At 60.4% G+C, this 56,184-nt stretch carries 56 protein-coding genes (1 of these 56 only partly in view); 31 read left to right on the top strand and 25 right to left on the bottom strand.

The window, feature by feature from the left end:
* The 3 genes from N5D61_RS00005 to N5D61_RS00015 form a co-directional block, all read left to right on the top strand.
* Positions 1 to 820: RHS repeat-associated core domain-containing protein (locus N5D61_RS00005; protein WP_279890002.1), on the top strand; the 820-nt coding region annotated here is incomplete at its 5' end.
* A gap of 8 nt (positions 821 to 828) precedes the next feature.
* Positions 829 to 1,422, top strand: coding sequence for a hypothetical protein (locus tag N5D61_RS00010; protein WP_279890003.1), 594 nt, complete (start codon positions 829 to 831; stop codon positions 1,420 to 1,422).
* Positions 1,423 to 1,802: 380 nt separating this feature from the next.
* Positions 1,803 to 2,402: a suppressor of fused domain protein gene (locus tag N5D61_RS00015; protein WP_279890004.1), complete on the top strand. Its 600-nt coding sequence runs from the start codon at positions 1,803 to 1,805 to the stop codon at positions 2,400 to 2,402.
* Positions 2,403 to 2,777: 375 nt separating this feature from the next.
* Here N5D61_RS00015 and N5D61_RS00020 read toward each other — a convergent pair whose 3' ends face one another.
* The 5 genes from N5D61_RS00020 to N5D61_RS00040 form a co-directional block, all read right to left on the bottom strand.
* Entirely contained in the window at positions 2,778 to 3,041 is a 264-nt protein-coding gene (locus tag N5D61_RS00020; protein WP_108237987.1) for a hypothetical protein, read from the bottom strand.
* A gap of 140 nt (positions 3,042 to 3,181) precedes the next feature.
* Positions 3,182 to 4,513, bottom strand: a complete 1,332-nt coding sequence (locus N5D61_RS00025) for an OprD family porin (RefSeq protein WP_279890008.1) — start codon at positions 4,511 to 4,513, stop codon at positions 3,182 to 3,184.
* Between the two features lie 211 nt (positions 4,514 to 4,724).
* Positions 4,725 to 5,042 (bottom strand): antibiotic biosynthesis monooxygenase family protein, encoded by a 318-nt coding sequence (locus tag N5D61_RS00030; protein WP_108237989.1) that lies wholly within the window; start codon positions 5,040 to 5,042, stop codon positions 4,725 to 4,727.
* A 283-nt stretch (positions 5,043 to 5,325) separates the two neighbouring features.
* Positions 5,326 to 5,622, bottom strand: coding sequence for a hypothetical protein (locus N5D61_RS00035; protein WP_279890010.1), 297 nt, complete (start codon positions 5,620 to 5,622; stop codon positions 5,326 to 5,328).
* A 102-nt stretch (positions 5,623 to 5,724) separates the two neighbouring features.
* Positions 5,725 to 6,408 carry a GntR family transcriptional regulator gene (locus N5D61_RS00040; RefSeq protein ID WP_158541432.1) on the bottom strand — a complete coding sequence of 228 codons (684 nt, stop codon included), beginning with the start codon at positions 6,406 to 6,408 and terminating at the stop codon, positions 5,725 to 5,727.
* A 247-nt stretch (positions 6,409 to 6,655) separates the two neighbouring features.
* Between N5D61_RS00040 and N5D61_RS00045 the strand changes: the two genes are divergently transcribed.
* From N5D61_RS00045 to pstB, 7 genes are all read left to right on the top strand, one after another.
* Positions 6,656 to 7,453 (top strand): enoyl-CoA hydratase-related protein, encoded by a 798-nt coding sequence (locus tag N5D61_RS00045; RefSeq protein ID WP_279890012.1) that lies wholly within the window; start codon positions 6,656 to 6,658, stop codon positions 7,451 to 7,453.
* A gap of 1 nt (position 7,454) precedes the next feature.
* Entirely contained in the window at positions 7,455 to 8,648 is a 1,194-nt protein-coding gene (locus N5D61_RS00050; RefSeq protein WP_279890014.1) for a CoA transferase, read from the top strand.
* Positions 8,649 to 8,701: 53 nt separating this feature from the next.
* Positions 8,702 to 10,009 carry an MFS transporter gene (locus tag N5D61_RS00055; protein ID WP_108237993.1) on the top strand — a complete coding sequence of 436 codons (1,308 nt, stop codon included), beginning with the start codon at positions 8,702 to 8,704 and terminating at the stop codon, positions 10,007 to 10,009.
* A 313-nt stretch (positions 10,010 to 10,322) separates the two neighbouring features.
* Positions 10,323 to 11,339, top strand: coding sequence for a phosphate ABC transporter substrate-binding protein PstS (gene pstS / locus N5D61_RS00060; RefSeq protein WP_108237994.1), 1,017 nt, complete (start codon positions 10,323 to 10,325; stop codon positions 11,337 to 11,339).
* Between the two features lie 73 nt (positions 11,340 to 11,412).
* Positions 11,413 to 12,408 (top strand): phosphate ABC transporter permease subunit PstC, encoded by a 996-nt coding sequence (gene pstC, locus N5D61_RS00065; RefSeq protein WP_108237995.1) that lies wholly within the window; start codon positions 11,413 to 11,415, stop codon positions 12,406 to 12,408.
* Positions 12,405 to 13,283 (top strand): phosphate ABC transporter permease PstA, encoded by an 879-nt coding sequence (gene pstA, locus N5D61_RS00070; RefSeq protein ID WP_108237996.1) that lies wholly within the window; start codon positions 12,405 to 12,407, stop codon positions 13,281 to 13,283. Before pstC ends, pstA begins: the two co-directional genes overlap by 4 nt.
* Complete coding sequence (pstB, locus tag N5D61_RS00075; protein ID WP_108237997.1) at positions 13,283 to 14,062, top strand: phosphate ABC transporter ATP-binding protein PstB; 780 nt, start codon at positions 13,283 to 13,285, stop codon at positions 14,060 to 14,062. Before pstA ends, pstB begins: the two co-directional genes overlap by 1 nt.
* Before the next feature lie 54 nt (positions 14,063 to 14,116).
* Here the strand turns inward: pstB and N5D61_RS00080 are convergent, their stop codons facing one another.
* Entirely contained in the window at positions 14,117 to 15,049 is a 933-nt protein-coding gene (locus N5D61_RS00080; RefSeq protein ID WP_108237998.1) for a LysR family transcriptional regulator, read from the bottom strand.
* A gap of 212 nt (positions 15,050 to 15,261) precedes the next feature.
* Between N5D61_RS00080 and N5D61_RS00085 the strand changes: the two genes are divergently transcribed.
* From N5D61_RS00085 to N5D61_RS00095, 3 genes are read left to right on the top strand one after another with little or no spacing between them, the layout of a single operon-like run.
* Positions 15,262 to 16,062 carry a glucose 1-dehydrogenase gene (locus N5D61_RS00085; protein ID WP_279890020.1) on the top strand — a complete coding sequence of 267 codons (801 nt, stop codon included), beginning with the start codon at positions 15,262 to 15,264 and terminating at the stop codon, positions 16,060 to 16,062.
* On the top strand, positions 16,055 to 17,902 hold the full coding sequence (locus N5D61_RS00090; protein ID WP_279890022.1) for a glycoside hydrolase family 15 protein: 1,848 nt from the start codon (positions 16,055 to 16,057) through the stop codon (positions 17,900 to 17,902). Before N5D61_RS00085 ends, N5D61_RS00090 begins: the two co-directional genes overlap by 8 nt.
* 15 nt (positions 17,903 to 17,917) lie before the next feature.
* Positions 17,918 to 18,127, top strand: a complete 210-nt coding sequence (locus N5D61_RS00095) for a DUF2945 domain-containing protein (RefSeq protein ID WP_108238001.1) — start codon at positions 17,918 to 17,920, stop codon at positions 18,125 to 18,127.
* Positions 18,128 to 18,163: 36 nt separating this feature from the next.
* On the opposite strand, the gene N5D61_RS00100 is transcribed toward N5D61_RS00095, so the two are convergent.
* From N5D61_RS00100 to N5D61_RS00120, 5 genes are read right to left on the bottom strand one after another with little or no spacing between them, the layout of a single operon-like run.
* Positions 18,164 to 19,591, bottom strand: a complete 1,428-nt coding sequence (locus N5D61_RS00100; RefSeq protein ID WP_279890025.1) for a DUF2723 domain-containing protein — start codon at positions 19,589 to 19,591, stop codon at positions 18,164 to 18,166.
* Positions 19,592 to 19,624: 33 nt separating this feature from the next.
* Positions 19,625 to 20,557, bottom strand: a complete 933-nt coding sequence (locus N5D61_RS00105) for a lysylphosphatidylglycerol synthase transmembrane domain-containing protein (protein WP_279890514.1) — start codon at positions 20,555 to 20,557, stop codon at positions 19,625 to 19,627.
* 53 nt (positions 20,558 to 20,610) lie between these two features.
* Complete coding sequence (locus tag N5D61_RS00110; RefSeq protein ID WP_108238003.1) at positions 20,611 to 21,366, bottom strand: SDR family oxidoreductase; 756 nt, start codon at positions 21,364 to 21,366, stop codon at positions 20,611 to 20,613.
* A complete protein-coding gene (locus tag N5D61_RS00115; protein WP_279890026.1) occupies positions 21,363 to 22,679 on the bottom strand; it encodes an FAD-binding oxidoreductase in 1,317 nt (438 codons plus the stop codon). Before N5D61_RS00115 ends, N5D61_RS00110 begins: the two co-directional genes overlap by 4 nt.
* A complete protein-coding gene (locus tag N5D61_RS00120) occupies positions 22,676 to 24,127 on the bottom strand; it encodes a UbiA family prenyltransferase (RefSeq protein WP_279890028.1) in 1,452 nt (483 codons plus the stop codon). The genes N5D61_RS00115 and N5D61_RS00120 overlap by 4 nt, the downstream gene beginning before the upstream one ends.
* A gap of 303 nt (positions 24,128 to 24,430) precedes the next feature.
* Here N5D61_RS00120 and norR point away from each other — a divergent pair, with 303 nt between their 5' ends.
* Positions 24,431 to 25,990: a nitric oxide reductase transcriptional regulator NorR gene (gene norR / locus N5D61_RS00125; protein ID WP_279890030.1), complete on the top strand. Its 1,560-nt coding sequence runs from the start codon at positions 24,431 to 24,433 to the stop codon at positions 25,988 to 25,990.
* An 82-nt stretch (positions 25,991 to 26,072) separates the two neighbouring features.
* Here norR and N5D61_RS00130 read toward each other — a convergent pair whose 3' ends face one another.
* A complete protein-coding gene (locus N5D61_RS00130) occupies positions 26,073 to 27,500 on the bottom strand; it encodes an MFS transporter (protein ID WP_279890032.1) in 1,428 nt (475 codons plus the stop codon).
* Positions 27,501 to 27,615: 115 nt separating this feature from the next.
* On the opposite strand from N5D61_RS00130, the gene N5D61_RS00135 reads away from it, so the two are divergent.
* Complete coding sequence (locus N5D61_RS00135; RefSeq protein WP_279890034.1) at positions 27,616 to 28,935, top strand: Nramp family divalent metal transporter; 1,320 nt, start codon at positions 27,616 to 27,618, stop codon at positions 28,933 to 28,935.
* A gap of 65 nt (positions 28,936 to 29,000) precedes the next feature.
* Here the strand turns inward: N5D61_RS00135 and N5D61_RS00140 are convergent, their stop codons facing one another.
* Both N5D61_RS00140 and pbpG read right to left on the bottom strand, forming a co-directional pair.
* The gene (locus N5D61_RS00140) at positions 29,001 to 29,459 is read right to left on the bottom strand and encodes a DUF2214 family protein (RefSeq protein WP_108238009.1); all 459 of its coding nucleotides are present in this window, start codon (positions 29,457 to 29,459) and stop codon (positions 29,001 to 29,003) included.
* A gap of 148 nt (positions 29,460 to 29,607) precedes the next feature.
* Positions 29,608 to 30,549: a D-alanyl-D-alanine endopeptidase gene (pbpG, locus tag N5D61_RS00145; protein WP_279890035.1), complete on the bottom strand. Its 942-nt coding sequence runs from the start codon at positions 30,547 to 30,549 to the stop codon at positions 29,608 to 29,610.
* 275 nt (positions 30,550 to 30,824) lie between these two features.
* Between pbpG and N5D61_RS00150 the strand changes: the two genes are divergently transcribed.
* Entirely contained in the window at positions 30,825 to 31,385 is a 561-nt protein-coding gene (locus tag N5D61_RS00150) for a hypothetical protein (protein WP_279890037.1), read from the top strand.
* Positions 31,386 to 31,483: 98 nt separating this feature from the next.
* Here N5D61_RS00150 and N5D61_RS00155 read toward each other — a convergent pair whose 3' ends face one another.
* Together N5D61_RS00155 and N5D61_RS00160 are read right to left on the bottom strand one after the other, a co-directional pair.
* Positions 31,484 to 31,666, bottom strand: coding sequence for a hypothetical protein (locus N5D61_RS00155; RefSeq protein ID WP_108238012.1), 183 nt, complete (start codon positions 31,664 to 31,666; stop codon positions 31,484 to 31,486).
* Positions 31,667 to 31,917: 251 nt separating this feature from the next.
* A complete protein-coding gene (locus tag N5D61_RS00160; protein WP_108238013.1) occupies positions 31,918 to 32,274 on the bottom strand; it encodes a hypothetical protein in 357 nt (118 codons plus the stop codon).
* Positions 32,275 to 32,504: 230 nt separating this feature from the next.
* Between N5D61_RS00160 and N5D61_RS00165 the strand changes: the two genes are divergently transcribed.
* Together N5D61_RS00165 and greB are read left to right on the top strand one after the other, a co-directional pair.
* Positions 32,505 to 33,323 (top strand): shikimate 5-dehydrogenase, encoded by an 819-nt coding sequence (locus N5D61_RS00165; protein ID WP_108238014.1) that lies wholly within the window; start codon positions 32,505 to 32,507, stop codon positions 33,321 to 33,323.
* A gap of 102 nt (positions 33,324 to 33,425) precedes the next feature.
* The gene (greB, locus tag N5D61_RS00170) at positions 33,426 to 33,914 is read left to right on the top strand and encodes a transcription elongation factor GreB (RefSeq protein WP_108238015.1); all 489 of its coding nucleotides are present in this window, start codon (positions 33,426 to 33,428) and stop codon (positions 33,912 to 33,914) included.
* Positions 33,915 to 33,950: 36 nt separating this feature from the next.
* Here greB and N5D61_RS00175 read toward each other — a convergent pair whose 3' ends face one another.
* Both N5D61_RS00175 and N5D61_RS00180 read right to left on the bottom strand, forming a co-directional pair.
* Positions 33,951 to 36,461 (bottom strand): ABC transporter permease, encoded by a 2,511-nt coding sequence (locus tag N5D61_RS00175; RefSeq protein ID WP_279890040.1) that lies wholly within the window; start codon positions 36,459 to 36,461, stop codon positions 33,951 to 33,953.
* Positions 36,461 to 37,144 carry an ABC transporter ATP-binding protein gene (locus N5D61_RS00180; protein WP_108238017.1) on the bottom strand — a complete coding sequence of 228 codons (684 nt, stop codon included), beginning with the start codon at positions 37,142 to 37,144 and terminating at the stop codon, positions 36,461 to 36,463. Before N5D61_RS00180 ends, N5D61_RS00175 begins: the two co-directional genes overlap by 1 nt.
* A 10-nt stretch (positions 37,145 to 37,154) precedes the next feature.
* Between N5D61_RS00180 and N5D61_RS00185 the strand changes: the two genes are divergently transcribed.
* From N5D61_RS00185 to N5D61_RS00195, 3 genes are all read left to right on the top strand, one after another.
* A complete protein-coding gene (locus tag N5D61_RS00185) occupies positions 37,155 to 37,760 on the top strand; it encodes an arylesterase (RefSeq protein WP_108238018.1) in 606 nt (201 codons plus the stop codon).
* Positions 37,761 to 37,941: 181 nt separating this feature from the next.
* Positions 37,942 to 38,238 (top strand): hypothetical protein, encoded by a 297-nt coding sequence (locus tag N5D61_RS00190; protein WP_108238019.1) that lies wholly within the window; start codon positions 37,942 to 37,944, stop codon positions 38,236 to 38,238.
* A gap of 84 nt (positions 38,239 to 38,322) precedes the next feature.
* Positions 38,323 to 39,291 (top strand): L,D-transpeptidase family protein, encoded by a 969-nt coding sequence (locus N5D61_RS00195; protein WP_108238020.1) that lies wholly within the window; start codon positions 38,323 to 38,325, stop codon positions 39,289 to 39,291.
* Positions 39,292 to 39,442: 151 nt separating this feature from the next.
* Here N5D61_RS00195 and oprI read toward each other — a convergent pair whose 3' ends face one another.
* Complete coding sequence (oprI, locus tag N5D61_RS00200; protein WP_025113130.1) at positions 39,443 to 39,694, bottom strand: outer membrane lipoprotei OprI; 252 nt, start codon at positions 39,692 to 39,694, stop codon at positions 39,443 to 39,445.
* Between the two features lie 630 nt (positions 39,695 to 40,324).
* Here oprI and N5D61_RS00205 point away from each other — a divergent pair.
* Positions 40,325 to 40,606, top strand: a complete 282-nt coding sequence (locus tag N5D61_RS00205) for a GNAT family N-acetyltransferase (RefSeq protein ID WP_177411054.1) — start codon at positions 40,325 to 40,327, stop codon at positions 40,604 to 40,606.
* Between the two features lie 129 nt (positions 40,607 to 40,735).
* Here the strand turns inward: N5D61_RS00205 and N5D61_RS00210 are convergent, their stop codons facing one another.
* A complete protein-coding gene (locus N5D61_RS00210; protein ID WP_177411053.1) occupies positions 40,736 to 41,812 on the bottom strand; it encodes a 3-deoxy-7-phosphoheptulonate synthase in 1,077 nt (358 codons plus the stop codon).
* 270 nt (positions 41,813 to 42,082) lie between these two features.
* Here N5D61_RS00210 and N5D61_RS00215 point away from each other — a divergent pair, with 270 nt between their 5' ends.
* The 5 genes from N5D61_RS00215 (at position 42,083) to cysB (ending at position 46,081) form a co-directional block, all read left to right on the top strand.
* On the top strand, positions 42,083 to 42,418 hold the full coding sequence (locus N5D61_RS00215; RefSeq protein WP_108238023.1) for a thioredoxin family protein: 336 nt from the start codon (positions 42,083 to 42,085) through the stop codon (positions 42,416 to 42,418).
* 18 nt (positions 42,419 to 42,436) lie between these two features.
* Complete coding sequence (locus N5D61_RS00220) at positions 42,437 to 43,405, top strand: putative 2-dehydropantoate 2-reductase (protein ID WP_279890046.1); 969 nt, start codon at positions 42,437 to 42,439, stop codon at positions 43,403 to 43,405.
* A 42-nt stretch (positions 43,406 to 43,447) separates the two neighbouring features.
* Positions 43,448 to 44,368, top strand: coding sequence for a 5'-nucleotidase (locus tag N5D61_RS00225; RefSeq protein WP_108238025.1), 921 nt, complete (start codon positions 43,448 to 43,450; stop codon positions 44,366 to 44,368).
* Positions 44,369 to 44,464: 96 nt separating this feature from the next.
* Positions 44,465 to 44,956, top strand: coding sequence for a universal stress protein (locus tag N5D61_RS00230; RefSeq protein WP_279890048.1), 492 nt, complete (start codon positions 44,465 to 44,467; stop codon positions 44,954 to 44,956).
* A gap of 150 nt (positions 44,957 to 45,106) precedes the next feature.
* On the top strand, positions 45,107 to 46,081 hold the full coding sequence (cysB, locus tag N5D61_RS00235) for an HTH-type transcriptional regulator CysB (protein ID WP_108238027.1): 975 nt from the start codon (positions 45,107 to 45,109) through the stop codon (positions 46,079 to 46,081).
* An 85-nt stretch (positions 46,082 to 46,166) separates the two neighbouring features.
* Here the strand turns inward: cysB and N5D61_RS00240 are convergent, their stop codons facing one another.
* The 5 genes from N5D61_RS00240 to N5D61_RS00260 all read right to left on the bottom strand — a co-directional run bounded on the left by N5D61_RS00240 (position 46,167) and on the right by N5D61_RS00260 (position 51,651).
* Entirely contained in the window at positions 46,167 to 46,901 is a 735-nt protein-coding gene (locus N5D61_RS00240; RefSeq protein ID WP_279890051.1) for a phosphoadenylyl-sulfate reductase, read from the bottom strand.
* Between the two features lie 119 nt (positions 46,902 to 47,020).
* Positions 47,021 to 48,364 carry an aminodeoxychorismate synthase component I gene (gene pabB / locus N5D61_RS00245; protein ID WP_279890516.1) on the bottom strand — a complete coding sequence of 448 codons (1,344 nt, stop codon included), beginning with the start codon at positions 48,362 to 48,364 and terminating at the stop codon, positions 47,021 to 47,023.
* Between the two features lie 215 nt (positions 48,365 to 48,579).
* On the bottom strand, positions 48,580 to 49,548 hold the full coding sequence (locus N5D61_RS00250) for an alpha-L-glutamate ligase-like protein (protein ID WP_177411057.1): 969 nt from the start codon (positions 49,546 to 49,548) through the stop codon (positions 48,580 to 48,582).
* Entirely contained in the window at positions 49,548 to 51,098 is a 1,551-nt protein-coding gene (locus N5D61_RS00255; protein WP_108238151.1) for an inactive transglutaminase family protein, read from the bottom strand. The genes N5D61_RS00250 and N5D61_RS00255 overlap by 1 nt, the downstream gene beginning before the upstream one ends.
* 4 nt (positions 51,099 to 51,102) lie before the next feature.
* A complete protein-coding gene (locus N5D61_RS00260; RefSeq protein WP_279890053.1) occupies positions 51,103 to 51,651 on the bottom strand; it encodes an ATP-dependent zinc protease in 549 nt (182 codons plus the stop codon).
* A 281-nt stretch (positions 51,652 to 51,932) separates the two neighbouring features.
* Between N5D61_RS00260 and N5D61_RS00265 the strand changes: the two genes are divergently transcribed.
* The 4 genes from N5D61_RS00265 to acnD all read left to right on the top strand — a co-directional run.
* A complete protein-coding gene (locus N5D61_RS00265) occupies positions 51,933 to 52,640 on the top strand; it encodes a GntR family transcriptional regulator (protein WP_108238031.1) in 708 nt (235 codons plus the stop codon).
* Positions 52,637 to 53,527: a methylisocitrate lyase gene (gene prpB / locus N5D61_RS00270; protein ID WP_279890055.1), complete on the top strand. Its 891-nt coding sequence runs from the start codon at positions 52,637 to 52,639 to the stop codon at positions 53,525 to 53,527. Before N5D61_RS00265 ends, prpB begins: the two co-directional genes overlap by 4 nt.
* Before the next feature lie 160 nt (positions 53,528 to 53,687).
* Positions 53,688 to 54,815 carry a 2-methylcitrate synthase gene (gene prpC, locus N5D61_RS00275; RefSeq protein ID WP_279890057.1) on the top strand — a complete coding sequence of 376 codons (1,128 nt, stop codon included), beginning with the start codon at positions 53,688 to 53,690 and terminating at the stop codon, positions 54,813 to 54,815.
* A gap of 163 nt (positions 54,816 to 54,978) precedes the next feature.
* On the top strand, positions 54,979 to 56,184 hold the beginning of the coding sequence (gene acnD, locus N5D61_RS00280; protein ID WP_279890059.1) for a Fe/S-dependent 2-methylisocitrate dehydratase AcnD. 1,389 nt of this gene lie beyond the right edge of the window; 1,206 of the gene's 2,595 nt are visible here — the first part of the coding sequence; the start codon lies at positions 54,979 to 54,981; its stop codon lies beyond the right edge, outside the window.

Here is a 56,184-nt window from a genome sequence, read left to right on the forward strand (position 1 = left end):
GCGCCTGCTGCGCGAAGAAACGCCGTGGCAGAGCAGCCTCTACGTCTACGAGCCCAACAGCTACGCCCCGTTGGCCCGGGTCGACCAGCAGGAAGGTGAGGCTGAACAGAAGCTCTACTACTTCCACACCGACCAGATCGGCACGCCGCTGGAGATGACGGACGTTGATGGCAGTATTGTCTGGCAAGCGACGTACAAGGCCTGGGGTGAGATCGAAACGCTGACCGTCAACAAAGTGGAGCAGAACCTGAGGTTTCAGGGGCAGTATTTCGATGACGAGACGAGGCTGCACTACAATACGTTTCGGTATTACGATCCGGGGATTGGGCGGTTTATTACGCAAGATCCGATTGGGTTGAGCGGAAGCCTCAACCTTTATCGCTATACGATTAGTCCAAGCAATTGGATTGACCCCCTAGGTTGGTGCTCAACAAAGTTGGGCAATGATATGGGTGCGCGAGCTGGTGATGGGATGGCTAATCATCATTTGATTCCTGAAAGTTTAATAAAAAGTGCTCAGTTTAAGGCATTGTTCGGCAGACTTAAAAAAATAGGTTGGGATCCGGATGGCGCCTCTAATGGTGTTTTTTTGCCAGGTTCAAAAAATCTCGCGCAAACTACTCAAATTCCTGGTCACTGGTCCAGCCATGGGCAATATACTGAAGCTGTGAAAAACAAACTAGTCACCTTGAACAATAACTTAGGTAGGCTGACTGATATGGATTTAGCTCTTGGCGTTAAACACATTCAGCAGTGGGCATCGCAAGGGTTAGAAAATGGGCTATTTAAATTAGATTCATTAACTGGGCGATTGCTATGAGGTTTGAAATGCAAAAATATTATATTATTAGCTATGAGCCCGATGGAAAAGGCGCACCCTATTTTTTTGACGTGGAATGGTCTCCGGAGCTACCGGAATTCCACTATCCCACTCAAAGTCCAAGTAGTGAAAGCTTATGTGATACATACTATGCAATAGCGGAGGTAGAGAGGCTCCAGGCTGACTGGTTGATCGATCATTTTCTGGGTTCAGATAAATTTAAGGCTATTTGTGACGAGTTTCAGTGTCCATATTTGAGCCGTAAAGTTGTTTTATCGCTGAGTGACGGCCAAGCGCCTTTATCTAAGGTTTATAGTTTTTTTGTCCCCTCAGAAAGACTGCGCGCGATGGACGTCAAGCAATCCTCCTTTGTTGTCGACAGCAATGATAAGCTGGGCCATTCACACGAAGTGGAGTATGAAAGGATCGATAATCTGGTGATGCAATCAGGTATCAAGTCTCACCTGTTCTATTTTGAGGAAATCAAAGAATTTGTTTGTTCTGACGCTTTTCTAAAAGCGGTTTTGGAAAGAAAAATTGTTGGCCTAAGCTTTTCGCTAATAGATACCAGCTATAGATACGCCCCATGGGATGATTTTTGACTCTTCATCCGCAAGGTGGCTTCAAAAAGTGCAATGTGCCGCATGTTGAGGTGAGTATGAAACGTATAGCATCAGAGAAGTGTTGGAAGATATGGATAGCATGCCAGAATTCCTGGTTTTACATGCCAGATTCAGAATGGGATTTGGAAACCAGAGGATCATTTTCACAAGCTAGCAAAGATCCCCCCCCGAATTGAAGGATCATATGGTCGTCGCTCCCAAGGCGGCCTCATCGATGCGACTATTTGCCGCTGCACGGTGGCAATTTGCAGCAGCTCAAATGCGAAGTTCACGCATGCCTGCCAGAAGCAATGGAGCCGTTGGGTCGGAGCATCACCGGGGCTAGAATACGAACGCCGATTACTGTTCAGGAGGTTGAAGTGAGCCGAGTACCAAGTAAACAGCGTAAAGCCGTCGTCAAGCATGAACTTTCCCTGTTCGGCCGTAATTTTGATGTGAATAATTACTACAATGACAACAAAACGCTTTCGGTTGAACTTGTGACGGTGCTGGACTCTGATGATGAAGGGATGCTGTCTATCGCCACTGTGGGTCTGTCTGAAGTCGCTCTGCAGCATTCAGATGCGGCTGAGTTTATGACGAGGGTCGAGCTTTGTGCGGGTGTCCCGGTGAGTGAAGGTCATTGGTGCAATTTTCTTGCGTCGGCCTCCTTCCTCATTCAGCGCTCTCGAGTGTGCGTGATGCCTGGTACGGTGCTTGATAACGTCATTGCGGAATACTTTCCTGACGCTAAGCTGCCGCATATTTATTTAACCGTTCCGTTTCTGTGGAAGGATGGCAATTTTCCAGAATTGACTTTTGGTGACGTGAGAATCAATTGGCTGCAATGCATAGCGATTTCGGATTCTGAAAGAGATTTCATAAGCCGTCATGGTAGCGATGCGTTTGAGGATTTGCTTGTGGACCAGGAAGCTAACGTCATGAACCCTAGTCGAACGCCCGTAAGTTTCCAATCCTGAGGAGTTTCCGCTGCGCTCAAGTTAGGGTATTGGGTGACCGTTGTTGATGAGCCTCGGGTATTGGGCGCAACGGTGTTGAGGAGTCGGTGCAAAGTTCGTTCGGAAGCATTCACTGAATTTCCAACCCGTGCCTTCACTCTTCAGGACCTTCCTGGCTGTTGATGGAATTCCATGTCTTAGGTAGCGCCCGCTCGTTCTTTCAGTTCCGCGCCTGAACTCGGACATTCAAGACGGCCACCATCCCTCTGACGATCAGCGCTGCGCTGCATCTCGCCGTCAAACCGAGTGGGCCAACCGCCACGTCAGGCAGGATTAATCAAGGAACAGAGCAACTAGCTCGCCAACCCCAGCCCACTCACCCACGCCACCCACGCCTCAATGCACAGCCCAAGAGCGCGGCGCAGGGGTGTGGGCGAATTTGGAAATGCCCTTTACCCAGAATCGGCGATGCGGGGTTTGGTCCGGTGGGAGCAAGGGTTGGCTGGTCCATTGATGGTGGCGTTTCGAAGCCTCGCGCCAGGCCTTCCACTCCATGGCTTCGGCGGTTTCTTTGGCGGCGTGCTCGTCGTCGAACCAACCCAGAACGGACACTTCCCCTTGTTCGCGACCGTGTTCCACCAGCAGATAGATGTCGTGCATGTTCAAGCCTTTCGTTCAGCAATGGCAGCCCAGGGCTTGGGCTCTACTCCCACGTTATCGACTTGTGACGGCAAAGGTTGAATCCGCGCATCGACGCGTAGCGCTACGCGCCGCCTGACACGGCGGCGCGGGATCCTGCCTCATAGCACGGAAATCGGGTAGTCGACGATCAGGCGAAACTCGTTTTGATCACCCTCGGCCTGATCGGCGTTGCCGCGATGCCAGGCCTGGCGGATGCGAAACGACAGGTCTTTGGCCGGACCGACCTGGATGACGTATTTGGCTTCCAGGTTGGTTTCGTGGTGCTTGCCGTCCTCGCCGTAGCCGTAGGCACGGTAGGGGCTGTCGGCGGCCATTTTGGTCCCATCGATGTCGCGGCCGTTGATATAGCGCGCCATGAAGCTCAGCCCCGGAATGCCATAGGCACTCATGGCGAGGTCGTAGCGGGCCTGCCAGGATTTTTCCCCTGGGCCATTGAAATCCGAATACTGGACCGAGTTGGCGAGGAAGATGGAATCGCCGGTGGTACCCGGCCCGTTGTCGCCGAATGACACGTAGTCGAAGGGCTCATCGCCATGCACCTTCTGATAGGCGAGGGTAACGGTGTGACCGGCCAGGAAGTTGTACGCCGCCGCCAGCGACCACGTGGTGTTGTTGATCTCGCCAGCCTCGGCTTGCCCTTCGTCGTTGGTGCGGTAGAGGTTGAAATCGAACGTCAGCGCCTGTTCGCTTGTCAAGGCCATCGCATAGTTGGCGTTGACGTAGTACTGGCGCCACACATCCTTGAATTCAGAGCCGTAGAGCTGCACTGAAAGGCTGTCATTGATCGCGTATTTGCCCCCCACAAAATCCACCTGCCGGGTAGTGACGCCTGCGTAACTGGCGTACAACTCGCCGCTGGCGCTGGTGTGTTGCGGGCCATTCCCTGCGGTGAAATGGCCGCCTTCCAGGTCCAGGCCTGTAATTTCGCTGCTTTGCAGGCTGAAGCCCGTCGCGGTCTGGGGGAGAAGGCGGGTACCCCCAGCGGCGAAAACCGGAGCGGTGGGTTGCATCGTTCCCCATTTGAGTTCGGTTTTCGAGACGCGGATTTTGAGGGCGCCCCCTGCGGTACCGAATTCATCCTCCGGGCTACCGCTGCTGTCCACTGGAATATTGCCGGTGCCGGAATGCCCCGCGCCGCCATCGAGCTTGAGGCCATACCAGCCAAACGCATCCACCCCGAAGCCGACCGTGCCGGGGGTAAAACCCGAACTGAAATTGGCCAACGCCGCTTGGGACCAGTCTCGCCGATCACCGGCACCCTCTTTGCCGTCGCGGTTGAAGTAATAGTTGCGCAACAGCACATTCAACTGGGCGTCTTCGACGAAGCCTTTGGCATCGGCTTGGTCACTGACGAAGGCTTCTGCTTCTACGGATCGGACATATCCCGCCGATACCGCCAAAGCGATCAGGCTTAGGCTTATCACTCTCATAATGGCATGACCTCTGGAGAATTGAGGCAAGCCGCCATTACCGCCGGGTGCAATAACCGCGCTTGCCGCACGTCGCAAAGCGTAATCCCTGAGCATGAGTTCGCCACCGGGCACCCGCAATTGCCTTCCCAACGGTCGTGTTTCAGACGATTGGTTTACTTAACAGGCAATTAAAGCGCTTGGTTAAAGTGCGTTGTGCAGTCGTACCGCCTCAGACGGCGCCCGGCAATTCGCAGCGTTCAACGTCGCTGTCGAACACCACCTGACGCACGAAGCAATTGCTGAGCAGTCCATTGAGGCCTTCGTTGCTGGGTTTTGCGAAGTGCTCCGACATGGCTTGGCAGGATGACCAGTGCACATCGATGACCCAAAGATCGCTGTCTTGGGCGTCTCGGTTCAGCCCACAACTCAAGCAACCGGGGAGGGAGGGTAAGCGCTCTACGACGCTGGCGAGGTACTCCCCAAGTTCCTCGGAACGTCCATGCGCGGCGTAGATTTTTACGGTGTTAGAGGCTACTTCCTGGGTCATGCGGGTGTCTCCGTCGCAACGAGATCGTCATTTCAACCGTTGCCATAGTAGTGGGGACTTGTGCAATTGCCAGTATCCAATCAGGTGATTGACGAGTAGGCCAATTAGAGGAAGTAAGGCGGGGAAAACGGGCGGCGAGCCAGACGATCGCGCAGAAGATGGGAGGAAAGCAGAAGAAATGCCGTGGCATGAAGGGCGGTGGGTCAAAGGGCGGTGCGGATGGGCGATGCCTGATTCAAGCTTCGACAGCCATCCACACTGCCAGGGAACACATGACGGGAGCTTATTTCGACCCGCTCGAACCCGTCGAGCTGCTGCCGGTGCCGCTGCCGTTGTTCATCCCACCCTGACCGGTACTGCCATTACCGTCGGAGCTGCCCATGCCTTTAGTGCCGGGTGTCGAGGTGCTTGGCGCTTTCGGCGTGCCGTCCGTATTCGGGCCCGCGCTGCTGGAGCGAGGCCCAGTTGTGGTGCTGCTGTCGACCGGGTCGGTGGGGCCGGTGGAGCCGGCGAAGGCCGAGCCGGTGGCTGCCGTCATCAGGGCTGCGAGGGTCAGGGCAGTCAATCGGGTCTTGATCATGATGTGAATCCCTTTTCTGTTGTGGATACCCATTGGTCAAGCGACGGTGTTCAGAGGTGCCCTTCTGCCGACAAGCGGTAGAGTCGGGAAGGCGATCAGGGGTTATGCGGAGCGCTGCACGCTGACAATCCCGTGCTCGAGCATCGTTGCCAGAAACACATCGATCTTGTTGCGCAGGTGATCTTCCATCAGGGCGCGCAGTTTCTTGCTTTCGCCTTTTTTCAGATAGGTCAGCATTTGCTCGTGCTCATTGATCGCTTGCTGCCAGCGGCCGGGTGTCGGGTTCAACCGGCGACGCACGTGGCGCAGCCGGGCATTGAGGTTATTGAACATTTCCGAAAGAACCCGGTTGTCGGCCACCTGCAGGATTTTGAGATGGATCTGCTGATTCAGATTGAAGTAGCTGCTCAGGTCGTTCTGCTCATGGGACAGCCGCATGGCGGCCTGCAAAGCCTCCAGCTCGGCGATTTCACTGGCCGATATTTTCTGACAGGCCTGTTCACCCGACAGACCTTCCAGCGCGGCTAACAGGGTCAACATGTTCGCCGCTTCTTCCAGACTTACGCTCGCGACCCGTGCACGCCGGGTGGCGGAAATTTCCACCAGCCCTTCGCGGGCCAACATTTTGATGGCTTCACGCAACGGCGTCCGGGAAACGTCCAGTTCCTCGCACAGGGCTCGCTCCGACAGCGGCGCCCCCGGCATCAGCTCGCCACTGATGATGCGATCGCGCAGGGCAGCGTAAGCGGCCTCGTTGATATTCGTCAGCTGACCGGTTTCGGACATCCTTCCCTCTCTTGGTATCCCATACATCATTGTCATCGTGCGAGCGATTATCGCGATGACGCCGATTTTTTTCTATGGGAAATCCACGTTTAGGGGGCTGAAGGTCGAAATCGCTGGCGTCCGCGTTCATCTTTGCCCATCAGCGGCTGTCGTTTTATGCAAAAAAGCCTTGCGCATAAAAATAGTCGTCCTATATTTGGGATGCCAAACCTGTGAAATGGTATCCCAAAAATAAAAAGGTACACCTATGAACCCTCCTCATTCCCGCTCGCCAGAAGTGCTCGTTGAGCGCGACGGCGGCATTGCCACCGTTATCCTCAATCGCCCGGAAAAACTAAACGCCACCACGCTGTCGATGTGGCAGTCGCTCAATGACACGATGGCCATGCTCGATGCTGACGACCAGGTACGCTGCATTGTCATCCGGGGGGCCGGGACCCGGGCGTTCGGTCCCGGCAATGACATTTCCGAATTCGAAACCCATCGTGGCAACCAGGCGCAAGCACGGCACTACGGACCCGTGATGCACGGTGCCTTGCGCACCCTTGCCCGATGCCGCCACCCGCTCGTGGCGATGATTCACGGTATCTGCGTGGGGGGCGGGCTGGGCATTGCCTCGCTCTGCAACCTGCGCATCTGCGGTGAGTCGAGTCGCTTTGGCGTACCGGTCAACAAGCTGGGCCTGGCCATGTCCCACGACGAAATGGGCGGCCTGATGCGCATTGCCGGCCCTGACGTCACGCTGGAAATGCTGTTGGAAGGCCGGGTGTTCGGCGCGCAGGAGGCGCTGCAAAAACGCATCGTCAGCCGGGTGGTGGCTGATGACGAAGTCGAAGAAGCGGCCATGCTCGCCGCGCGACGCATCGCCGATGGCGCGCCCTTGGTGGCGCGCTGGCACAAGCGCTTCGTCCAGCGCAGCCTCGACCCGTCGCCATTGAGCGCGGAGGAATACGACGAGGCGTTCGACTGCTTTGCCACCGAAGATTTTCAGATCGGCTACCAGGCCTTCCTCGCCAAACGCACACCTGTTTTCGGAGGCAAATGATATGGCCGGTCCATTGCAAGGCATGAAAGTCATCGAGCTGTCGCACATCATGTCCGGCCCCATCTGCGGGATGATGCTCGCCGACATGGGGGCCGACGTGATCAAGGTGGAAAAAATGGACGGCGACGACTGCCGGCGTTTTGCACCGATTCTCGATCACGGCGAGTCGGCGTCGTTCATGATCCTCAACCGCAACAAGCGTGACATCGCACTGAACTTGAAGACCGAAGGCGGGAAGGAGGTCTTGCGACGCATGCTCAGCGAGGCCGATGTGGTCACCGAGAACTACCGAAAAGGCACCATGGAGAAGCTCGGCCTGGGTTACGACACGCTCAAGCAACTCAACCCAGGGCTCATTTATTGCTCGGTATCCGGGTACGGGCGTACAGGGCCGTATGCGGACAAGGGCGGTTTCGATCTCATCGCCCAAGGCTTGTCTGGTTTGATGAGCGCCACAGGCGAGCCGGGCCAGGCGCCGATCAAGGCGGGTTCGCCGATTGCCGACATCAACGCGGGCATTCTCGCGGCATTGGGCATCGCCGCCGCGTATGCCCACAAGCAGAAAACCGGCCTGGGTCAGGTCGTCGACACCTCTTTGCTGGAGGCGGGGTTCCAGCAGATGTACTGGCCAGCCGCGAATTATTTCTCCGAAGGCGTGATCCTGCCGAAGATGGGCTCGGCCAATTCCACCAGTACGCCGTATCAGGCGTTCAGGACGCAAGATGGCTGGATCAACATCGGTGCGGCCAACCAAGGCAACTACGAACGGCTGTTGCAGGTGCTGGATGCGCCCCACATCAGCGATGACCCGCGTTTTGCCACCAATGTGCTGCGCATGACTCACCGCGACGCACTGGTCGAATTGATCACGGCATGCCTGGTTCAGGACACCACGGACAACTGGGTCGCGCGGCTCGATGCGGCGGGCCTGCCGGTTGGCGCGGTGCTCGACATCTCGCAAGCCGTCGAGCATCCGCAGATTCTGGAGCGCGAGATGATCGTCGAAACCCATCATCCGGTCACCGGCGCGGCGCGCAGCATTGCCTTGCCGATCCGTTTCTCCGAAACGCCCAAGCAGGTCAACCGGCCGTCGCCCTTGTTGGGTGAGCACACTCGGGAAATTCTTGCCGAATACGGCTATGACGCCGGCCAAGTGGCCGAGTTGCTGCGAGAGGGGGCGATTCTCGCGTCCTGAAAACCTGAAAGCGCGTTAGTGAACAACTATAAAAAGCACTGAGGACCGCACTCATGAACCGTCTCAAAATCAAGGCTTCCACTGTCGTCATGGCGCTGTTGTGCCTGATGTATTTCATCACCTACGTAGACCGCGTCAACGTCAGCACCGCCGCCGGGCAGTTCAGCAGCGAGCTGGGCTTGAGCAATACGCAACTGGGTTTCATTTTCTCGGCCTTCGCGTACCCGTACATGGTGTTCCAGTTCATCGGCGGTTGGGTCAGCGACCGCTATGGCGCCAAGCGAACCCTGATCGTCTGTGCCTTTATATGGGCCGGGGCAACGGTGCTCACCGGTATGGCCGGTGGATTTTTGAGCCTGGTGGCGGCGCGCATGTTGCTGGGGTTGGGGGAGGGCGCGACCTTTCCAGCCTCGACCAGCGCAATGGCAGCCTGGGTGTCGAAGGACCGGCGCGGCTTTGCGCAAGGCATTACCCACGCCGCGGCTCGGCTGGGTAACGCCTGTGCGCCGCTGATCGTGGCGGCATTGATGACGGCCTATGACTGGCGCTTTTCGTTTTACCTGCTCGGTGGCTTGAGCTTCGGCTGGGTGGTGCTGTGGTACGTCACCTACACCGAAAAGCCCGCCGACCATCCACGCATCACTGCTGAAGAACTGGCGGCGTTGCCAGTGCCGAAGCCCCGGCGCATCGATGCGCCGGGCACCTATGGTCGTCTGTTCCGGCGCATGCTGCCGGTGTCCAGTGTGTACTTCTGCTACAACTGGATTCTCTGGCTGATGCTTAGCTGGATCCCGATGTACTTCATGCACAACTACCAGATGAACATCAAGAATGCCGTGTTGTTCACCTCCGGGGTCTTTTTTGCCGGTGTCGTGGGTGACTTGCTCGGCGGGATGATCAGTGATCGGCTGCTGCGCAAGACCGGCAATGTGAAGGTGGCACGCAGCTACTTGGTGGCGGTCTGCATGGCGTGCACCGGGCTGTCCCTGATTCCCGTGCTGCTGTTTCAGGAGCCGATGTACTCGCTGGTGTTTCTGGCCATGGCGCTGTTTTTCAACGAGATGACGGTTGGGCCGATGTGGGCCGTGCCGATGGACATTGCGTCCGATCGCGCCGGAACGGCAAGCGGGATCATGAACGGGACGGCCGCTACGGCGACCATCATCAGCCCCGTGCTGGCCGGCTACCTGATCGATCAGACTGGCAATTGGGCATTGCCATTTCTCATCTCCATCGGGGTGCTGGCGTTCGGCGTGTTGATGACGTTCACGATGCAGCCGCAGAAAACCTTCGTGGCCGATGAGATGGACCCTGGGCAAAACTTTGAAACACATGATGCAAAGGCATCCGCCGCCAAATGACTGCCCTGAACCTCGCTTTGCCACGTAACTGACATCTTTACGTCATAAACCCCGCTGAAATCCTGTTGCCGCGGGGCATGGGCGGTCGCGATGTGGCGCATTGACACTAATTCTGCGTCGTCTAGACAACCCCCGGATTCTCCAGTGAATTCGGGGGTTTAGTGTGCACAGGCTGTCAGCATCGGCCTACAAAACCAGGGGGATTTTCAGGCCTGTCTAGAGATTGTCATCAAACAGAAATGTTTGGGGTTTTAAATCTGCATCGGGTCTCGACTCTGACCACAAACCCACACTCTCTTGTTGAGGTATTGCCGTGAATCTGCTGACAAAAACACGCCTGTCACTCCTGCTGGCTTCCATGGCCCTGTCCGGAATGGCACACGCTACGGACGTCACTGGTGCTGGTTCGAGCTTCGTTTTTCCAGTCATTTCCAAATGGGCGACCGAGTACAGCACAAAATCCGGCAACAAAGTTAACTACCAATCCATCGGTTCGGGCGGTGGTATCGCGCAAATCAAGGCAGCCACCGTCGATTTCGGTGCCTCCGATGCCCCGCTGAAAGCTGAAGACCTGCAGGCCAGCGGCCTGGGCCAGTTTCCAAGCGTGATTGGCGGCATCGTGCCGGTCATCAACGTTGAAGGCGTAGAAGGCGGCAAACTGGAACTGGACGGCAAGACGCTGGCTGACATCTTCCAAGGCAAGATCACCAAATGGAACGACCCTGCGATCGCCAAGCTGAACGCCGGTCTGAAACTGCCAGAAACCAACATCACCGTCGTTCATCGTTCGGACGGCTCGGGCACTTCCTTCAACTTCACCAATTACCTGAGCAAGGTCAGCCCTGAGTGGAAATCCGCCGTGGGCGAGGGTTCCGCCGTGCAGTGGCCGGTCGGTGTCGGTGGCAAGGGCAACGAAGGGGTGGCCGCCTACGTGAAGCAGATCAAAGGCTCGATCGGCTACGTGGAGTTCGCTTACGCCAAAACCAACAATATCGCTTACGCCAAGCTGCAGAACGCGGCCGGCAAAGTGGTTGAGCCTAGCGCCAAGAGCTTCGCGGCTGCCGCGGCCACCGCTGACTGGGCGAGCGCCAAGGACTTCAACCTGATCATGACCAACGCACCGGGCGCCGAGGCATGGCCGATCACGGCAACCACCTGGATCATCATGTACAAGCAGCCGAAGAAAGCCGATGAAAGCAAGGCCGCTTTCGACTTCTTCAAGTGGTCCCTCGAGAACGGTCAGGCTCAGGCCGAGTCGCTGGACTACGTGCCATTGCCCAAAGAGCTGGTGAGCAAGATCGAGACTTACTGGAAAACCGAGTTCAAGTAACAGCTCGATGCAACCCGGCTTACCCCTGTCATCGAGCGCTCGGTGACAGGGTTTCCTTGCGAGTGGACCCAACATGACTGAGAACACCCAATATATGTCCGCTGTTATTCCGGATGTGGAATCCGAGAGCGAAAAACGAGCGGCCCGCGATCACCGTCACGATGCCTGGTTCAGGCGCGCGATGCTGGGCGCGGCTCTGTTGGTTCTGCTGTTGCTGGCAAGTATCGCCGGCTCGACGCTGTGGGGCGGAGCCCTGGCGTTCAAGACCTTTGGTTTCGAATTTCTTACCAGTACCGAATGGGACGCGGTAAACGGCCACTTCGGCGCACTGGTGCCGATCTATGGCACCCTCGTCACGTCCTTTCTCGCCCTGCTGATCGCCGTTCCGGTGAGCTTCGGCATTGCGATTTTTCTGACTGAAGTCGCCCCGCCCTGGTTGCGTACACCGATCGCGTCGGCCGTCGAACTGCTCGCGGGCATCCCTTCGATCATCTACGGCATGTGGGGCCTGTTCGTCTTCGGCCCGTTCATGGCGGCCTACTTGGCGCCGTGGATCAACGACAACCTGGGGGCGCTGCCGCTGATCGGCCCGGTGTTTCAAGGCCCGCCACTGGGCATCGGGATGCTGACGGCCGGCATCGTCCTGGCGATCATGATCATTCCGTTTATCACCTCGGTCATGACCGAAGTCTTTCGCACCGTGCCAGTGGCCCTCAAAGAGTCGGCCTATGCCCTGGGGGGCACGACGTGGGAAGTGGTGTGGGACATCGTTTTGCCCTACACCCGCACGGCCGTCGTGGGCGGGATTTTTCTCGGTCTCGGTCGCGCCCTCGGTGAAACCATGGCGGTGACTTTCGTGTTGGGCAATGCGCACCAGTTCTCCGCATCGTTGATGATGCCCAGCAGCTCGATCGCCTCGGTGATCGCCAACGAATTCAGCGAGGCGTACACCGATTTGCATCGCTCGTCGCTGATCGCGCTGGGCTTCCTGTTGTTTGTGGTCACTTTCATCGTGCTGGCCATCGCCCGTCTGATGCTGTCTCGTCTGTCGCGCAAGGAGGGTGTATGAGCAAGGCCGATAACGAAAATCTGTACCGGATGCGGGCTTTCAAAAACAAGCTCGCCATGGTGCTCAGTTGTGGCGCGACCGTGTTCGGTCTGCTGTGGCTGGTGTGGATTCTGTTCACCACGGTCATCAATGGCTTTCAAGCGCTCAACCTGCGCCTGTTCACCGAAATGACCCCGCCGCCGGGCGCCGAGGGCGGGCTGGCCAACGCGTTCTACGGCAGCTTCCTGATGTCCGGCCTGGGCCTGGTCATCGGCACGCCGATCGGCCTGATGGCCGGGATCTGGCTGGCCGAGTTTGCCCGCCACACCAAGCTGGGCAACGCCGTTCGCTTCATCAACGACATTCTGCTCTCCGCGCCGTCGATCGTCCTCGGGCTGTTCGTCTACACCGCGGTGATTCTGCCGATCAGCGCCGTCACTGATCATCGCGTCGGCTTCTCGGCCTTCGCCGGTGCCTTGGCCCTGGCACTCCTGGTGATCCCGGTGGTGGTGCGCACCACCGACGAGATGCTGCAACTGCAACCGGCGACCATGCGGGAAGCCGCCCTGGCGCTGGGCGTCCCCCAGTGGAAGCTGACCTTGCAGATCGTGCTGCGTGCCGCCCGAGCGGGCGTGATTACCGGGATCCTGTTGGCTCTGGCCCGTATTACCGGTGAAACCGCGCCCCTGTTGTTCACCGCGTTCGGCAACCAGTTCTGGAGCGGCGACCTGCTCAAGCCGATCGCCAGCATTCCAGTGGTGATCTTCCAGTACGCCATGAGCCCCTTCGATGACTGGCATTCCTTGGCCTGGGCTGGCGCACTGATCATGACTCTCTTCGTACTGGTGCTGAGCCTCAGCTCCCGTCTCCTTCTTTTGCGCAATAAGGCGTCCTGATGAACAACCTTTCCCTTGCCGACGAAAAAACCAAGATCCAGGTGCGCAACCTCGACTTTTTCTACAACGGCCATCAGTCGTTGAAGAACATCAACATGACCATTCCGGAGAAGCGCATCACCGCGATCATTGGCCCTTCGGGCTGCGGTAAGTCGACCATGTTGCGCGTCTTCAACCGGATCTACTCGATGTACCCGAAGTTGGAAGCCAAGGGCGAGGTGCTGCTCAACGGCGAAAACATCCTCGCTCCGGGCTACTCGATGAACCGTCTGCGCAGCCACGTGGGCATGGTCTTCCAAAAGCCTGTGCCGTTTCCCATGACGATTCGCGACAACATTTCCTACGCCGTCAAGCATCACGAGAAGCTCAACCGTCGGGAAATGGAAGACCGCGTCGAGGAGGCCCTGCGCGGTGCAGCCCTGTGGGACGAAGTGAAAGACAAGCTGGACAAGAATGCCCAGGGTTTGTCGGGTGGTCAGCAGCAGCGCCTGTGCATTGCCCGCACCATCGCGTTGCGTCCGCAGGTGTTGTTGCTCGATGAACCGACCTCAGCGCTGGACCCGATCTCCACCGGCCGCATCGAACAGCTGATCACCGAACTCAAAGAGCAGTTCACCGTGGTCATCGTCACCCACAACATGCAACAGGCCGCGCGCTGCTCGGACTACACCGCGTTCATGTTCCTGGGCGAGCTGATCGAGCACGGCGACACCGACACCATCTTCACCAAGCCCACCAAGACCCAGACCGAGGATTACATCACCGGTCGTTTCGGCTGAGGTCCGTCACTTGACCGATCGCCAGACGAGGGGCGGTCGGTCAAGGCGCATCGCTCATCCTTTGGGCAAGGGCGGGAGCGTGCTGTGGTCCCCCATGAACTGCTCCAGGCGTTTGCGCAGCCAGCGCTCTGCCGGATCGGTGTCCATCACGCTCAGCCAGACCATCGACAGCTCCAGGTTCGGCGTGATGAACGGCAAGGGTTCTCCGCGCAGCAAGCCCGTCTTGCCCATTGCCAGCGTCAAGTGATCCGGCAGGTTGCACAGCAGATCGGTTCCGGCCATGAGGGCGGGCAGGGTGCTGTATTGCGGAACCGACAACACCGCCTGACGCTTGCGCCCGATCGCGGCCAGCCACTCATCGGCAAAGCTCGAGATATTCGCGACATGGGACACCACGACGTGGGGCCGCGCGCAGTATTCGTCCAGGGTCAGGGGCTCGGGCGACTCATCGGAACGCACCACCATGGGCTGAACGCTGCGCAGCAGCTTGCGCTTGGCGTTGGCGGGCAGTTCACGGGTCAGGCAAACGCCGACGGTGATCTCGCCGGACATGAGCAATTCCGAAACATTCCAGTAGTTGACCTGCTTGATCACCAGAATCACCCCCGGCGCTTCCTCGCGGATCGCACGCAGCAGTGGAGGCAGGAGGCTGTACTCGACGTCGTCCGACAGGCCGATACGGAAGGTCATGTCACTGCTGGCGGGGTCGAACTCGCGAGTCAGGCTCAGCGCCACCGACATCGCATCCAGTGCAGGGGAGAGGTGATGAATGATCTCGTTGGCCCGCGCCGTGGGCTCCATGCGGTGGCCGACGCGAATGAACAGCGGATCGTTGAACAACGCCCGCAGCCGGTTCAGCGCGGCACTGATGGTGGGCTGACCCAGAAACAGCTTTTCGGCGGCACGGGTCACGTTGCGCTCTTGCATCAAGGTCTCGAACACCACCATCAGGTTGATATCCGCCTTACGCAGCTCATTGCGGTTCATGCCTGGCCCCCATTACCCAACATTCGTACCCCTGCTCTCAACGCCTGAGAAATGATGCGCGACAGTGTATGGACCGGGTTTGCCCGACGTCCAGCGCAACCGCTATCCAGCACAAGGTCGCGCGGGGCTCGCTGAACGGCGTGCGGTCCAACTGAACTTCCTCCGCACCCGATCAGTCAGCATTGAAACGCTTACCTGAGGCTCGACATTCCATGCTGATTTCCTTGAAAGGCCAGGTCGCTCTGGTCACGGGTGCCAGTTCCGGTCTCGGTGCTGGCGCCGCCAGAGGCCTGGCAGCGTCCGGCGCGGCGGTAGTGGTCAATTACCACTCCCAACCAGAGCCCGCCGAAAAACTGGTGGACGAGATCCGCGCTGCGGGTGGTCAAGCCATCGCCGTCGGTGCTGATGTCTCCAAAGAGAACGAAGTCGAAAAACTCTTCGCCGCGACCCTCGACGCTTTCGGGCGGCTCGACATTCTGGTGGCCAATTCCGGTCTGCAGAAAGACGCCGCGATCGCCGAATTGACCCTCGAAGACTGGAACACCGTCATCAACGTCAACCTCACGGGCCAGTTTCTCTGCGCCCGAGCCGCGTTGCGTCAGTTCGCAAAACAGACCATCCGATCCGACATTTCCCGGGCGTTGGGCAAGATCATTCACATGAGCTCGGTTCACCAGGTGATTCCCTGGGCCGGCCATGTCAACTACGCGGCCTCCAAAGGCGGTGTCGACTTGCTGATGCGCAGCATCGCTCAGGAAGTGGGTGAGCAGCGGATTCGCGTCAACAGCATCGCCCCTGGCGCCATTCGTACGGCCATCAACACCGAGGCGACCACAGGCGACGCAGAAAAGAAACTGTTGAAACTGATCCCCTATGGTCGCGTGGGGGAGGCCGAAGACGTCGCCAACGCCGTCGTCTGGTTGGCCTCAGACGCCTCGGACTATGTACACGGCGCGACGTTGTTCATCGACGGTGGCATGAGCCTCTACCCGGAGTTCCGCAACAATGGCTGAGCGCCCGCACACTGAAGCCGATCCGCGTGACGAAGCACAGAACGCCATCGAGCATCACGGCATCATTGGCGACATGCGCAGTGCGGCACTGATCGCCGACACCGGCAGTATCGATTTCTGCTGTTGGCCAGACTTCGACAGCCCGACGATTTTCAGCGCGCTGCTCGACACCCCGGAGGCGGGCATTTTCCAACTGTCGCCCGTTCTCCCAGATGCCCGGCGCCAACAGCTCTACCTGCCCGAAACCAATGTGTTGATGACCCGCTGGATCGGCGAAGATGCCGTGGTGGAGGTCACGGACCTGATGCCGATCGCCTCGGATGTGGACGAACTGCCCCGCCTGGTCCGGCGCATTCATGTGCGCCACGGCGCTGCGCGGGGGCGAATGCTGTGCCGCGTTCGTCACGATTACAGCCGCGCCGAGACGAAGGCGACCTTGGATGGCGAAGACGTGCGTTTCGAAGCAAAAGGCCAACCGGCCTTGCGCTTGTCGGCGACCATACCCTTGAAGCTCGACGGGAATGCCGCCGTTGCCGAATTCAGAATGAAGCAGGGCGATATCGTCGAGTTCATGCTTGGCGGGGCGGATGACGTCAATGTGAAAGCCAGCCAGTGCGATGGCGACCTGAAGAATACGGTGCATTTCTGGCAGCGCTGGAGCCGTCACGCCAACTACCGCGGGCGCTGGCGAGAGACGGTCAACCGCTCGGCACTGGCGCTCAAGCTGCTGACCTCGCGCAAACACGGCGGTATCGTTGCCGCTGCGACGTTTGGCTTGCCGGAGGAACAGGGCGGCGAGCGCAATTGGGATTACCGCTACACCTGGATACGCGACGCCTCCTTCACCGTCTACGCCTTCATGCGTCTGGGCTATACCGAAGAGGCCAACGCCTTCATGCAGTGGGTGCGCGGGCGTATGGGGGATTGCTGTGAGGAATCCCGCAAACTGGGCATTCTCTATTCGCTGGATGGCCGGGCAGAGTTGCCCGAGGAAACCCTCGATCACCTCGCCGGTTACGGCGGCGCCACTCCGGTGCGCATCGGCAACGAGGCTTACAAGCAAACGCAGTTGGACATCTACGGCGAACTGATGGACGCCGTCTACCTGGCCAACAAATACGGCGAGGCGATCTCCCATGAGGGCTGGAAAAACGCCACCCGTCTGGTCGATGACCTGTGCGAAAAATGGCAGAGCAAGGATGTCGGCATTTGGGAAATGCGTGGCGAAGATCAGCACTTCCTGCATTCGCGGCTGATGTGCTGGGTCGCGCTGGACCGCGCCCTGCGCCTGTCCCTCAAACGCTCCCTGCCTGCGCCGTTCGACCGCTGGGACAAGGCCCGTCAAGCGATCCACGACGACATCTGGGAGAACTTCTGGGACAAGGACCTTGGCCACTTCGTCCAGTACAAAGGCAGCAAAAACCTCGACGCGTCGATGCTGTTGATGCCGCTGGTGCGCTTCGTCGGCGCCAGCGACCCCAAATGGTTGGCCACGCTGGATGCGATCGAGCGCACATTGGTGCGCGACGGCATGGTTTACCGCTATCGCAACGACGACAGCTACGGCGATGGCCTGGAAGGAGAAGAGGGCGCGTTCGTTGCCTGCTCGTTCTGGTACGTCGAATGCCTGGCCCGCGCCGGACGCGTCGAACAGGCCCATCTGGAATTCGAACAGTTGCTGCGCTATGCCAATCCACTGGGCCTGTACGCCGAAGAATTCGACAGCCGCGGCCACCATTTGGGCAACACCCCTCAAGCCCTCAGTCACTTGGCATTGATCAGCGCGGCGAGCTTTCTGGACCGCAAACTCGAAGGCACCCAGACCCTCTGGCAACCATGAACCCAGGAGAAACCCATGACGCATAAATTCAAAAAAGGCGACCACGTCCGCTGGAACTCGGAGGCCGGGCATGTGAAAGGCGTGGTGACCCGCGTCGTTACCCACGACGTGGAATTCATGGGGCGTCAGCGCAAAGCCTCAAAGGATGACCCCCAATACGAGGTCAAGAGCGACAAGACCGGGCACTTGGCCATGCATAAGGAAGGCGCGCTGGAAAAGGCTTGAACGCGCCCGCCCGGCGCTGAGGCCAGGCGCACTGGCCTATTTGACCCTCAACTCGTACCCCACCGGCAAAGTCTCCAGCGCAAAGCGTTGGCCGATCACGTCGCAATAACTCGTGCGTGCCAGGTAGGCGCCGGGCCCGTTGAGGTAGTGATCGATGTCTTGCACTTCTTCGCACAGCTCGAAGGTTCTGCCCTTGAGCAGGCCACTGGCCTGGGCCGAGCGCAGGGCGCCGTTGGGGGTCCAGTCGCCGATGATGAGCGAGCCCTCGGGGGTGGACGCTTCATAACTGCGGACGAACTGTTCGGCAGAGCGGTCATTCAGATAGGGCGTCATGAAGTAGTGAATGTCGTCGCGAAATGGCAACGTCTCCTTGTGAACGGGCAATTGGATCGCGCCGCTGGCATAAATCGCGTACACCGCCAGGATCGCGACCGGAGCGGCAAGCGGAGAGGCCATGACCAGCCCCGCGACCTTGCGTGGCAGCAGGGCGTACAGCTGGATGACGCCCAGGATGCTTAGTAAGACCGCGCCTGGGAGAAAGAAGGTGAAGCGGTCAGTGACGTTGTAGGACACCGCGAAGATGAAATTCATCATGGCCGCGCACCACAGCACCCTCAATGCCGGAGTTTTAGGGAACAGCACCAGGCCGGCCAATTGCGGGCCGATCAGCGACAACAGCAGCAGCCCTACGGAATTCTTTTCGTGCCACATGTCGTCGAAACGGAACAGCGCGCCTTGCCAGCTCTGCTCGCTGGTTTTGTCAGGAATGCCGATCAGGTAGCGGTGGCCGATGTCGATCAGGCTCATGCCCGTCTGCAGCTCGTTGCGGATGCTGGGGAACGCGACCGCGAACCCCAGGACGAAGCCGGGCAGCGTCAGCAGAATGCGCGTGTTGTGCTGCCACAGCAGTTGCACGTAAAGCGGGAACAGCACGATGAAGGTCAGTTGGTGAATGGCCGCCGCCAGCCCGGTCAGCAGCCCGATCAGCAACAGCGCAGGGGTCGCCCCGAGGCGGGGCTTGTCATTGAACTGCACCATATAGGCCAGGGTCACCAGCAGCGTGTGCAGCAGGTAGACTTCTGCCTTGGTCGACACCCAGAACACGCAATGGCTCAGCACCGCCGCGGCAATCGCCAGCAGTGCCTGGGTCGTGGTGGCGCCCACACCACGGGCCAGGCGGAAGATCGCCCAGGCCAAGGGGATCAGCAGCAGTGAATTCATGAAGCTCAACACGTGCGGACCGAAACCGTCGAACAAGGCGGTGGTGACGAACAGGTACAGCGGATGGTCCAGCGGCGTGAGGGTTTGGCTGAAATACTGACCCTGCGCGGCGTCCGCGAGAAACATGCCATTGTCCATCCACTGGACGGGTCCGCTGGATGCAAGAAAGCTTGCAATGATGGCCCCTATCACCAGCAGCAGGGGAATTGATGTCGAGGGGCGATTACCAACAGCTGCCACCATGAAATGCACTCCAGTCCGTGTTTTGTCCGTAGGTCAAGGTTGTTGAATGGGGTGCGGCTCGGGCGCGCTTTCACCTTTGAGCCGCAGCAGCATCAAGGCGCCGATGGCCACCGCGAACCACAGCGTGGCCAGTCGAATCAGCACCGTGGCGGCGACAGCGTCGGCGCTGTTCATGCCTTTCCACACCAGCAGCCCGACCATCACGGCCTCCGCGCCGCCGAGCCCGCCGGGCATGAAGCTGATCGCGCCCGCGAGCATCGCCAGGGCGTAAACGAAGACCGCGAACGGCAGCGGGATGTCGGCGCCCATCCAGCCGAGAATCCAATCGAAGGCCAGCGCCTCGGCACTCCAGGCCACCACGCTGAGCAGCGTCAGCCCCAGCATCAGGCGCAGCCGATGGCAGTGTTGGGCATGAATCAGCACTTGCAGCAGGTGACGCAGCAGTCCGATCAATTTGCCACCCTCACCGGGCACGGCGTTCATCAACCGTTGCATCAGGCGGCGCTGCGACAAGACCAGCAGCCCGATGAGTACCAGACCCAAGCCCACCACGATCACTGGCATCGCTTCGGGGTACAGCGTCAGGCCGAACAACGTCAGCAGGACCACGGCGAACAGGTCCGACAGCCGTTCGCTAAAGAACGCCGCGAAGCTTTGCGGATAAGGCACGCCCCAACGTTTGAGCAGTACGCCGCGCAGGGCCTCACCGGCCTTCCCAGGGGTGGTCGTCAGCGCAAAACCTGCCAGATAGATCCTCAGGCTCGGGCGCCACGGCATCCGATGGCCCAATACGTTCAGGTACGCCTGCCAGCGTAAAAACCGCAGGCCGTAGTTGACTGACGACATGAACAGCGCGATGACGATACCCACCAGCCCGACCTCAGCCACCGCTGCGCCGACCGCCTGCCATCCGCCCCAGAGCGAAAAACCGAGATAGCCCAGCGCCGAGCCCACCACCGAGAGCATCACCGCGCGGTAACGCCAGCCGGAAAGCCGCACGGCATCGGTCGACGCGGCATTCACAGGTTCAGCCTCTTGAACACCGGTTGCGGTATCGAGCGGATGATCAGCATGATCAGTGCCCAGAAGCCGGGTGCGTATAACGTCGGTGCCTTCTGCGCGATGCCGTTGACGATGCGCTGAGCCACCTGGGCCGGTTGCGCCAGCAGCGCGGCTGGCAGCGACAGGCCCTGGGTCATGGGCGTGTCGACAAACCCTGGCTTGATGGTGGTGACGTGAACGCCCACCTTGAACAGACGCGCTTGCAGGCCTTCGCAGTAGGTGGAGACGGCCGCCTTCGCGCTGCCGTAGAGGTAATTCGAAGGGCGTCCTCGGTCCGCCGCCACTGACGAAATGATCGCCAGGCTGCCGCAACGTTGAGTTTCGAACTGTTGTGCGAGGATCGTCAGCAGGGCGATGACGGAGGTACCGTTGTTGGCGAATTCGCGCATGGCCAGCTGTACGTCTCGTTCGCAGGCTTTCTGGTCAGGCAGGGTGCCATGGGCAATCAGAGCGATGTCGATCTGGCCCAGGGCAGTCAGTCCACGGCTGAGCATCAATGGATGGGCGTCGATGTCGGTGGCGTCCATTTCGTGCAGCGTCACGTTTTTCGCTCCGCGCGCCTTGAGGTCGGCGGCGGTCTGTTGAAGTTTGTCGACGTTGCGCGCAACGAGAAAGAAATCGCTGCCCTGGCTCGCCCAGAGACGGGCACAGGCCGTGGCGATGGCCGAGGTCGCACCGATGATGAGGATTTTCTTTGCGGTGGGAAGGGTCATGACAGCACGCGGCTCCAGAAACGGGACATCAGGGAGGGATCGCGCAGCGCTTCCAGTCGCTCCCAGGCGGGGTAGGCCTGGCGAAAGTCGGCGCCGCTCATGTGGGCGTCCTTGGCCGGGTACAAGCGGCCGCCCGCAGCGCGAACGATGGCGTCCAGTCGGGGAAATAAAACGTTCTCCAACTGCTCGCTGTGCGGAAAGTCCAGCGCCAGAGAGGTGCCAGGCATCGGAAACGACAACAGGCCCGGCGAGCGGACATCGCCACAGCGCTTGAGCACCGCGAGAAACGAACCCTGGCCAGCATGGGCGATGGCCCGCAGCAACTCAGCCATTGCCGCCTCGGCGTTGGCGGTCGGGATCACGCACTGGTATTGCTGAAAGCCTCGACGACCGTAAATGCGGTTCCAGTGCAGCACGCGGTCGAGCGGGTAGAAAAACGGCTCGTAATCGCTGCGCCCCAGCCTGCGTTGACTCGGATGCAGGCGCCAATACAGGGTGTTGAACACACCCAATGAGAGGCTGTTGATCAACGACACTGGGGGCGTGAGCGGTACGCTCAGCTTCGTCCGGCGCCCCACATCGAGCGATCCGTACGGCGCGTGATCGCCCACGATGAACACCCCACGGCCGGTATCGGCGCCCTTGGCCAGGCAATCGACCCACGCCACGCTGTACTCGTGCTTCTCATCCAGTTCATCAGACAACGCGAAGAACTCCGCCAGGTTGGCGAAGCGTACGGTCGTGGTGTCGATCTGGCTGGCGCGGATCGGCATCAGCTGAAGCTGTGCCCAATGGATGATCCCGGTCAGGCCGAGCCCCCCAATGCTCGCCGAGAACAGCGAGGCATTCGCGTCGGGCGAGCAGGTGATGCCGGGTTGGCCGGGGCGCAACAGCCCGAAGCTGCGCACATGCCGCCCGAACGTGCCGCGCACATGGTGGTTTTTGCCGTGGACGTCATTGGCGATGGCGCCGCCGACGGTGGCGAACTGGGTGCCGGGCGTGACCGGCAGGAACCAGCCCCGGGGGATGCTCACTGTCAGCACCTCGGCCAGCGTGACACCGGCCTCGACCGTGAGCACGCCATCGTCCCAGTCGGCGTCGATCAGGCGATCCAGCGAGCGCATGTGCAGCACTTGATTGCTTGTCGCCAGGCAACTGTCGCCGTAGCTGCGGCCGTTGCCGTACGGCAGGCTGCTGCGGTGCGCCTCGATCACCTTGTCCAGGTGGCCGGGCAGCTCGTCGAGCCATATGCAACCGTGGCCACGCTGGGGTGTGCGCGGAAACCGCCCCCAGGAATACAGCGGCGCGCTCATGCGGCGATCCAGAACATGAGGAGGAAAATCGCGCCGATCAATTGGCTGGTACGGTCACGGATAGCGAACACCACCGGGTCCTCGTTCATCTGTCCGCGATGGGTCAGCATCCATACGCGGGTGACCCAGAACAGCAACAGGGGGCAGGCCAACCAGATCACGTGGGGGGTCACGTACAAAGCAGTGGTCTTGGCGTCCTGGATGTACAGCGCCAATACCATGACCGCCAGATAGCCCGAGGAGGCGCCCAATGAAGCGATCATGTCCAGATCGCCCGGGTAATAGCCACGGCCCCGGGCAAAGGTGTTCACTTCGCGGGCTCGCGCGTCACGCAGCTCGGCGTAGCGCTTGACCATCGCCAGGCTCAGGAAGATGAACATCGAGAAGGCCAGAATCCAGAAGGTCAACGTCAGGTTGAACGCCGCGACACCGGCGATGATCCGGGCGGTGTAGAGCATGGCCAGGGCAATCACGTCCCAGGCCATCAGCCGTTTGAGCTGCAACGAATAGGCGAGCGTCAGCCCGTAGTACGCGGCCATGACGGCCGAGAATTGCCAGGGCAAGAGCGCCAGGGCGACACCGAAGGCCGTCAGCAGCAGGGTAGGGACCAGAATCAGCCCGGACTTGATCGACAGGCGACCGCTGGCGAAGGGGCGATGGCATTTGCTTTTGTGGTGGCGGTCATCGCAGAGGTCCAGCAGGTCGTTGAGGATGTAGACACTGGATGCGCACAGCCCGAAGCAAAAGAAAGCGAAGACGCCATCACGCAGCAGATCCAGCTGCACGAACCGGTGAGAGGCGAGCAGCGGGACGAAGATCAGCGCGTTTTTCAGCCACTGGTGAAGCCGCAGGGCCTTGCGCCAATCGCGAACACCGGAGGTGTTGGTGCGGACGGTGGGTTGAACCTGATGCATGGCTTTGACCCGGGATTCCACACCCGAATCCGGATTGACCACATACGCCTGGCGAGACACTTTCCAGATCGGCAAGTCCTCTTTGGAATTGCCGATATAGTCGAAACCCCCTTCGCCAAAGTGGGCAACTAACAGATCGCGCTTATTATTGCCGGACAAGTTACGGTTGGCATTGGACGCCAACACCAGATCGAATAACTGCAAATGTTCGGCAATGCGCTCGGCCAGACTGACATGGCTGGCAGTGGCCAGCACGATCATCCGGCCGCTGGCTTTCTCGGCCTGAATCATCTCGATGATGTGCGAATCGTAGGGCAACACCGAAACGTCTATTTCGGTTGCCTGCGCCAGCGCTTCCTTGAGTGCCGCTTTGCCCTTGAACAACCAGCGCAGCATCTGGAACGCCTGCGTCGGCTGGCTTCTGACGAAGGCCATCGCAGTTTCCATCAGCAGATCCGAACGCAATAGCGTGCCATCCAGATCGACGACCAAGGGGGGGAATGTTTCGAGAACTCTTCCCTGAATTCTTGCCATGTCGGATGCTCCTTTCGGGGACCATCCGACTATAAACAAAATAAAATTTTCACCACTTCATTTAAATTAAACATGCCGGTCATTCTTGACGACCGCTTGGCGCCAGAAGTTGAAGACGTTCCACAAAACGCCCAAGACAGTGCGGCGTATCATTATTGAAACGCTGGACCGCTCATTATTTGGCGGGGTATTGCTCACTGAAAATTGACATGCCCCTTTTTGTACAGGGGTTCTTTGACGCTCGGGCTGTCGTTTATCTCGGCGATGCGGTCATAATGACCACATTTCTCAACCGGAGCGGTCATGACTCATCCTTTATTACTGGCCCTGGTACCGGTGGTGGCTGACCTCACTCGCGAGCTTTCCGACGAAGAGCGCTATCGACGACTCTTGCGGTCCCTGCGCCAATGGCTGCCCTGCGATGCAGTCGCGTTGCTCAGGCTCGAAGGCGACGTGCTGGTGCCGTTGGCGGTCGAAGGCTTGAGTCCGGACACCCTCGGGCGCCGCTTCAGGCTCGGTGAGCACCCTCGGTTGGACCGCATCGTGCAGCGCCCCGAGCCGACCCGTTTTTCCACCGATTGCGAGTTACCCGATCCCTATGACGGCTTGGTAGACGGCGTGCACGGCGATCTCGAAGTGCATGATTGCCTGGGCTGTCCGCTGTACGTGCAAGGCACACTGTGGGGCGTGATGACCCTCGATTCGCTCGATCCATCGCGCTTTGGCGACGTCGATCTGGGCAATCTGCAGGCGTTCGCCAGCCTGGCGGCAGCCACGGTCATGGCCAGCGAGCGGATCGACCATTTGGCGCGCAGCTTTGAAGATCAGCGGCAATTGGCGGAGGTCTACAAGCGTGCGGCGGGAGCACGCGGGCCGCGCGAGCTGATCGGTCAAAGTGCGGTACACCGGCGTTTGCAGCAAGAAATCGAGTGGGTAGGCAACAGCCCGCTGACGGTGTTGATTACGGGTGAGACTGGGGTAGGCAAGGAGTTGGTGGCCGAAGCGATCCATCTGCATTCGCCCCGCGGGCACAAGGCGTTGATCAGCCTCAACTGCGCGGCATTGCCTGAGTTGCTGGTGGAAAGCGAATTGTTCGGTCACGTCAAAGGTGCTTTTTCCGGCGCCGTCAGTGGGCGCAGCGGCAAATTCGAGCTGGCCGATGGTGGCACGTTGTTTCTCGACGAAGTCGGCGAGCTGCCGTTGCCGGTGCAATCGAAGCTGCTGCGGGTGCTGCAGAGCGGTCAGTTGCAACGGGTCGGCTCGGACCAGGAACACCGGGTGGATGTGCGGATCATCGCAGCCACCAACCGCGACTTGGCCGAAGAGGTGCGGGCCGGGCGTTTCCGTGCAGACCTCTACCATCGACTGAGCGTCTACCCGTTGGTGGTTCCTCCGTTACGGGAGCGCGGCAAGGACGTGGTGTTGCTGGCGGGGTATTTCCTCGAAGAGAACCGTGCCCGCATGGGGTTGCGCAGCCTGCGCATGGGATCGGACGCACAGAAAGCGTTGCTGGGGCATCCATGGCCGGGGAACGTGCGTGAACTGGAACACCTCATCAGCCGAGCCGTGCTCAAAGCGCTGTCGGTCCACAGGGAGCGGCCGAAGATTCTGACCCTGGAAGCCCATCACCTGGGGCTGGAGCAAGCCCCAGCGCCCGCCGTACCAGGCGTCGCTGCACCCCTTGGCCCCGACGCCGTGCCCACACCGGGCGAGGGCCTGAAACGGACCGTCGATGATTTTCAAAAACGTCTGATCATCGAAGCTCTCAGCCGACACCAGGGTAAATGGGCGGACGTGGCGCGCGAGCTGAAACTGGACCGGGCCAATCTCAGTCGTCTGGCCAGGCGGTTGGGGATCCGCTAGCGGCATTCGGCACTGCACGTTCGAACTGCCGAAGGCTGCTGACTGCAGGTGGCGGACCTTCGCTGGCCGCCACCTCGCTGCATTACCGATGCGCGATGTCCTCCAGCGCCAGATTTCGCGTCTTCGGACCAAATCCACCGATGGTGATCATCACGATCAACATGCTGATGACGATGAAGGTCAGCACGCCGGGCGTGCCGAAGTGGTCCAGAAACAGGCCGATCAGCAGGCTGCTGAACACCGTGGACAGGCGGCTGAACGAATAGCAGAACCCCACCGCCCGCGCACGGATGTTGGTGGGGAACAGTTCGCTCTGGTACGAGTGGTAGCTGAAGCTGAGCCAGGCGTTGCAAAAGGTGATCATCACCCCGCAGACGATCAGGCCAACCGCACTGCTTTGTTGCGCGAACAGCGTGCCGAAGATCATCGCGCCCAAGGCCGACCCGACAATCTGCCATTTGTTCTCGAAACGGTTGGCGAACTTCACGAACAACAGCGGCCCCAGCGGGTAGGCGAGGGTGATGATGAACGCGTAGGCCAGGCTATGGGTGACGCTGACGCCCTGGCCGGACAGCAGCGCGGGCAACCAGTTGCCGAAACCAAAAAAACCGATGGCCTGAAATACGTGGAATACGATGAGCATCAACGCACGGCGTCGATAGGGCGGTTGCCAGATATCAGCGAAACGGCCTTTGCCTTCGACGGCCACGTCGTGGGTTTCGGGCGCGTCCAATGGCTTGCCGTGGTCGCTCAGGCAACGGCTTTCCAGACTGTCCATGATCGATTCGGCTTCGGCGAAACGTCCCTGTTGGGCAAGCCAGCGTGGAGATTCCGGGAGTCGTGAGCGCAGCCACCAGATGAACAGCGCGAACACCGCACTGGCGATCACCACCCAGCGCCAACCGGCAATGCCGAACGGATTCTGTGGGACCAGCCACCAGGACATGAGTGCCACCGACGGCACGGAGAGAAACTGCACGAAAAATGCGAAAGCGAATGCCGAACTGCGCATCCGCTTGGGCACGAGCTCCGAGAGGTAGGCATCGATGGTCACCAACTCGATACCCAGCCCGATCCCCACCACGAAGCGCATGCAGATGATGCCCAGCGCTGAGGTTTGCAGGCCCATCAGCACGGTGGCCACGGTGTACCCGATCAGCGCGAACGTGAAGATTGCCCGGCGCCCGAAGCGATCGGCGATCGGACTCAACAGGCTGGCCCCCAGAAACAGGCCCAGGAATGTCGCCGAGGCGAACGCGGCCTGGTCGGAAAAGCCGAACACGCCCTGTGCGCCGGTGGCGAACAGTCCGTCACGAACCAGCCCGGGGCTGATGTAGGCGGTCTGGAACAGGTCGTATAGCTCGAAGAATCCGCCAATCGAAAGCAGCGCCACCAGTTTCCAGATCGTGGCCACGGCCGGCAGGCGGTCAATACGGGCAGAAATGTGCGCGGCGCGGATCGGATCGATTCCGTCGCGGGGCATGTCGGTTGCGGGGGAAAGCGAGGCCATTATTATTTTTCCGTTGCGTGGGACGGGGCATGTTAGAGCTTTTGACGAGATTCAAGACAAAATATTTCCTTGCGATTAAGCTTCAAGGCTGTTCGCAACCAGCCTTCGGATCCCCGTGAAATACAGACTCCCGACCACGGCCACCGCGCCGTTCTGCCCCTCCGCCGTGACCGACAGCGTCGCGATCCCGCCTAACGCCTCGCTCCTTCGCAAGCTGATGCTGTTCGTCGGTCCCGGCCTGTTGGTTTCTATCGGCTATATGGATCCGGGCAACTGGGCCACCGCCATCGAGGCCGGCTCGCGGTTCGGCTACGCCTTGCTGTTCGTGGTGGTGCTGGCGAGCCTGTCAGGCATGGTGCTGCAAAACCTCTGCTCGCGCCTGGGCATCGCCACAGGCCGCGACCTCGCGCAATTGTCGGCCGAACGTTACAGCCGCCGCGTCGGCATGGGTCAATGGGTCTTGGCGGAATTGTCGATCCTGGCCACGGACCTGGCTGAAGTGCTCGGTGCCGCACTGGCCTTTCACTTGTTACTGGGCGTCTCGATCACCACCGGGGTTGCGTTGACCGCCTTTGACACCGTCATTGTGCTCGCCTTGCAGGGGGCTAACTTCCGCCGCCTGGAGGCCATCGTGCTGGGCCTGATCGCGACCATCGCCACCTGCTTCTTCGTCGAGCTGGTGCTGATCAAACCTTTCTGGCCGGACGTGGCGGCAGGCCTCAAGCCGTCGTGGGATGTGCTCAGCCAGCAGGAGCCGCTGTACATTGCCATCGGTATCCTCGGCGCGACGGTCATGCCGCATAACCTGTACTTGCATTCTTCGGTGGTCCAGACCCGCGTCAATGGCGCCTCACGGGAGAGCAAGGCCAGCGCGATTCGTTTTGCGCGCATCGACACCATTGCTTCGCTGAGCATGGCGCTCGTCATCAACGCCGCGATCCTGATTCTGGCTGCGGCGGCCTTTCATGGCACCGGGCATGCGGATGTGGTGGAAATCCAGGATGCGTACCACCTGCTCGACCCTCTGGTGGGCGGCGCGCTAGCCAGCGTGTTATTCGGCATTGCACTGTTGGCGGCGGGGCAGAGCTCGACCTTCACCGGGACCATCGCCGGTCAGGTGGTGCTGGAAGGGTTTCTCAAGGCCAAGATTCCTTGCTGGCAGCGTCGCTTGATCACCCGCGCCCTGGCATTGATCCCGGCGTTGGTGGGGGTGATCTGGTTCGGCGATGGCGCGGTCGGCAAAATGCTGGTCTTGAGTCAAGTGGTGCTCAGCCTGCAACTGCCATTCGCCCTGTGGCCATTGATTCGTTTCACCAGCGACAAACAGCTCATGGGCCCGTTTGCCAACAGCCGGTTGACCAAGGCGCTGGGCTGGGGCCTGTTTGGCCTGATCTCAGGGGCGAATGTGACGTTGATGGTGCTTTGGGTGATGTGAGTCTGCCGTTTGCTTCGTCGATGCGGCCCACCCAGGGACGGGCGGCACGGCGCGCGGCGAAGCGATCAGCTCAGCAGGATGCCCCGTGCCATGCCGGTCGCGGCGATGACGATGATCACCATCAACGCCGCCTCCATGTGGCTGATCCGCGCGAAACGACGGGACAGGGAGGTGTCGACAGGCTGTTGTTTCTTGAATGCGATGCGCCATTTGATGAGCGCGAACATCGGGACGACTTCCAGCGCCAGGATCGCCACGAACGCGGTCATCTTGAGGTGGAACAGCGGTTGATGCAGGTAGTAGAAAGAGCCTTTCTCCAGCCCGCCAAACGCTCGAAAGGCGCCGGTGATGAGCAGAATCCCCGCCGAAACGCCCCAGATGTTATCGACCACGAACACGTCGCGAAACGAGCGGGGGTCGTCCTTGCGCAACCGCCGCAAGGCGCGGCCGCGAGCCAGTACCGCCGCCAATGCAAAGCCGAAGGCCAGTAAATGCAGCGCAGCCACTATCCACTTGACGACCATGATTGAACTCCCCCGAGCCTGTCTGAAGCGAGCATTGACGTTGCAAGCTTAGCGGGTCACGGGGGTTCTGCTGGCTGGCGCGGATGAAACTGTTGTCAGAAAAGGCGCTGGCCTTCCAGGAGAACGGCCAGGGACGACCCGCGCGAGGTCAGTCCGATGCCTGTAGACCTTTCTGCTTCATCACCAGGTTCTTTTCCTTCTTGTACTGCAACGCGACTTCCGGCGCCGGACCGCTCTTGCCGGTTTCCATCCACAACCGCATGCGGCTGGCATCGGCGAAGTGGGTGTACTTGCCGAAGGCGTCCAGAATCACCACCGAGACCTGACGATTGGCCATGCTGGTCAACAGCACCAGGCAATGCCCGGCCTGGTTGGTAAAGCCGGTCTTGGTCAGCTTGATGTCCCAGTTGGATTTGCGCACCAGGTGGTCGGTATTGCTGAACCCGAGGCTGTACGTGGGTTTGCGGAAAGTGACCGTCTTTTCCTGCGTGGTGCTCAGCTCGCGCAGCAGCGGGTAGTTGCGCGCCGCCAGCGCCAGCTTGGTCAGGTCCCGCGCTGTCGAGACGTTGTACACCGACAGGCCGGTGGGCTCCATGTACACGGTGTGACTCATGCCCAGCGCCTTGGCCTTGGCGTTCATGGCCTTGATGAACGCCGGGTACCCGCCCGGGTAGCTGTGAGCCAGACTCGCTGCGGCGCGGTTTTCCGACGACATGAGGGTGATCAACAGCATGTCGCGGCGATTCAGCTCGCTGCCCAGCTTGACCCGCGAAAAGACCCCTTTCATTTCGGCGGTTTGGGAGATGTCCACCTTGATCATCTCGTCCATGGGCAGCTTGGCATCGAGGGTGACCATGGCAGTCATCAGCTTGGTCACCGAGGCAATCGGCACGATGACATCAGGGTTACTGGAATACAGGACCTGGCCGGTTTGCAGGTCGGTGATCATGGCGCTGCCAGAGGCCAGGTGAAGATTGGCCGGGTCACGATTGAAAGCAGCGGGTTCGTTCGCAAGGGCACCGGTGGACAGTGCCGCGCCTGTAAAAGCAAAAAACAGGCTGATGAGGGAGGTGCGAATGTTCAAGAGCAACGCTCACTAAATGAAGATACGGAAAGAACGGTCGACTTTTTCCAAGCACGACAACAAGATGGGCGCATTTTAGGAGCATGTTTCTGAAGATGTCGATGGGCTGGATAGGACGTTTTGATATTAAAAGCCGCTCGTATGGCATCCGTTCAGGTCAACGCAGCAAAAAGGGTGTATTTGCCGGTTGGAGTGCTGATAACAATGGCACTGCGCTCATGCACCGATTAGCATTCGACGCCACTGACCCCCCTCATTCGAAGTGACCTAGGAGTTGTGCAATGCCCAAAGGGTTTATCAGCAAAGACTACGCCTCGGTGGTGTTCGCTGCGGCGGTCGTTGCAGGGCTCTTGCTCGTTGTCGGCCTGTTTGCCCGGCCTTCGGACTGGGCCGGCTGGATTCAAGCCATCGGCCTGATCGTCGGGCTGATAATGGCCATCGCGATACCGGCAATTCAGAGGCGCCAGGAATTGGCGTTCCAGCAAAAGCAGGTGCGCGACCGGGAAACCGGCTACGCGCGCCGCATGCAGTATCTGTGCGGTGAACTCAACGAGCTGCTGGCGAAAATCACCGTCAATCTGGTGCATCTGCGCGCGGCCGACCGTCACCGCCTGCAGCGGGGGCTGGACGATTACCTGCACCGGTTGTTCGAGTCGCACAAGCTGGATCAGAACGACGACCGCGTGGTCATCGCCCACGAGTTGCGGTTGGTCGCCAATGACCTGATCGAGGAACTGGAAAGCGGGCGGTCCGACCGGGTGGTATTGAACGCCTTGGAGAAGCGCCTGCAGAAACTGGCCCATCGCTGCCAGGTCAACGCGACCATGGCCGAGCGCGTCTGACCTCGATTTCGCCACGCAAAAAAAAGCCCGCGTCAGGGGATGCGGGCTAAAGGGAAGTGCGGAGCAACGCACGATTCCAGGGATGAGCGGTGACGGAATCAGCTGTTGAGCTGACGATCCTCCAATTGCCGAGAGAGGGCCTTGGCCGCTGGCAACGAGGAGAGAGGACCGCTGACCGGCTCACCGTTCTGCATGAGGTACCAGCAAGCCAACAGACCGCGCTCACGAAGCGACGCGGGAACGGCGCTGCCGACGACTGACATGATTTGAACCTTGGTCATAAGTGCCTCCATCCATCTATGGGGGCTACTTTAAGACTCGATGACTTCGCGTAGAAATCACTGCTTTCGATAGTCGTCATTGATGGTGCAGGGGGTCAAGAATCTGCACACGAAGAAGGCAGGCGTGTGCGGGCTTCCGCATTTTGGCGAACGGTGGGCTCAAGCGATGCCTGCGCGTTATGGGCTGCACACAAAGAAAAACCCCGCTTTGGCGAGCGGGGTTTTTTCGTTGGACGGTATCAGCCGGGCTGTCACCAGCGGCCGCCGCCATGGTAGCCATGGTAGTAACCGGGTGGCGGGCCATAATAGCGTGGCGGGCCATAGTAGCGGGGCCCATAGATGACCGGGCGTTCAACGACATAGGCTGGCTGTACGTACACCGGTGGTGGCGGTGGCGGTGCGTAATACACCGGCGCTGGCGCCGCGTACACCGGTGCCGGCGCCACATACGTAGGGCCGGAAGCCACGGCCGCGCCGACGACGCCGCCGACCACCGCGCCGATCACTGCTGCTCCACCCCAGCCTGGACCGCCGCCATGGGCTTCAGCCTGGCCAGCGAGGGCGAGGGCACCTAACAACAAGGCAACCTTGGGGATGTGACGAATCATGACTGTTCCTCGGTGTTCAGTCCCGTTGTCGCGGGCCTGCTTTACGCTCAGGCACTGCCACGGGATAACTGATCAGACAACGAATTCCAAAAATCTGCGAGAGCCGTTGCGTAAATTTTGTGTAAGGTATTCGAAAAGCCTTATTGATCACGTTGCTCGCGCTTAAAACCGCAAGCGCCTGAATTCTACGCTTTTCCTGTGGGGCGACCTAATACCGTTCGGGAGATTTCATGTTCGTGACAGCCAGTAAAGAAACCCGCCTATGCATGTCGCTGGCGGGCCGCCCCGGCAACTTCGGTGTGCGCTTTCATAACCACCTGTATCAACAACTGGGGCTGAATTTCTACTACAAAGCCTTTTCACCTAGCGATCTTTCGGCGGCCATTGCGGGAATGCGCTCCCTCGGCATTCGCGGTTGTGGTGTGTCGATGCCTTTCAAGGAAGCTTGCATTGCACTGGTCGATGAAATGGACCCGTCCGCAGCGGCCATCGACTCGATCAACACCATCGTCAATACGGACGGTCACCTCAAGGCGTACAACACTGACTACATCGCCGTGGCGCAATTGGTGGAAACTCACGCGGTGCCACGCACCCGATTTGCCTTGCGGGGTAGCGGTGGAATGGCCAAGGCGGTGGCCTGTGCGTTGCGCGATGCCGGTTTTACGGATGGCTTGATCGTCGCGCGCAACGAGGTGGCAGGCAGGGCGCTGGCGCGCACCTGCGGTTTCGAATGGCAGCCCGAGTTGGGTGCTGAGCGTCCGCCGCTGCTGGTGAACGTGACCCCTTTGGGCATGGCGGGGGACCAGGCGCAGGTGCTGGCGTTCGAGGCTGAAGCGATCGAGGCAGCGGACACCGCGTTCGATGCAGTGGCTACGCCTGCCCTTACGCCCTTCGTTCTGCAAGCGCAAAGGTTCGGAAAGCGGGTGATCACCGGTGATCAGGTTGCGGCGATACAAGCGCTCGAACAGTTCATCCTGTACACCGGGGTGACCCCTAGCGAGGCGCAATATCAGGCAGCTGCCGCCTTTGCCCGCGAGCCGGTCTGACCCGGCCAGTGACGCCGATGACCCTGATGGCCTCGTCGCCGGGGCCATCAAGGTCGAACACGGCCTCGACTCACCTCCCCGATGACCGTTTGGACACAGTGAATGTCAGAGACCAGCACCAAAATCATCACCACCGAAGGCCATGAAACGCTGAAAAAAGAGCTGGATTATCTCTGGCGCGAGCACCGGCCGGACATCACCCAGAAGGTTGCCTGGGCGGCTTCCCTGGGCGATCGCAGTGAAAATGCCGACTATCAGTACAACAAGAAACTGCTTCGGGAAATCGACCGCCGTATTCGGTACTTGCGCAAACGTCTGGAAGATATGCGCGTGGTGGCGTACTCACCGGAACAGGAAGGTCGAGTGTTTTTCGGTGCCTGGGTAGAAGTCGAAGACGAAGAGGGCGAGACCAAGCGCTTCAGGATTGTCGGTTACGACGAAATCTACGGGCGCATGGATTACATCTCCATCGATTCGCCCATGGCCCGCGCGCTGCTCAAGAAGGAAGTCGGCGACGAGGTGACCGTGCGGGTGCCCGCCGGGGAAAAGGTCTGGTGGGTGACGAAGATCGACTACCGGGTCGCGGGTTGAAACGTGGCCGACAGCAGCGCTTTCGGCCACACCCATCTAGCCTTCGCGCAACACGGTCAACGGGCTCGCATTCAGTGCCCTGCGTGTGCCGAACACCCCCGCTGCACCGACTAACGCCGCGCCGATCAGCGGCACCAGCAATAGCCAGGGGTGGGGCGACCATTCCAGATGGAAGGCATAACGGTACAGGACAAGGCTCACCAACTCACACCCCAGCGCAGCCAAGAGTCCACTGACCGCGCCCAGCAGGCCGAACTCGATCCGACGTGCTTGCGTCAGCAACCTGCGGTTGGCGCCAAGCGCCCTCAGCAGGGCCCCTTGCCGGATGCGCTCGTCCAGCGTGGCTTGCAAACCGGAGAACAGCACCGCCAGACCGGCGGCCAGCACGAACAACAGCACGTATTGAACCGCAAGGGTCACTTGATCGAGGATGCTGCGCAGTTGTGCCAGCAAGGCCTCCACCTGAAGGATCGTCACTGCCGGGAAGGCTCGGGACAACTCGACGATTTGCTGATCATGGCCGGGCGGCAGGTAGAAACTGGTGAGGTAGGTGGTTGGCACATCTTTCAGGCTGCCTGGCTGGAAGATCACGAAAAAGTTCGGCTGGAACGTGTCCCAGTTGATGTCCCTCAGGCTTGTCACGGTCACATCGTACGTCGCACCGCCGATCACGAAACTCAAGGTATCACCCAGTTTCATGTTCAGGCTCTTCGCCAGTTGGCTTTCCACCGACACGCCCGGGAGGCGCTGCCCGGCGAGGAGTGGGTCGCCCCACCACTGGCCTTCGGTGACGGTATTGCCCTCGGGAAGGTGAGCGGACCAGGTCAGGTTCAGATCCCGCTGGGTGGCGTTCTCGCCCCGGGAGTCCTTGGTGACGAACTTGCTGACCGGCTCCGCGTTGATACTCATCAACCGCCCGGGAATCATGGGGTACAGCGGCGCAGTGTGAGTCGACAACTGGCCCATGCGCTCGGCGAAGTGATCGCGCTCGGCGGGCAGTATGTTCAGCGCGAAGTAGTTCGGCGCGTCCTTGGGCAACTGGTTCTGCCAGGTGTCGAGCAATTCGCCGCGCAGCAGGGCTATCAGCCCCATCGACAGAAGAATCAGGCCGAATGCCAAGGACTGACCGGCCGCCGCCAGCGGATGGCGCAATAATTGGCCCAGGCCCAGGCGCCAAGGCAGCGAGGCACCTGCCAGCAGGCGACGCAGGCTGCGCAGCGCCAGCAAAAGCAAGCCGCCAAGCACCAGCGCGGCGATCAGACCGCCACCCAGCAGCGCGAATGTCAGCACCAGATCGAGGCTCAGGCGCCACATGATCAGCCCGAGCGCCAGCAGTGCCGCCCCGTAGACCAGCCAGGTGCTGGCGGGCACCGGCAGCATGTCACGGCGCAATACGCGCAGCGGCGGTACGCGGCCCAACGCCGCCAGCGGTGGCAAGGCAAAACCGGCCAATGCCACCAGCCCGGTGCCTACGCCCGCCACTGCAGGTAACCAGCCGCCCGGTGGCACGGCAGCAGGCAGCAGGTCCTGGAGCAGATAGAACAGGCCCAATTGCGCGAACCAGCCGAGCAGGGCGCCGATCATGCTGGCCGTTACTCCGAGCATCATCAATTGCAGACTGAACAGCACCAGCGCTTCCTTGCGTGACAGGCCCAGGCAGCGCAGCAATGCGCTGGCATCGAAGCGCCGCACCGCGAACCGCGCCGCCGACAAGGCCACCGCCACCCCGGCGAGCAACACCGCGACGAGGCTGGCCATGTTCAGGTAGCGTTCGGCTTTGCCCAGTGCCCCGCCGATCTGCTGGTTGCCATCGCGTGCGTCGTCGACTTTCTGATTGGGCGCCAACCCGGGTTCGACGGCTTTGCGATAGGCGGCCAGGCTTTCGGGGCTACCGCGCCAGAGGTCGCGGAATGACACGCGACTTCCCGGCTGTACGACCTTCGTGGCGGCCAGGTCCGCGAGGTTGATCATCACCCGGGGCGTCAGGCTGTAGAAATTGCCCGCCCGATCGGGTTCATAAGTCAGGACGCGGGTCAGCTTCAAGGTGGTCGAGCCCACGTCGATCTGATCGCCCACCTGAAGGTTCAGTGCGACGAGGATACGCGGTTCAGCCCAGGCTTCTCCGGGCCCGGGTTCGCCACCGGTGGTTTCCGCCCCATAGGGAGCTGCGGCGCTCTTGAGTTCCCCGCGCAAGGGGTAGGCGTCATCGACCGCCTTGACGCTGGCCAGCTGGATGCCGTTGTCCGTGGCAACCACGCTGGAAAAGACCACCGTCTGGGAGTGGTCGAGCTTGAGTGAAGTCCCTGCTTGAATCTGTTCCGGGCTGGCTGGAGTCGAGCCGCTCAGGATTAAGTCCGCGCCGAGGAACTCGGTGGCGCGCAGCAGCATGGCGCTGTTCAACCGCGCGCCGAAATAACCGATGGCCGTGCTGGCGGCGACGGCCACTACCAAGGCAAAGAACAGCACGCGCAACTCGCCGGCGCGGGCATCGCGCAGCAATTGGCGGGTGGCGAGGCTGAGCAGACGCATGAACGGCAGGCGGGCCATCAGGGCTCCATAGGGGCGACCAGACGTCCCCCTTCAAGACGGATCAGGCGACGGCAGCGATGGGCCAGACGCTCATCATGGGTGACCAGCACCAGCGTCGTGTTGCGCTCTTGATTCAGTTCGAAGAGCAGGTCGCTGATGCGTTCGCCGGTGTGGCTGTCAAGGTTGCCGGTGGGCTCGTCGGCAAACAGGACGTCGGGCTCGGCCGCGAACGCCCGGGCAATGGCCACGCGTTGCTGTTCGCCGCCGGACAGTTGCTTTGGCGTGTGGGTCAGACGTTTGCCCAGCCCCACCCGTTCGAGCAGGTGACGGGCCTGGTCCCGCGCGTCTCTGCGGCCTTCCAGTTCCATGGGCAGCATGACGTTCTCCAAGGCGTTCAGGCTGTCGAGCAACTGAAAGGACTGAAACACGAAACCCACGTGTTCGGCGCGGACGCGGGCGCGCTGATCTTCATCGAGCTCACTCAAATTGCGCCCTGCCAGTGTCACCGAGCCCGCACTGGGCAGGTCCAGTCCGGCCAGCAGGCCCAGCAGCGTGGACTTCCCTGAACCGGACGCGCCGACGATGGCCAGTGTGTCGCCCTTGTTCAGTTCTATCGAGAGTTCGTGCAGGATGGTCAAGTCACCTTCGGTGCTGGGGACCACTTTGCTGAGGGCCCGGGCACTGAGAATACTTTCGCTCATGGAGAGTCCGATGCGTGCGTGGTTATTAAGTGCTGGCCTGGGGTTGCTGCTGTTGTCTCAAGGAGCCATGGCAGGCACGGTGTTGATCGTGGGGGATAGTATCAGCGCGGCTTTCGGCCTGGATACCCGCCTGGGTTGGGTCAGCCTGCTGGAAAAGCGCTTGGCGGAGCAGGGTTATGCCCACAAAGTGGTCAACGCCTCGGTCAGCGGCGACACCAGTGCGGGCGGCCTCGCGCGTCTGCCTGCGCTGCTTGCAGCACACAAACCGGAATTGGTGGTGCTCGAACTGGGTGGTAATGACGGGCTTCGCGGACAACCGCCTGCCCAATTGCAACAAAATCTTGCGTCGATGATCGACAGCGCCCAGGCGGCCGGGGCCAAGGTACTGTTATTGGGCATGCAGATTCCGCCCAATTACGGCGCGCGCTACACCGAGGCGTTCAAGGCGGTATACACCCATCTGGCGACCGAGAAGAAGGTGGCGCTGGTGCCGTTCATGCTCGAAGGCGTGGGCGGCGTTCCTGAACTGACTCAAGCGGATGGCCTGCACCCGGCAGCCAATGCGCAGCCCAGGCTGCTGGATAACGTCTGGCCGCAGCTCAAGCCACTTCTGTAGGTGCGGATCAGCCTTCGGTGGCGATGCTCGTGATCATTGATGCCAGCGGTTTGCGGCAGGCCTTGAACGGCCCTGCCGCACGCGCCGCAATAATCTTCCCAGCCATCTGAATTAAAGGCTTTCAGCCCTTTTCTGGATGCTGGCTTTCGGCTAAGGTTGCGCCCCCGATTTGGAGCTCTCCATGCCCCGCCGTCCCGCCTGGTCCCTTTTTGCCTATCAACTGATCGAACCCGACGAACAGCTTGACCTGTTCGCCTGTCAGGAAGTGCGTGTGCATCTGGTCGCCCGGCAACTGGAACTGGCGGGCTCCGCCGACCGTACGCTATGCGGCACGCTGCTGCCCGCTCAGCCGCGTTGGTCCGGCGTGGAGCAGGCGATTTATCAGGATGAGCGGTTGTGCCCGTTGTGCCGCGCGATCATCGACGCGCAGCGCCGCGGCATGCACCCGATCTGGCCCGAGATCGACGCCGGGTCGTAAGCCGTCGCGCCCACTCCCGAAGGCGCTGGCAGGCGTGTACAATCGCGCTCATTCACGCCTTCGCTTACCCAAGGATTCCCTCGGATGTTGTCGCGCATTTCAGCTTTCACTCGCTGTCTGTCGCTCGCTGCACTGTGTGCGGCCGGCCCTGTTTCTGCCCTGGAATTTCCGTTGCCGCCGCCGGGCGAAGACATCATCGGCCAGGTGCAGACCGTCACCGCCAAATACGAAGACACCTTCGCCGACCTGGGCACCCGCTACGACCTGGGCTATCTGGAGATGATCGCGGCCAACCCTGGCGTCGATGCCTGGCTGCCGGGCGCCGGCACCCAGATCATCCTGCCGACCCGCTTCATCCTGCCACCCGGTCCGCGCGAGGGGATCGTCATCAACCTCGCCGAGTACCGTCTCTATTACTACCCCAAGGGCCGGAACGTGGTGTACACCTTCCCGTTGGGCATCGGCCGTGAGGGCTGGGGATCTCCAGTGTCCACCACCAAGGTCACCGCCAAGACGCCGAACCCTACCTGGACGCCACCTGCATCGATCAAGGCCGAGCACGCCGCCGACGGTGACATCTTGCCCAACGTCGTGCCAGCCGGTCCGGACAACCCGTTGGGGCCGTTCAAATTCGGGCTGGGCGTGCCGGGCTACCTGATCCACGGCTCCAACAAGAAGTTCGGTATCGGCATGCGCACCAGCCACGGCTGCTTCCGCATGTACAACAATAACGTGCTGGAAATGGCTGACATGGTGCCGGTGGGTACCACCGTCCGGATCATCAACGAGCCCTACAAGTTCGGGGTCAGTGGTGGCAAGGTGTACTTGGAAGCCCACACACCCCTGGACGAAAGCGGCAATCCCTCGGTCGTCGACAAGCACACGGCGGTGATCAACGCCTTGCTCAAACGTGAAGACCTGGCCAACAGCCTGCGCATCAACTGGGATGAAGTGCGTGATGTGGTGGCGGCCGAAGACGGCATGCCGGTGGAAATTGCTGTACCGGGCGCCCCTGCACCGGCGAGCAATGCGACGCAAATGACGCTGCAGTAATCACGTCGGTCGCGCCAATACCCGTTCACCGGGCCTGAGGAAAGGGCAGGGTGAGCGGGTTTTTTATCGCCCGGAAACAGTGCCCAGGCCGCGGGCAATAAAAAAGCCGGTCCGAAACCGGACCGGCTTTATCAACAATCCCGAGGGATTATTACTTGCGGCTAGCCTTGTCCAGCATGCGCAGTGCACGCTCGTTGGCTTCGTCGGCAGTTTGCTGAGCTTTCTGAGCAGCAGCCAGTGCTTCATCAGCCTTGCGATAGGCTTCGTCAGCGCGAGCTTGTGCACGAGCAGCAGCGTCTTCGGTAGCAGTCAGACGAGCTTCGGTTTCTTTGGAGGCGCTGCTGCAACCGGTAGCCAGAACGGCGGCCAGGGCCAGAGCAGAGAATTTCAGAACGTTGTTCATCGTGTTCCCCTTAAAGGACTTCTTTCAAGTTAATCATCTCTCGAAAATGAGAAAATGACCGGCGTACATAGTACTCATTGTTTGTAGTAAGTAAACGGACCAAGCGCAAGAACCGCATAAAATTCTTTGCTTTGAAAGCGTTCCGTGCGAATCCTCACGCTTTTTCTGCGAAAAAAACCAGCCTTTTCAGGCCACTACGTCTGCCAATGAGTTGCAAGCAGGCCCCATGAAGTGCACGTTGACAACACCAGGCAACAGGTCGGCCACGTCCTTTTCAGTGCCTAGCCGACAGAGGTCAAACTCCCGCGGCTTTTCTGTTTATAGACGAAGTTCGACCGGCATGCTGGTTCGGCAGTATTTAACGTGACTTCGCCGGGCCGTTCGCGTCTCAATGGACATTCGTCAGCATTGACAGGTTCCACGCACAGTGCGTCGGATGTGCGGCAGTGCATTTGCCGTTGATTCACTTGAGCAGACTCGAGAATGGCGCCTACTATTTGCAGGTGCTCATTTGATGGAGAAGCGAAACCTTCTCGTGTCCAAATCAGGCACGGGGCGGCGCAGAGGTTCCTTCGCCGAATAAAGATGGGTAAGGTAGGGGTCCAATTCCAAGACCCGCGAGGAGCAGTGATGAGCGAGGCGTTGTCTATCCACCATGACGAGGCCGGTCACCAGTTCGAAATCAATATCGACGGTCACCGTGCTTACCTGACGTACATGGACCTGGGGAAGCAGACCCTGGACATCTATCGTACGTTCGTCCCCAATGCATTGCGGGGGCGAGGCATTGCGGCGGCGCTGACCAAAGTGGCCCTCGATTATGCCGAAAGCAATGGCTACACCGTGATCCCGTCGTGCTCGTATGTCGAACGTTACATGGAGCGCCATCAGCGCCAGGCAGCCCGGATCTGATCGATTGCTGCAATGAAAAACGCCGAGCCTAAGCTCGGCGTTGTTGTTTTCATGGCTTGTACGCCGGGTGACAGAAGTTGCGCTCGGCAAGTCCAATCGACGTCGTGCTGACGGCGGAAGCCTTGACCGTCAGCCGCGCTTGCGCTTGGGCAGCACGTCCTTGAGCTTGGCGTACATGCTGCGCAACGTCTTCTCGGTGGTTTCCCAATCGATGCAAGCGTCTGTGATCGAAACGCCATACTGCAGATCGGCCAGATCCTTGGGAATCGACTGCGCACCCCATTTCAAATGACTCTCGACCATCAGGCCAATGATCGACTCGTTGCCTTCCAGGATCTGGTTGGCGACGTTTTCCATGACCAGGGGCTGCAAGGCTGGGTCCTTGTTGGAGTTGGCGTGACTGGCGTCGACCATGATATTCGGCTTGACCTTCGCCTTCGCCAGCGCTTGTTCGCACAGGGCGACACTGACCGAATCATAGTTGGGCTTGCCGTTGCCACCGCGCAGCACCACGTGGCCATAGGCGTTGCCCTTGGTGGTCACGATGGACACGCCGCCTTCCTGATTGATGCCCAGAAAACGATGCGGACTGGAGACCGATTGCAAGGCGTTGATCGCCACGGTCAAGCCACCGTCCGTGCCGTTTTTGAAACCTACCGCCGAGGATAGGCCAGAGGCCATTTCGCGGTGAGTCTGGGATTCGGTCGTGCGCGCACCGATTGCCGACCAACTGATCAGGTCCTGCAAGTACTGCGGAGAGATGGGGTCCAGCGCTTCGGTGGCGGTCGGCAGGCCTTTCTCGGCCAGATCCAGCAACAACTGGCGACCGATGTGCAGACCGTCCTGAATCTTGAAGGAATCGTCCAGATACGGGTCGTTGATCAGCCCTTTCCAGCCCACGGTGGTGCGCGGCTTCTCGAAGTAGACGCGCATGACCAGATAGAGGGTGTCGGACAGTTCGGCAGACAGGGCTTTCAGGCGATCGGCATAGTCGTGGGCAGCCTTGATGTCGTGGATCGAGCAAGGGCCGATCACGATGAACAGGCGGTGGTCCTTGCCATCGAGGATGTTGCGGATCACTTCGCGGCCCTTGCTCACGGTGGCCTGAGCGGCCGCGGTGAGGGGAATTTCGCGCTTGAGCTGGTCCGGAGTGATCAGGGTCTCGTTGGAGGAGACGTTAAGGTCGTCGATTGGTAAATCAGCCATCGTGTTACTCATCAGGTCACGGTGCCGACCGCCAGCGGACGTGGCGTGCGGCAGGGTTAGGGCAGCGGGGAGCGGAACCTTAGCGCGTTAACCCTTATTTCCACAATGGGCAAATGTGCGATCCGGGCCGGGTGGACGGTGCAGCACGTGAGGTGGCGAACGTGAATGCCCCATCGATGCCGCCGCCCTCCACCAGCCCGCCAGTTCGTCAGCGGGCTCACGCCCGCGGGTTTTGCGGATATAGTGTGCGCCAGACCTTGGGAGAGCGGCGTGGATCAACTGAACCTGACGGACTTCGATGTCGATCAGCAACTGCTGGCGCTGCCGGGCACGTCGTTGCTCATTTTTACCAGTGTGGGCTGTTCCAACTGCCGATGGGCGCGCCAGCGGTTACCGGAGCTGGCGCTGCCGGTCGAGCGGTTGTGCTGGATAGATGCCGAGGAAAACGGCGGCGCGGTGCAGCGCTATGGTGTTTTTCACCTGCCTGCGCTGTTCGTGGTCCGCGATGGCGAATTCCACGGTGCCCTGCGCAGCGAACTGTCGGTGGGCGCGATCAGCCAGGGATTGACCCACGCTTTGAGCCGAGTCCCGGACGATCTACCCTGAATGTCGAATGAGGAAGCCATGAGCCACACCCCTGAAAAGCCGCGCATCGGCATTATCGGCACCGGTGCCATCGGCGGATTTTATGGCCTGATGCTCGCACGCGCCGGCTATGACGTGCATTTTCTGCTGCGCAGTGAGTTCAACGCCGTCTCGCAACGGGGCCTGAACGTAGACAGCCACGTGCATGGCCCCCTGCGCCTTGACGCCGTTCAAGCCTACGCTTCCGCAGCAGACATGCCGCCCTGCGATTGGTTGTTGGTGGGTGCCAAGACCACCGGTAACGACAGCATCGGACCTGCCATCGTGGCCGCTGCCGCCCCGGGTGCCAAGGTGTTGAACCTGCAAAACGGTTTAGGCGTGGAGGAGGCGCTGCGCGCCGTGCTGCCCGATTCGCTGCATTTGCTGGGTGGTCTGTGCTTCATTTGCGTCCATCGTACAGGGCCTGGGCAAATCACCCATCAGGCCTTTGGGGCGGTGAATATCGGCTACCACAGCGGCCCGGCAACCGACACTGCCGCGAGCCAATCCCTCGTGGAGCAAGGCGCCGCGTTGTTTCATGCGGCTGGCATCGATTCGGTGGCGATGGACAATCTCGACAAAGCGCGCTGGCAAAAGCTGGTCTGGAACGTTCCTTATAACGGCCTCTCGGTGCTGCTCAACGCCAGCACAACACCGCTGATGGCAGATCCTCACAGCCGTGAGTTGATTCAGGCCCTGATGGCCGAAGTGGTCCAAGGTGCCGAAGCCTGTGGTCATGTGCTGCCGGAAGGGTATGCGCAACAGCTGTTTACGTTGACCGAAAAGATGCCGGACTATCGTCCCAGCATGTACCACGACTTCATCGAGAAGCGCCCGCTGGAGCTCGACGCAATTTACGTCAGGCCCTTGGCGGCCGCGCTGGCCGCAGGGCAGGACATGCCCAGGGTCCGCGCGCTGTTTCAAAGCCTGGCCTTTCTCGACACCGCCAATCGACGGGCGTTTGGCTGAGGCCGGGCGCCTGGCTTAGCGCGTACGAACGGGAGCCTACCGATGGCCAATGACCTGACTTTGAAAGCCGCCAGCAACAAATTGGTACTGGCCATATCGTCACGCGCACTGTTCGACCTGCGCGAAAGCCACGCCATTTACATGGCAGACGGCGTTGCCGCCTATCGCAAGTACCAGATCGATCACGAAGACGAGGTGCTTGAGCCGGGGGATGCGTTTTTGCTGGTGGAGAAGCTGTTGAGCCTCAACACCAGCCTGAGCCAGTCTCGGGTCGAAGTGGTGCTGGTGTCGCGCAACAGCGCCGACACGGGCCTGCGGGTGTTCAACTCGATTCAGCACTACGGGCTGGACATTTCCCGTGCGGCGTTCGTCGGTGGTCGCAGTCCTTTCCCCTATCTGGCGGCCTTCGGCAGCCACCTGTTCCTTTCCACTCACGCTGACGATGTGCGCAGTGCGCTGGACGCAGGCTTCGCCGCTGCGACCATTCTGTCCGGCGGTGCCCGGCGCGCGGCCAGCGCCGAACTGCGAATTGCGTTCGACGGCGACGCAGTGCTGTTTTCCGATGAGTCCGAGCGTATCTATCAGTCGGGTGGCCTTGAGGCTTTTCAGGCCAGTGAACGCGAGGCCGCACGCCTGCCGCTGCCGGGCGGCCCGTTCAAGCCGTTTCTCGCGGCCTTGAACCTCTTGCAGCGTGAGTTTTCCGAAGAGGCCTGCCCGATTCGTACCGCCCTGGTGACCGCGCGGTCGGCGCCGGCCCACGAGCGAGTCATCCGCACCCTGCGCGAATGGGACATTCGACTGGATGAGTCGTTGTTTTTGGGTGGGCTCGATAAGTCCGCCTTCCTGGAAGCCTTCGCCGCCGATGTATTTTTCGATGACCAGCCTGGCCATTGCGAAAAGGCCCGCGAAGTCGTCGCCACTGGCCATGTGCCCCATGGCATCAGCAATGAGCTAAAACAGTGAACCGTTAGACCGAAAAGCTGTATCCAAGCGGCTGAATCCTCTGCGCGCTGCTACGCTCATGAGGTCTGCGCCTGCCACGGGTCGCCTGGAGGTCACATGATTCGCTCGATGCTGTTTGCCACGGACCTAGGCCTTTACGCCCCTGTTGTCCTGCAGCATGCGCTGGCACTGGCCCGGACGTTCAATGCCGAATTGCACGTCATCCATGTGGTAGAGCCGATGGGGTTGTTCGCCGAGTCGGTCCTGCAGAGCTATCTGGCCGAGGATGTGCTTCGGGAGTTGCAAAGTGAGGGGGTCAACACCGTCATCGAGGGCATCGAGGCTCGGGTGCTGGCGGGGTTTCGCGACGAATTGGGCGAAGACAACCGGGACCTCGCGCTGATTCGCAACGTCCGCGTGGTGCAGGGCGATCCGTCCAAGGTGATTCTGGAGCAGGCGCAACGATTGGCTGTCGATCTGCTGGTGCTGGGCAGCCACAGTCACGGGGGGGAGGGCGACACGCCCATCGGGCGAACGGCCGCCAGGGTTCTGCAGTTGTCCGAGGTACCGGTGTACATGGTGCCCATGCAGTATCGGTTCGGGCAGTGAGCGATCTTCAGAAAATGGCCGACGCGTTGAAAAGCAGCGTGCCATTACTGAATAAAAATGATAAAAAGTTCTAGCTTCGCCTTTCAGACCATTAATCCAGTTATATACCGTCGCGGACGCGCGAGCGTCTTCCGGCTTTGAGGGATACCTATGAAGCTTCAACAACTGCGCTACATCTGGGAAGTGGCGCACCACGACCTCAACGTTTCGGCGACGGCGCAGAGCCTCTACACCTCGCAGCCGGGCATCAGCAAGCAGATTCGCCTGCTGGAAGACGAGTTGGGTGTCGAGGTCTTCGCGCGCAGCGGTAAACACCTGACGCGCGTCACACCCGCGGGCGAGCGGATCATCACCACGGCCGGCGAGATCCTGCGCAAGGTCGAGAGCATCAAACAGATCGCTCAAGAGTTCTCCAACGAAAAGAAAGGCACCCTGTCGATTGCCACCACCCACACCCAGGCGCGTTATGCGTTGCCGCCGGTGATCAGCAATTTCATCAAGCAGTACCCGGACGTGGCATTGCACATGCACCAAGGCTCTCCGATGCAGATTGCCGAAATGGCTGCCGACGGAACGGTGGACTTCGCCATCGCCACCGAAGCGCTGGAGCTGTTCGGCGATCTGGTGATGATGCCGTGCTACACGTGGAACCGTTGTGTGGTAGTGCCTCAAGGGCATCCGCTGACCAAGGTGCCCAAACTGACCCTTGAGGTCCTCGCTGAATACCCGATCGTGACCTACGTATTCGGTTTTACCGGGCGCTCCAAGCTCGATGAGGCGTTCAGCCACAGGGGCCTGACGCCCAAAGTGGTGTTTACGGCGGCCGATGCCGACGTGATCAAGACCTATGTCCGCCTGGGGCTCGGGGTTGGGATCGTCGCGAAAATGGCGGTGGACCCGACGCTGGACAGTGACTTGGTGGTGCTCGACGCCAGTGATTTGTTCGAGGCCAGCGTGACCAAGATCGGCTTCCGCCGTGGGACCTTCCTGCGGGGCTTCATGTGCGATTTCATCGAGAAATTTGCGCCGCACCTGACCCGGGATGTCATGGCCAAGGCCATTCAGTGCCACAACAAGCAGGAATTGGAAGAGTTGTTCGAGGGCGTTGTGCTGCCCGAGCACTAAGAGCAGCCGCACTCGTCGAGCGACAAGCCAGCGCGGCCCTTTTCAGGGCCGCTTTTGCGGGTGCGCCTGTTCCTTGATAGGGCGTTCAGGCTTTGGTGATCAGGTTGCCTGCGTGCAACCCGCATTCTTTCTGGGTGGCTTCTTCCCACCACCAGCGACCCTCACGTTCATGCTGGTTCGGCAGGACCGGGCGGGTGCAGGGCTCGCAGCCGATGCTGATGAATCCGCGTTCGTGCAGGCTGTTGTAAGGCAGTTCCAGCATGCGAATGTAATTCCACACTTCGGCGCTGGTCATCTGCGCCAACGGGTTGAATTTGTAGAGTGTGCGCTCGGGGGTCGAGAACGCACCGTCCATTTCAACCACGGCCACGTTGTTACGCGTGCCCGGGCTTTGATCGCGACGCTGGCCGGTGGCCCAAGCCTTGACGTCCGTCAGTTTACGGCGCAGGGGTTCGATCTTGCGCACGCCGCAGCATTCCCCGTGACCGTCCCGATAAAAACTGAACAGGCCCTTCTCCTTGACGAACGGTTCGAGCTTCTCGCGATCGGGAGAAACGATGTCGATGGCGATGTTGTACTGCTCGCGAACCTGATCGATGAAACGGTAGGTCTCGGGGTGCAGACGCCCGGTGTCCAGGCTGAACACCTTGACGTTCTTGTTGATTTTCCACGCCATGTCAACCAGCACCACGTCTTCGGCGCCGCTGAAGGAGACCCACAGCTCGTCGCCAAAATGCTGGAAGGCGAATTTGAGAATGTCCTGGGCGGACTTGTCGGCATACGTCGCGGCGATTTCAGCGACGTCGAAGGGATGGCTCATCAGGCGGCTTCCTAATCAAGGGTGGCGCTTAGGCGCTCGTAATGGCACAGATGGTAACAAAAACCGCCGTCGGTTTGCCCGAAAGCTGCAGGCGAGCGGCGATTCCAAGGGGGGGCCGGTCACAGCCCCTCGAGTGTTTCGAGCAGCACCCGAACCTTGGTGATGGACTCCTGGTACTCGGCGTTCCAATCCGAGTCGGCGACGATGCCGCCGCCACCCCAGCAGGCGATCTGGCCCTGTTGGGCGAGGAGGCTGCGAATCGCGATGGAGCTGTCCATTTCGCCGCGCACGTCCAGATACAGCAATGAGCCGCAATACAACGCACGGCGTGTGGGCTCCAGCTCGTCGATGATCTGCATGGAGCGAATCTTCGGTGCGCCGGTGATCGAGCCTCCGGGGAAGCTGCTGCCGATCAGGTCGAGCGCATCCTTTCCGTTGGCCAGTTCGCCGGTCACTGCACTGACCAGATGATGAACGTTGGGATAGCTTTCCAGGCTGAACAGCTCGGGCACCCGCACTGAGCCGGTCCGGCAGGTGCGGCCCAAATCGTTGCGCAGCAGGTCGACGATCATCAGGTTCTCGGCGCGGTCCTTCGGGCTGGCGAGTAACGCCTCGGCATAGGCTCGGTCTTCGATGGCATCCCGACCGCGGGGGCGCGTGCCTTTGATCGGGCGGGTTTCGACCTGGCGCTGGCTGACCTTGATGAAGCGCTCCGGGGACAGGCTCAGCACCGCATCGCCATCAGGCAGGGCGAGGAAGCCAGCGAAGGGTGTCGGGCAGGCCACCCGCAGCGCCTGGTAGGCCGTCCATGGATCGCCGCTGTAACCGGCACGAAACCGCTGGGCGAAATTGACCTGATAGCAGTCGCCGGCCTGAATGTAGGCATGAATGCGCTCGATGGCCGCTCGATACTGCTCGGCACTCGTGTCCGCGGAAAACGGGCGGGTGAGCTGGAAGGACGTTTCACCCGACGGGGCGGGGGTGTCGAACAGCTCGATCAGCCGCTGGCGTGCTTGCAGACTCATCGAAGGATGGAACATCAACTGCGAAGTGCGTTGCTGATGGTCACTGATCAGCGCCCAATCGTACAGGCCGAGTTGCGCCGAGGGCAGGTGCAGGTCATCGATGGCCTGGGCGGGCAACGCCTCGAACAATCGACCAAAATCGTAGGCCAGGTAACCCAGCAGCCCGCCGGCGAATGGCAAGGTGAGGTGTTCGGGCAACGCTGCTTCTGGCAATTGAGCCAGGCCTGCGCGCAGGCGGTCGAGAAACGCAGCACCTGTTTCGCCCGTTTCGGGAACGAACACCTGCAGCGGCCAGGCACTGAGGATGTCGAACCGCCCCCGGTCCGCTTCCGGGCGGCCGCTGTCCAGCAGCACGGCGCCGGGCGCGTGGCGAACCGCAGAAAAATACCCGGTCGGGTTGGCGTGGTAGGGGATCGGGTGTACAGAGCAGATTGGCATGCGGAAGCGGTCAGTCATGGCGCGGACGGCGATTGTAGTCCTCTGCTGATCAGCCTCCTAGAGGTGTGTCGGAATTTGACGCCTGCGCGCCGCTGTATTGCGGGTCGCAGTTCCCGGACAAGACCCCGGTCAGGCGTTGAAAGGGGTTGGCCACGGCCAGAGAACGCTTTGGCAAGTGATCGCGTGGCACCGGGCCCGACCGCCGAAAGTTTGCCTCAGACGTGCCCGAACAGCGCCTGGACGAACTGGACGCGCTCATCCGGGCTGTCGTGACGGCCTTCAGCGGCCAGCTCTTCAAGGCGCTGTTCGACTGCGCGGGTGCGGTGGGTCAGGCCGCAATCGTTGGCAATCTGAATATTCAGACCGGGGCGGGCATTGAGCTCGAGGATCAGCGGACCGCGATCCTGGTCGAGCACCATGTCCACGCCGATGTAGCCAAGGCCGCACAAGTCATAACATTCGGCGGCCAGCTTCATGAACCCATCCCAATTGGGGAGTTGCACGCCGTCCACGGCGTTGGTGGTGTCCGGGTGTTTGCTGATGATGTTGTTGAGCCAGGTGCCGCGCAAGGTTTGCCCGGTGGCCAGGTCGACCCCCACGCCAATCGCGCCCTGGTGCAGATTGGCCTTGCCGCCGGACTGGCGCGTGGGCAAGCGCAGCATCGCCATGACCGGGTAACCCATCAGCACGATGACCCGGATGTCCGGCACGCCCTCGTAACTGATGCTCTTGAAGATCGGATCGGGCGTTACCCGGTATTCGATCAATGCCCGATCGCGATGGCCGCCCAGCGAGTACAGGCCGGTGAGGATGCTGGAAATCTGATGCTCGATTTCGTCATGGCTGATGATGCGCCCGGAGATCGTGCGAAAGCGCTCCTCGAAGCGATCGGCAATGACCAGAATGCCATCGCCACCCGCGCCCTGTGCGGGTTTGACGACGAAGTCGTTGCGGGCGCCGATGATCTCGTCAAGCCGCTCGATTTCCTTCTCGGTCGAAATGATCCCGTACATCTCCGGCACATGAATGCCGGCTGCGATGGCCCGCTCCTTGGTGATGATCTTGTCATCGACGATGGGATACAGGCTTCGTTTGTTGTATTTGAGCACGTAATCGGCATTACGCCGGTTGATGCCCATGATCCCCTTGGCCTCCAGGGCTTTCCAGGTCTTCCACCAGCCGATCATCGGGCGTTTTCCCGCTCAGCGTCTTCCTTGAGGAAAGCCTTGAAGCGCACCAGTTCGGTCAGGCGATAGCCGCGGTAGCGTCCCATGGCCAGCATGAAACCCACCAGAATCAGCAGGATCGCCGGGAAGGTGAAAACGAAATAGATCAGTTCCGGGACGGTCATGATGATGTGTGCCAGCGAGGCGGCGAAGAGGGTGCCGATGGCGACCTTCATTGCGTGGCCACCGCCGCGCTCTTCCCAGGTGATCGACAGGCGCTCGATGGTCATGGTGAGGATCACCATCGGGAACAGCGCCACCGACAGCCCGCGTTCAAGGCCCAATTTATGGCTGAACAGGCTGATGGCGGCGATCAGCACCACGACGAAGGTCAGCACCACCGACAGTCGCGGCAGCATCTGCAGTTTCAGGTGCTCGAGATAGGAGCGCAGCGATAGCCCGAGCGCAGTGATGATGGTGAACAGGACGATGCCGAAACCCAGTTGGGTTTCGCGAAAGGCCAGGGCGATCAGCACCGGCGTGAAGGTACCCAGTGTCTGGAGGCCGACGAGGTTGCGCAGGATCAGGATGACCAGCACGCCGATCGGAATCATCACCATGATCATGAAGGTCTGCTGGGTCTGCAGTGGCAGGCCGTAAAGCGAGTATTCGAGGAAGTCGGCATCGGTGCTTTCGTCGGTCAACTTGGCCAGGCGGATGGCGTTCATTTCGCTGTTGTTCAGGCTGAAACTGACGACCGCTTTCTTGCCCCCCTCGACCGTGATCAGATTGTCGTCGCCGATCCACCACACCAGGCGGTCTTCGGGGAGCCCGGCCTCGCCCGTTTCGGGGTTGAAATACAACCAGTCCTTGCCGTTGAAGCTGCGAAGCCAGAGCTCCGGCGCCTGGGGTTGATCGGCGACCAGCCGAATGGTGTGCACCTTTTCCACCGGCACGTGGGCGATGGACAGCAGCAGTTCGGTGACGCGGGCCTTGTTCTGTACCGAAGGATCGCCTGCCAGAAGCAGCTTGACGTTGTCGTCACTCAGGTTGTTGACCCGCCGTATTGCCTCGCTGACGAAGGTTTCGACATCCGCGGAGTGTTGACGAATGGGGGCAAGCAGGGCGTCGGCAGCGATTTTCTCGGGGCCTTCCACGGCGATGCTGTCGCGGAAGATCGGGCCTTTGACCTTGGCTTTTTCGGCGCTGTAGCGCTTGGTCAGCACCAGGCGGTAGTACAGGGTCTGGTTGCCCGTGGCGCGGCGGGCTGACCAGGTCACCTTGCGGTTACCGTCGGCCCGGTTGACGTTCACGCCGTAATTATTGGAGATGAAACTTTCATTGAGGCTGATGTAATCCCGGGACAGCGGCGGGACGTACATCTGCACCTTGACCGAGTCCTTCGGATTGGCGACGAACTCGACCTTGGCGTCGATGTTCCACAAGTCGTCTGTTTCGTCTTCGGTCACCGGGATGCCCAGCACCAGTATCTGATAGGCCGTGATCGCGATGCCCAGGGTCACCAGGGTGGCGATCAGGATTTTCAGATGGAGGGTAAGAGAGCGCATGTCGTTACTCTGCGGTTTGAGCATCAGTGATGCAGGCAGGCTTGCCTGCAGCAAATTTAAGGCTGGGGTCGACCAGTGCGTCGAAGTGCTTGAGGGCTTCGGAGCCAATCAAAAGCGGGTATTGGAATGCACTTCGGTCGGTCAAGTTCACTTCGATGGTGCGAGAAACCTTGCCCATGCAGACATCGAGGCTGATCACGGGGCGCGAGGTGTATTTTTTCTCGTCGTCCGGATCCACGTCGCCGGCGCGGCGCTTGATCTTGCTGACCCGGGACAGAGGGCGTTCGATGGGGTGCTCATGGGCATCGTCGATCGCCAGATAGAACCGCACCCAGGATTCGCCGTCACGCTTGAACCGCTTGATGTCGCGGGCGCTGAGGGACGCGGTCTTCGCGCCGGTGTCGAGTTTGGCCGCCACCTGAAGATCGATCCCGGCCAGGTCGGCGTACTCATTCAACCCGTAGACCGTCTTGCCCGCAGCCGCGGACGAATCGCTGAAAAACAGACCCGGCAAATACAGGCAGAGAAGGCAAAGAAGGGGGTGGCGGCTCATAGATCCTGGTGCGGTGAAAGTGAGTACAAAGAGCGACGACGGCGTCGGCTCGGCAGTCCGGTTCTGGCCACACTCGGGTAGACATGCTTGGCAGGCTGATGCGGTCGGCATTCTAGCATGAAGGTTTTCTGGCGCCAGCGAACGGCAACGCTGGTGTCACCGGCAAACCGTGGGTCAAGTCGAGCGGTAATAAGACGATTGTCGACAGTCCTAAAATTATCTTTGACGAAATGTGCCGATAGTGGCTAGATTTGATGTACTGGAAACACAAGGTGTCGACAATGTTGGATAGCCCTGAACTCGCGCCCACGGCTTCGCTCGATTCGGAGACCTTGTCCGAAAACGTTTTTCGTCGCATTCAGGCGGCGATCGTCAAGGGCGACATCGCGCCCGGAAGCAAGATTTCCGAGCCTGAACTGGCACGTACCTATGGCATCAGTCGCGGGCCACTGCGCGAGGCCATCCACCGGCTGGAAGGCCAACGCTTGTTGGTGCGCGTCCCGCATGTCGGGGCCAGGGTGGTTTCGCTGAGCCATGCCGAACTGGTGGAGCTCTACGAAATTCGTGAATCGCTGGAAGGCATGGCCTGCCGTCTGGCCGCCGAACGCATGACGATCGAAGAGATCGAGGAGTTGCGCCATGTGCTGGACACCCATGAGCGCGATTGCGCCTTCCAGGCCGGCGTGGGCTATTACCAGCAGGAGGGCGATTTCGACTTCCATTACCGGATCATTCAGGGGGCACGCAACGGCACCTTGACGCAAATGCTGTGTGGCGAGCTCTACCAACTGGTGCGGATGTACCGCATCCAGTATTCCACCACGCCCAACCGGCCCCGCCAGGCGTTCGCCGAACACCATCGCATTCTGGACGCCATCGCAGACCGTGACGGCGAACTGGCAGAGCTGCTGATGCGTCGCCACATCGGCGCCTCGCGGCGCAACATCGAACAGCACTATCAAGGTGCTTCTGACCGAGGTGAACAATGACTTCAAGAACGACTCCCGGCCAACGCTTCCGTGATGCCGTGGCCAGCGAGCATCCGCTGCAAGTGGTCGGCACGATCAATGCCAATCACGCCTTGCTGGCCCAGCGCGCCGGCTTCAAGGCCATCTACCTGTCGGGTGGCGGGGTCGCGGCGGGCTCCCTGGGGGTACCGGACCTTGGCATTACCGGCCTCGATGATGTATTGACCGACGTGCGCCGCATCACCGACGTCTGCGACTTGCCCTTGCTGGTGGATGTCGACACCGGCTTTGGCGCCTCCGCGTTCAACGTGGCGCGCACGGTGAAATCAATGATCAAGTTCGGCGCGGCCGCCATGCACATCGAGGATCAGGTGGGCGCCAAGCGTTGCGGTCATCGTCCGGGCAAGGAAATCGTCTCACAGCAGGAGATGGTCGATCGCATCAAGGCGGCCGTCGATGCGCGCACGGATGAAAGCTTCGTGATCATGGCGCGTACCGACGCGCTGGCCGTCGAAGGGCTGGAGTCGGCACTGGATCGGGCCGCAGCCTGCATCGAGGCGGGCGCAGACATGGTCTTCCCCGAGGCCATCACCGAGTTGCAGATGTACAAGCTGTTCGCCTCGCGCGTAAAAGCACCGATTCTGGCCAACATCACCGAGTTCGGCGCAACGCCGCTGTTCACCACCGAGGAACTGGCCGCGGCCGAGGTGGCGCTGGTGCTGTACCCGCTGTCGGCATTCCGCGCCATGAACAAGGCGGCGGAAAACGTCTACACCGCGATTCGCCGTGACGGTACGCAAAAGAATGTGGTCGACACCATGCAGACCCGTATGGAGCTTTACGAGCGTATCGACTACCACGCTTTCGAACAGAAACTGGACGCGCTGTTCGCGCAGAAGAAGTCCTGAGAGCATTCGACAGCTTGTATAGGAGCGCGCTTGCCTGCGATTGCGGTGTGTCAGCCACTGCGTTCACAGGCCGATCGCGTCGCGGGCAAGCGCGCTCCTGCAGCGACTTACGAGTCACGGAATTGCCGATTCCCTTAAAACGACAAGATTGGAGACAGCAATGGCTGAAGGAAAAATATTGAGCGGCGCGGGCCTGCGTGGCCAGGTTGCCGGGCAGACTGCCTTGTCCACCGTCGGCCAGGCCGGCGCCGGGCTGACGTATCGAGGTTATGACGTGCGCGAGCTGGCCGCTGACGCTCGCTTCGAGGAAGTCGCCTACCTGCTGCTGTACGGCGAGTTACCGACCCAGGCGCAATTGGACAGCTACCTTGAAAAGCTGAAGGGCCTGCGGGACCTGCCGCCTGCGTTGAAAGAGGTGTTGGAGCGCATTCCCGCCGAGGCCCATCCGATGGATGTGATGCGCACCGGGTGCTCGATGCTCGGTAATCTGGAGCCGGAAACGAGTTTCGACCAGCAGCGTGACGCAACCGACCGCCTGTTGGCCGCGTTCCCCGCCATCATGTGTTACTGGTACCGCTTCAGCCATGACGGCAAGCGCATCGATTGCGTAACCGACGAACCTTCCTTGGGTGGGCACTTCCTCAAGCTGCTATTGGACAAGGCCCCCAGCGACCTGCACCGCAAGGTCATGGACGTTTCGCTGATCCTTTACGCAGAACACGAATTCAATGCGTCGACCTTTACCGCCAGGGTCTGCGCCTCGACGCTGTCGGACCTGTTTTCCTGTATCACCGCGGCCATCGGCAGTCTTCGCGGCCCGCTGCACGGCGGCGCCAACGAAGCGGCCATGGAGATGATCGAAAAATTCTCGTCCGCCGAAGATGCGGTCAAAGGCACGCTGGCGATGCTGGAGCGCAAGGACAAGATCATGGGCTTCGGCCATGCGATCTATAAGGACAACGATCCGCGTAACGAGGTGATCAAGGGCTGGTCGAAAAAGCTCGCCGATGAGGCAGGTGATACGGTGCTGTTCCCGGTTTCCGAAGCCATCGACAAAACTATGTGGGAACAGAAAAAACTGTTTCCCAACGCCGATTTCTATCACGCTTCGGCCTACCACTTCATGGGGATCCCCACCAAGCTGTTCACGCCAATCTTCGTCTGCTCGCGCCTGACGGGCTGGGCCTCCCACGTATTCGAGCAGCGCGCGAACAACCGCATCATCCGCCCGAGTGCCGAGTACATCGGCGTCGAGCAGCGCACGTTCGTGCCCATCGAGCAGCGCTAAATTTGGCTCAGGTCCCGAGCGGTAGGAGCGCGCTTGCCCACGACCGCGGTGTGTCAGACGACATCGTCGTCGCAGGTACAACGCGGTCGCGAGCAATCGGGCTCCTACACCATGACAGGGATCAAGGCCTGCCCTTTGAACCAACCGTGACCGAGTTCTGACGATGAACACTGAATACCGCAAGCCATTGCCCGGCACTTCGCTGGATTATTTCGACGCCCGCGAGGCTGTCGAGGCCATCAAGCCTGGCGCCTACGCCACCTTGCCGTACACCTCGCGGGTGCTGGCGGAGAACCTGGTACGCCGCTGCGATCCGGCGGCCCTGCAGGCTTCGTTGAAACAGTTGATCGAGCGCAAACGCGACCTCGATTTTCCCTGGTTTCCCGCCCGGGTGGTGTGTCACGACATCCTTGGACAGACCGCATTGGTGGATCTGGCGGGTTTGCGCGACGCCATCGCTGAGCGCGGCGGGGACCCGGCACAGGTCAACCCGGTGGTCCCGGTCCAATTGATCGTCGACCATTCGCTGGCCGTCGAGTGCGGTGGGTACGATCCCGAAGCCTTCGCGAAAAACCGTGCCATCGAGGACCGTCGCAACGAAGACCGTTTTCACTTCATCAACTGGACCAAACAGGCCTTCAAGAATGTCGAAGTGATCCCGCCGGGCAACGGCATCATGCACCAGATCAACCTGGAGCGAATGTCGCCGGTGATCCAGACTCTCGAGGGTGTGGCTTACCCCGACACCCTTGTGGGCACTGACAGCCACACGCCGCACGTCGATGCGCTGGGCGTGATCGCCATCGGCGTCGGCGGGCTGGAGGCAGAAAACGTCATGCTGGGGCGCGCGTCCTGGATGCGCCTGCCGGATATCGTCGGCGTCGAGCTATCGGGCCGGCCTCAGCCTGGCATCACCGCCACCGACGTGGTGCTCGCGCTCACGGAATACTTGCGTCAACAGAAAGTCGTCGGGGCCTACCTTGAGTTTTATGGCGAAGGGGCCCGTGCCCTGACGCTGGGGGATCGCGCCACAATCTCCAACATGGCCCCGGAATATGGCGCAACCGCCGCGATGTTCGCCATCGATCAGCAGACCATCGACTACTTGACCCTGACCGGGCGCGACGATCAGCAAGTGAAACTGGTCGAAACCTATGCCCGGCAGACCGGGCTGTGGGCGGACAGCTTGGCCGAGGCGCACTATGAGCGGGTGCTGCACTTCGATCTATCCAGCGTCGTGCGCAACATGGCTGGGCCTTCGAATCCCCATGCCCGGGTGGCCACGACCGATCTCGCTGCAAAAGGCATCGCCGGCGCCTGGGCACAAACCCCTGGGCAGATGCCGGACGGTGCCGTGATCATTGCGGCG

Source organism: Pseudomonas sp. GD03842, from assembly GCF_029841165.1.
Lineage (GTDB): Bacteria > Pseudomonadota > Gammaproteobacteria > Pseudomonadales > Pseudomonadaceae > Aquipseudomonas.

Bases quoted from the DNA above. Each gene is read 5' to 3' on its own strand.
- pstB (WP_108237997.1), top strand. From the start codon at position 13,283: ATGAACAACCTTTCCCTTGCCGACGAAAAAACCAAGATCCAGGTGCGC.
- pstC (WP_108237995.1), top strand. From the start codon at position 11,413: ATGACTGAGAACACCCAATATATGTCCGCTGTTATTCCGGATGTGGAA.
- N5D61_RS00010 (WP_279890003.1), top strand. From the start codon at position 829: ATGCAAAAATATTATATTATTAGCTATGAGCCCGATGGAAAAGGCGCA.
- N5D61_RS00180 (WP_108238017.1), bottom strand. From the start codon at position 37,144: ATGAGCGAAAGTATTCTCAGTGCCCGGGCCCTCAGCAAAGTGGTCCCC.
- N5D61_RS00095 (WP_108238001.1), top strand. From the start codon at position 17,918: ATGACGCATAAATTCAAAAAAGGCGACCACGTCCGCTGGAACTCGGAG.
- N5D61_RS00190 (WP_108238019.1), top strand. From the start codon at position 37,942: ATGCCCCGCCGTCCCGCCTGGTCCCTTTTTGCCTATCAACTGATCGAA.
- N5D61_RS00050 (WP_279890014.1), top strand. From the start codon at position 7,455: ATGGCCGGTCCATTGCAAGGCATGAAAGTCATCGAGCTGTCGCACATC.
- pabB (WP_279890516.1), bottom strand. From the start codon at position 48,364: ATGCCAATCTGCTCTGTACACCCGATCCCCTACCACGCCAACCCGACC.
- N5D61_RS00195 (WP_108238020.1), top strand. From the start codon at position 38,323: ATGTTGTCGCGCATTTCAGCTTTCACTCGCTGTCTGTCGCTCGCTGCA.
- N5D61_RS00110 (WP_108238003.1), bottom strand. From the start codon at position 21,366: ATGACCCTTCCCACCGCAAAGAAAATCCTCATCATCGGTGCGACCTCG.
- greB (WP_108238015.1), top strand. From the start codon at position 33,426: ATGTCAGAGACCAGCACCAAAATCATCACCACCGAAGGCCATGAAACG.
- N5D61_RS00020 (WP_108237987.1), bottom strand. From the start codon at position 3,041: ATGCACGACATCTATCTGCTGGTGGAACACGGTCGCGAACAAGGGGAA.
- N5D61_RS00175 (WP_279890040.1), bottom strand. From the start codon at position 36,461: ATGGCCCGCCTGCCGTTCATGCGTCTGCTCAGCCTCGCCACCCGCCAA.
- N5D61_RS00140 (WP_108238009.1), bottom strand. From the start codon at position 29,459: ATGGTCGTCAAGTGGATAGTGGCTGCGCTGCATTTACTGGCCTTCGGC.
- N5D61_RS00225 (WP_108238025.1), top strand. From the start codon at position 43,448: ATGGCCAATGACCTGACTTTGAAAGCCGCCAGCAACAAATTGGTACTG.
- N5D61_RS00160 (WP_108238013.1), bottom strand. From the start codon at position 32,274: ATGATTCGTCACATCCCCAAGGTTGCCTTGTTGTTAGGTGCCCTCGCC.
- N5D61_RS00045 (WP_279890012.1), top strand. From the start codon at position 6,656: ATGAACCCTCCTCATTCCCGCTCGCCAGAAGTGCTCGTTGAGCGCGAC.
- N5D61_RS00205 (WP_177411054.1), top strand. From the start codon at position 40,325: ATGAGCGAGGCGTTGTCTATCCACCATGACGAGGCCGGTCACCAGTTC.
- pstA (WP_108237996.1), top strand. From the start codon at position 12,405: ATGAGCAAGGCCGATAACGAAAATCTGTACCGGATGCGGGCTTTCAAA.
- N5D61_RS00230 (WP_279890048.1), top strand. From the start codon at position 44,465: ATGATTCGCTCGATGCTGTTTGCCACGGACCTAGGCCTTTACGCCCCT.
- cysB (WP_108238027.1), top strand. From the start codon at position 45,107: ATGAAGCTTCAACAACTGCGCTACATCTGGGAAGTGGCGCACCACGAC.
- N5D61_RS00150 (WP_279890037.1), top strand. From the start codon at position 30,825: ATGCCCAAAGGGTTTATCAGCAAAGACTACGCCTCGGTGGTGTTCGCT.
- N5D61_RS00105 (WP_279890514.1), bottom strand. From the start codon at position 20,557: ATGCTCTCGGTGGTGGGCTCGGCGCTGGGCTATCTCGGTTTTTCGCTC.
- N5D61_RS00155 (WP_108238012.1), bottom strand. From the start codon at position 31,666: ATGACCAAGGTTCAAATCATGTCAGTCGTCGGCAGCGCCGTTCCCGCG.
- N5D61_RS00260 (WP_279890053.1), bottom strand. From the start codon at position 51,651: ATGAGCCGCCACCCCCTTCTTTGCCTTCTCTGCCTGTATTTGCCGGGT.
- N5D61_RS00040 (WP_158541432.1), bottom strand. From the start codon at position 6,408: ATGTCCGAAACCGGTCAGCTGACGAATATCAACGAGGCCGCTTACGCT.
- oprI (WP_025113130.1), bottom strand. From the start codon at position 39,694: ATGAACAACGTTCTGAAATTCTCTGCTCTGGCCCTGGCCGCCGTTCTG.
- norR (WP_279890030.1), top strand. From the start codon at position 24,431: ATGACTCATCCTTTATTACTGGCCCTGGTACCGGTGGTGGCTGACCTC.
- N5D61_RS00265 (WP_108238031.1), top strand. From the start codon at position 51,933: ATGTTGGATAGCCCTGAACTCGCGCCCACGGCTTCGCTCGATTCGGAG.
- N5D61_RS00090 (WP_279890022.1), top strand. From the start codon at position 16,055: ATGGCTGAGCGCCCGCACACTGAAGCCGATCCGCGTGACGAAGCACAG.
- N5D61_RS00085 (WP_279890020.1), top strand. From the start codon at position 15,262: ATGCTGATTTCCTTGAAAGGCCAGGTCGCTCTGGTCACGGGTGCCAGT.
- N5D61_RS00025 (WP_279890008.1), bottom strand. From the start codon at position 4,513: ATGAGAGTGATAAGCCTAAGCCTGATCGCTTTGGCGGTATCGGCGGGA.
- N5D61_RS00210 (WP_177411053.1), bottom strand. From the start codon at position 41,812: ATGGCTGATTTACCAATCGACGACCTTAACGTCTCCTCCAACGAGACC.
- prpC (WP_279890057.1), top strand. From the start codon at position 53,688: ATGGCTGAAGGAAAAATATTGAGCGGCGCGGGCCTGCGTGGCCAGGTT.
- prpB (WP_279890055.1), top strand. From the start codon at position 52,637: ATGACTTCAAGAACGACTCCCGGCCAACGCTTCCGTGATGCCGTGGCC.
- N5D61_RS00255 (WP_108238151.1), bottom strand. From the start codon at position 51,098: ATGCGCTCTCTTACCCTCCATCTGAAAATCCTGATCGCCACCCTGGTG.
- N5D61_RS00080 (WP_108237998.1), bottom strand. From the start codon at position 15,049: ATGAACCGCAATGAGCTGCGTAAGGCGGATATCAACCTGATGGTGGTG.
- N5D61_RS00220 (WP_279890046.1), top strand. From the start codon at position 42,437: ATGAGCCACACCCCTGAAAAGCCGCGCATCGGCATTATCGGCACCGGT.
- N5D61_RS00035 (WP_279890010.1), bottom strand. From the start codon at position 5,622: ATGATCAAGACCCGATTGACTGCCCTGACCCTCGCAGCCCTGATGACG.
- N5D61_RS00055 (WP_108237993.1), top strand. From the start codon at position 8,702: ATGAACCGTCTCAAAATCAAGGCTTCCACTGTCGTCATGGCGCTGTTG.
- N5D61_RS00165 (WP_108238014.1), top strand. From the start codon at position 32,505: ATGTTCGTGACAGCCAGTAAAGAAACCCGCCTATGCATGTCGCTGGCG.
- N5D61_RS00130 (WP_279890032.1), bottom strand. From the start codon at position 27,500: ATGGCCTCGCTTTCCCCCGCAACCGACATGCCCCGCGACGGAATCGAT.
- N5D61_RS00120 (WP_279890028.1), bottom strand. From the start codon at position 24,127: ATGGCAAGAATTCAGGGAAGAGTTCTCGAAACATTCCCCCCCTTGGTC.
- N5D61_RS00030 (WP_108237989.1), bottom strand. From the start codon at position 5,042: ATGACCCAGGAAGTAGCCTCTAACACCGTAAAAATCTACGCCGCGCAT.
- N5D61_RS00115 (WP_279890026.1), bottom strand. From the start codon at position 22,679: ATGAGCGCGCCGCTGTATTCCTGGGGGCGGTTTCCGCGCACACCCCAG.
- N5D61_RS00100 (WP_279890025.1), bottom strand. From the start codon at position 19,591: ATGGTGGCAGCTGTTGGTAATCGCCCCTCGACATCAATTCCCCTGCTG.
- N5D61_RS00240 (WP_279890051.1), bottom strand. From the start codon at position 46,901: ATGAGCCATCCCTTCGACGTCGCTGAAATCGCCGCGACGTATGCCGAC.
- N5D61_RS00185 (WP_108238018.1), top strand. From the start codon at position 37,155: ATGCGTGCGTGGTTATTAAGTGCTGGCCTGGGGTTGCTGCTGTTGTCT.